This window comes from Marasmitruncus massiliensis (assembly GCF_900186535.1).
Classification (GTDB): Bacteria; Bacillota; Clostridia; order Oscillospirales; family Ruminococcaceae; genus Anaerotruncus; species Anaerotruncus massiliensis_A.
In genome coordinates, this window is sequence record NZ_FYDE01000005.1 from 1950338 (window position 1) to 2008008 (window position 57671).

59 protein-coding genes and 1 riboswitch (2 of these 60 running past the window's edge) are annotated in these 57671 nt (G+C 50.9%); of the genes, 6 read left to right on the plus strand and 53 right to left on the minus strand.

The features are described from left to right. The 27 genes from smc to C1A10_RS17610 form a co-directional block, all read right to left on the minus strand. On the minus strand, positions 1 to 2798 hold the 5' portion of the coding sequence (smc, locus tag C1A10_RS17480; RefSeq protein WP_101911473.1) for a chromosome segregation protein SMC. 772 nt of this gene lie to the left of the window's left edge; only the first 2798 of its 3570 coding nucleotides appear in the window; it begins with the start codon at positions 2796 to 2798; its stop codon lies off the left edge, out of view. A 2-nt stretch (positions 2799 to 2800) separates the two neighbouring features. Continuing rightward, positions 2801 to 3796 (minus strand): elongator complex protein 3, encoded by a 996-nt coding sequence (locus C1A10_RS17485; protein ID WP_101911474.1) that lies wholly within the window; start codon positions 3794 to 3796, stop codon positions 2801 to 2803. Beyond that, positions 3793 to 4482 (minus strand): ribonuclease III, encoded by a 690-nt coding sequence (gene rnc / locus C1A10_RS17490; protein ID WP_101911475.1) that lies wholly within the window; start codon positions 4480 to 4482, stop codon positions 3793 to 3795. The genes C1A10_RS17485 and rnc overlap by 4 nt, the downstream gene beginning before the upstream one ends. 1 nt (position 4483) lies before the next feature. Next, on the minus strand, positions 4484 to 5488 hold the full coding sequence (plsX, locus tag C1A10_RS17495; RefSeq protein WP_101911476.1) for a phosphate acyltransferase PlsX: 1005 nt from the start codon (positions 5486 to 5488) through the stop codon (positions 4484 to 4486). Beyond that, entirely contained in the window at positions 5485 to 6804 is a 1320-nt protein-coding gene (gene trmFO / locus C1A10_RS17500; RefSeq protein WP_101911477.1) for a methylenetetrahydrofolate--tRNA-(uracil(54)-C(5))-methyltransferase (FADH(2)-oxidizing) TrmFO, read from the minus strand. Before trmFO ends, plsX begins: the two co-directional genes overlap by 4 nt. After that, positions 6801 to 8918 (minus strand): type I DNA topoisomerase, encoded by a 2118-nt coding sequence (gene topA / locus C1A10_RS17505; protein ID WP_101911478.1) that lies wholly within the window; start codon positions 8916 to 8918, stop codon positions 6801 to 6803. The genes trmFO and topA overlap by 4 nt, the downstream gene beginning before the upstream one ends. A 68-nt stretch (positions 8919 to 8986) precedes the next feature. Further along, positions 8987 to 10237 (minus strand): DNA-processing protein DprA, encoded by a 1251-nt coding sequence (dprA, locus tag C1A10_RS17510; RefSeq protein ID WP_101911479.1) that lies wholly within the window; start codon positions 10235 to 10237, stop codon positions 8987 to 8989. 20 nt (positions 10238 to 10257) lie between these two features. Further along, entirely contained in the window at positions 10258 to 11058 is an 801-nt protein-coding gene (locus C1A10_RS17515; protein ID WP_101911480.1) for a TrmH family RNA methyltransferase, read from the minus strand. A 62-nt stretch (positions 11059 to 11120) separates the two neighbouring features. Then, positions 11121 to 11474: a 50S ribosomal protein L20 gene (gene rplT / locus C1A10_RS17520; RefSeq protein WP_101911481.1), complete on the minus strand. Its 354-nt coding sequence runs from the start codon at positions 11472 to 11474 to the stop codon at positions 11121 to 11123. A gap of 27 nt (positions 11475 to 11501) precedes the next feature. Then, on the minus strand, positions 11502 to 11699 hold the full coding sequence (gene rpmI / locus C1A10_RS17525; RefSeq protein WP_101911482.1) for a 50S ribosomal protein L35: 198 nt from the start codon (positions 11697 to 11699) through the stop codon (positions 11502 to 11504). Further along, positions 11692 to 12246: a translation initiation factor IF-3 gene (gene infC, locus C1A10_RS17530; RefSeq protein ID WP_242968967.1), complete on the minus strand. Its 555-nt coding sequence runs from the start codon at positions 12244 to 12246 to the stop codon at positions 11692 to 11694. Before infC ends, rpmI begins: the two co-directional genes overlap by 8 nt. Positions 12247 to 12469: 223 nt before the next feature. Then, positions 12470 to 16000 carry a helicase-exonuclease AddAB subunit AddA gene (gene addA / locus C1A10_RS17535; protein WP_101911484.1) on the minus strand — a complete coding sequence of 1177 codons (3531 nt, stop codon included), beginning with the start codon at positions 15998 to 16000 and terminating at the stop codon, positions 12470 to 12472. Further along, complete coding sequence (locus C1A10_RS17540) at positions 15993 to 19334, minus strand: PD-(D/E)XK nuclease family protein (protein WP_101911485.1); 3342 nt, start codon at positions 19332 to 19334, stop codon at positions 15993 to 15995. Before C1A10_RS17540 ends, addA begins: the two co-directional genes overlap by 8 nt. 102 nt (positions 19335 to 19436) lie before the next feature. Continuing rightward, positions 19437 to 19964 carry a 2-oxoacid:acceptor oxidoreductase family protein gene (locus tag C1A10_RS17545; protein WP_101911486.1) on the minus strand — a complete coding sequence of 176 codons (528 nt, stop codon included), beginning with the start codon at positions 19962 to 19964 and terminating at the stop codon, positions 19437 to 19439. After that, complete coding sequence (locus C1A10_RS17550) at positions 19957 to 20718, minus strand: thiamine pyrophosphate-dependent enzyme (protein WP_101911487.1); 762 nt, start codon at positions 20716 to 20718, stop codon at positions 19957 to 19959. The genes C1A10_RS17545 and C1A10_RS17550 overlap by 8 nt, the downstream gene beginning before the upstream one ends. Further along, positions 20718 to 21788 (minus strand): 3-methyl-2-oxobutanoate dehydrogenase subunit VorB, encoded by a 1071-nt coding sequence (locus C1A10_RS17555; RefSeq protein WP_101911488.1) that lies wholly within the window; start codon positions 21786 to 21788, stop codon positions 20718 to 20720. The genes C1A10_RS17550 and C1A10_RS17555 overlap by 1 nt, the downstream gene beginning before the upstream one ends. Before the next feature lie 18 nt (positions 21789 to 21806). Next, complete coding sequence (locus C1A10_RS17560; protein WP_101911489.1) at positions 21807 to 22013, minus strand: 4Fe-4S dicluster domain-containing protein; 207 nt, start codon at positions 22011 to 22013, stop codon at positions 21807 to 21809. Between the two features lie 45 nt (positions 22014 to 22058). Beyond that, positions 22059 to 22739 (minus strand): nucleotide-binding protein, encoded by a 681-nt coding sequence (locus C1A10_RS17565; RefSeq protein ID WP_242968968.1) that lies wholly within the window; start codon positions 22737 to 22739, stop codon positions 22059 to 22061. Between the two features lie 185 nt (positions 22740 to 22924). Continuing rightward, positions 22925 to 23140: an LPXTG cell wall anchor domain-containing protein gene (locus tag C1A10_RS17570; protein WP_101911490.1), complete on the minus strand. Its 216-nt coding sequence runs from the start codon at positions 23138 to 23140 to the stop codon at positions 22925 to 22927. Between the two features lie 34 nt (positions 23141 to 23174). After that, positions 23175 to 23807: a lactate utilization protein gene (locus C1A10_RS17575; protein ID WP_101911491.1), complete on the minus strand. Its 633-nt coding sequence runs from the start codon at positions 23805 to 23807 to the stop codon at positions 23175 to 23177. A gap of 84 nt (positions 23808 to 23891) precedes the next feature. Continuing rightward, a complete protein-coding gene (locus C1A10_RS17580) occupies positions 23892 to 24548 on the minus strand; it encodes an HAD hydrolase-like protein (protein WP_101911492.1) in 657 nt (218 codons plus the stop codon). Positions 24549 to 24678: 130 nt separating this feature from the next. Then, entirely contained in the window at positions 24679 to 25458 is a 780-nt protein-coding gene (gene thiD / locus C1A10_RS17585) for a bifunctional hydroxymethylpyrimidine kinase/phosphomethylpyrimidine kinase (protein WP_207654737.1), read from the minus strand. A 16-nt stretch (positions 25459 to 25474) separates the two neighbouring features. After that, positions 25475 to 26119 carry an HAD family hydrolase gene (locus C1A10_RS17590; protein WP_101911494.1) on the minus strand — a complete coding sequence of 215 codons (645 nt, stop codon included), beginning with the start codon at positions 26117 to 26119 and terminating at the stop codon, positions 25475 to 25477. After that, a complete protein-coding gene (thiE, locus tag C1A10_RS17595) occupies positions 26120 to 26761 on the minus strand; it encodes a thiamine phosphate synthase (protein WP_101911495.1) in 642 nt (213 codons plus the stop codon). Then, positions 26748 to 27569, minus strand: a complete 822-nt coding sequence (thiM, locus tag C1A10_RS17600; RefSeq protein WP_101911496.1) for a hydroxyethylthiazole kinase — start codon at positions 27567 to 27569, stop codon at positions 26748 to 26750. The genes thiE and thiM overlap by 14 nt, the downstream gene beginning before the upstream one ends. After that, complete coding sequence (gene thiW, locus C1A10_RS17605) at positions 27562 to 28089, minus strand: energy coupling factor transporter S component ThiW (protein ID WP_101911497.1); 528 nt, start codon at positions 28087 to 28089, stop codon at positions 27562 to 27564. Before thiW ends, thiM begins: the two co-directional genes overlap by 8 nt. A gap of 38 nt (positions 28090 to 28127) precedes the next feature. After that, positions 28128 to 28424: a thiamine-binding protein gene (locus C1A10_RS17610; protein WP_101911498.1), complete on the minus strand. Its 297-nt coding sequence runs from the start codon at positions 28422 to 28424 to the stop codon at positions 28128 to 28130. A 67-nt stretch (positions 28425 to 28491) separates the two neighbouring features. Then, positions 28492 to 28600: riboswitch (TPP riboswitch) on the minus strand. 96 nt (positions 28601 to 28696) lie between these two features. On the opposite strand from C1A10_RS17610, the gene C1A10_RS17615 reads away from it, so the two are divergent. After that, the gene (locus C1A10_RS17615) at positions 28697 to 28879 is read left to right on the plus strand and encodes a hypothetical protein (RefSeq protein ID WP_101911499.1); all 183 of its coding nucleotides are present in this window, start codon (positions 28697 to 28699) and stop codon (positions 28877 to 28879) included. A 12-nt stretch (positions 28880 to 28891) separates the two neighbouring features. After that, positions 28892 to 29044 carry a hypothetical protein gene (locus tag C1A10_RS18620; protein WP_180951207.1) on the plus strand — a complete coding sequence of 51 codons (153 nt, stop codon included), beginning with the start codon at positions 28892 to 28894 and terminating at the stop codon, positions 29042 to 29044. A 44-nt stretch (positions 29045 to 29088) separates the two neighbouring features. Here the strand turns inward: C1A10_RS18620 and C1A10_RS17620 are convergent, their stop codons facing one another. From C1A10_RS17620 to C1A10_RS17635, 4 genes are all read right to left on the minus strand, one after another. Continuing rightward, positions 29089 to 29565 (minus strand): acyl-CoA thioesterase, encoded by a 477-nt coding sequence (locus C1A10_RS17620; RefSeq protein ID WP_101911500.1) that lies wholly within the window; start codon positions 29563 to 29565, stop codon positions 29089 to 29091. A gap of 123 nt (positions 29566 to 29688) precedes the next feature. Then, a complete protein-coding gene (locus C1A10_RS17625) occupies positions 29689 to 30051 on the minus strand; it encodes a type II toxin-antitoxin system PemK/MazF family toxin (RefSeq protein ID WP_101911501.1) in 363 nt (120 codons plus the stop codon). 183 nt (positions 30052 to 30234) lie between these two features. Continuing rightward, positions 30235 to 30774, minus strand: coding sequence for a hypothetical protein (locus tag C1A10_RS17630; protein WP_101911502.1), 540 nt, complete (start codon positions 30772 to 30774; stop codon positions 30235 to 30237). A gap of 39 nt (positions 30775 to 30813) precedes the next feature. After that, positions 30814 to 32349: an NAD(P)H-hydrate dehydratase gene (locus C1A10_RS17635; protein WP_101911503.1), complete on the minus strand. Its 1536-nt coding sequence runs from the start codon at positions 32347 to 32349 to the stop codon at positions 30814 to 30816. A 223-nt stretch (positions 32350 to 32572) separates the two neighbouring features. Here C1A10_RS17635 and rpsF point away from each other — a divergent pair, with 223 nt between their 5' ends. From rpsF to rpsR, 3 genes are all read left to right on the plus strand, one after another. Next, positions 32573 to 32914, plus strand: coding sequence for a 30S ribosomal protein S6 (rpsF, locus tag C1A10_RS17640; RefSeq protein WP_101911504.1), 342 nt, complete (start codon positions 32573 to 32575; stop codon positions 32912 to 32914). Between the two features lie 18 nt (positions 32915 to 32932). Further along, positions 32933 to 33388 carry a single-stranded DNA-binding protein gene (locus C1A10_RS17645; RefSeq protein WP_101911505.1) on the plus strand — a complete coding sequence of 152 codons (456 nt, stop codon included), beginning with the start codon at positions 32933 to 32935 and terminating at the stop codon, positions 33386 to 33388. A 73-nt stretch (positions 33389 to 33461) separates the two neighbouring features. Next, positions 33462 to 33734 carry a 30S ribosomal protein S18 gene (gene rpsR, locus C1A10_RS17650; RefSeq protein ID WP_101911506.1) on the plus strand — a complete coding sequence of 91 codons (273 nt, stop codon included), beginning with the start codon at positions 33462 to 33464 and terminating at the stop codon, positions 33732 to 33734. A 57-nt stretch (positions 33735 to 33791) separates the two neighbouring features. Here rpsR and C1A10_RS17655 read toward each other — a convergent pair whose 3' ends face one another. The 21 genes from C1A10_RS17655 to hprK form a co-directional block, all read right to left on the minus strand. Then, positions 33792 to 34238, minus strand: a complete 447-nt coding sequence (locus tag C1A10_RS17655) for a YaiI/YqxD family protein (RefSeq protein WP_101911507.1) — start codon at positions 34236 to 34238, stop codon at positions 33792 to 33794. Positions 34239 to 34283: 45 nt separating this feature from the next. Then, positions 34284 to 36590, minus strand: a complete 2307-nt coding sequence (locus C1A10_RS17660; protein ID WP_101911508.1) for a beta-propeller domain-containing protein — start codon at positions 36588 to 36590, stop codon at positions 34284 to 34286. Positions 36591 to 36595: 5 nt separating this feature from the next. Further along, positions 36596 to 37135 carry an RNA polymerase sigma factor gene (locus C1A10_RS17665; RefSeq protein ID WP_101911509.1) on the minus strand — a complete coding sequence of 180 codons (540 nt, stop codon included), beginning with the start codon at positions 37133 to 37135 and terminating at the stop codon, positions 36596 to 36598. Positions 37136 to 37297: 162 nt separating this feature from the next. Further along, a complete protein-coding gene (locus C1A10_RS17670) occupies positions 37298 to 37606 on the minus strand; it encodes a hypothetical protein (RefSeq protein ID WP_145997765.1) in 309 nt (102 codons plus the stop codon). A gap of 93 nt (positions 37607 to 37699) precedes the next feature. Next, on the minus strand, positions 37700 to 38965 hold the full coding sequence (purD, locus tag C1A10_RS17675; RefSeq protein ID WP_101911511.1) for a phosphoribosylamine--glycine ligase: 1266 nt from the start codon (positions 38963 to 38965) through the stop codon (positions 37700 to 37702). Positions 38966 to 38984: 19 nt separating this feature from the next. Continuing rightward, positions 38985 to 40160 carry a phosphoribosylaminoimidazolecarboxamide formyltransferase gene (locus tag C1A10_RS17680; protein WP_101911512.1) on the minus strand — a complete coding sequence of 392 codons (1176 nt, stop codon included), beginning with the start codon at positions 40158 to 40160 and terminating at the stop codon, positions 38985 to 38987. A 12-nt stretch (positions 40161 to 40172) separates the two neighbouring features. After that, positions 40173 to 40877 carry an IMP cyclohydrolase gene (locus tag C1A10_RS17685; RefSeq protein ID WP_101911513.1) on the minus strand — a complete coding sequence of 235 codons (705 nt, stop codon included), beginning with the start codon at positions 40875 to 40877 and terminating at the stop codon, positions 40173 to 40175. Positions 40878 to 40895: 18 nt separating this feature from the next. Then, positions 40896 to 41492, minus strand: a complete 597-nt coding sequence (gene purN / locus C1A10_RS17690) for a phosphoribosylglycinamide formyltransferase (RefSeq protein WP_101911734.1) — start codon at positions 41490 to 41492, stop codon at positions 40896 to 40898. After that, positions 41489 to 42529 (minus strand): phosphoribosylformylglycinamidine cyclo-ligase, encoded by a 1041-nt coding sequence (purM, locus tag C1A10_RS17695; protein ID WP_101911514.1) that lies wholly within the window; start codon positions 42527 to 42529, stop codon positions 41489 to 41491. Before purM ends, purN begins: the two co-directional genes overlap by 4 nt. Next, a complete protein-coding gene (gene purF / locus C1A10_RS17700) occupies positions 42519 to 43973 on the minus strand; it encodes an amidophosphoribosyltransferase (protein ID WP_101911515.1) in 1455 nt (484 codons plus the stop codon). Before purF ends, purM begins: the two co-directional genes overlap by 11 nt. Before the next feature lie 47 nt (positions 43974 to 44020). After that, positions 44021 to 44731 (minus strand): phosphoribosylaminoimidazolesuccinocarboxamide synthase, encoded by a 711-nt coding sequence (gene purC, locus C1A10_RS17705; RefSeq protein ID WP_101911516.1) that lies wholly within the window; start codon positions 44729 to 44731, stop codon positions 44021 to 44023. A gap of 45 nt (positions 44732 to 44776) precedes the next feature. Next, positions 44777 to 45274, minus strand: coding sequence for a 5-(carboxyamino)imidazole ribonucleotide mutase (gene purE, locus C1A10_RS17710; RefSeq protein ID WP_101911517.1), 498 nt, complete (start codon positions 45272 to 45274; stop codon positions 44777 to 44779). Positions 45275 to 45664: 390 nt separating this feature from the next. Next, positions 45665 to 46654, minus strand: a complete 990-nt coding sequence (pfkA, locus tag C1A10_RS17715; RefSeq protein WP_101911518.1) for a 6-phosphofructokinase — start codon at positions 46652 to 46654, stop codon at positions 45665 to 45667. 196 nt (positions 46655 to 46850) lie between these two features. Next, complete coding sequence (locus C1A10_RS17720) at positions 46851 to 50342, minus strand: DNA polymerase III subunit alpha (RefSeq protein WP_101911519.1); 3492 nt, start codon at positions 50340 to 50342, stop codon at positions 46851 to 46853. 69 nt (positions 50343 to 50411) lie between these two features. After that, positions 50412 to 50732 (minus strand): putative heavy metal-binding protein, encoded by a 321-nt coding sequence (locus C1A10_RS17725; RefSeq protein ID WP_101911520.1) that lies wholly within the window; start codon positions 50730 to 50732, stop codon positions 50412 to 50414. Next, positions 50729 to 51658 carry a DNA-binding protein WhiA gene (gene whiA / locus C1A10_RS17730; protein WP_101911521.1) on the minus strand — a complete coding sequence of 310 codons (930 nt, stop codon included), beginning with the start codon at positions 51656 to 51658 and terminating at the stop codon, positions 50729 to 50731. Before whiA ends, C1A10_RS17725 begins: the two co-directional genes overlap by 4 nt. A 2-nt stretch (positions 51659 to 51660) precedes the next feature. Next, entirely contained in the window at positions 51661 to 52527 is an 867-nt protein-coding gene (gene rapZ, locus C1A10_RS17735; RefSeq protein ID WP_101911522.1) for an RNase adapter RapZ, read from the minus strand. Positions 52528 to 52547: 20 nt separating this feature from the next. Next, positions 52548 to 53465: a UDP-N-acetylmuramate dehydrogenase gene (gene murB / locus C1A10_RS17740; protein ID WP_101911523.1), complete on the minus strand. Its 918-nt coding sequence runs from the start codon at positions 53463 to 53465 to the stop codon at positions 52548 to 52550. A gap of 20 nt (positions 53466 to 53485) precedes the next feature. Continuing rightward, positions 53486 to 54445 carry an ROK family protein gene (locus C1A10_RS17745; protein WP_101911524.1) on the minus strand — a complete coding sequence of 320 codons (960 nt, stop codon included), beginning with the start codon at positions 54443 to 54445 and terminating at the stop codon, positions 53486 to 53488. 32 nt (positions 54446 to 54477) lie between these two features. Further along, positions 54478 to 55203, minus strand: a complete 726-nt coding sequence (locus C1A10_RS17750) for a phosphatase (protein WP_101911525.1) — start codon at positions 55201 to 55203, stop codon at positions 54478 to 54480. 30 nt (positions 55204 to 55233) lie between these two features. Next, on the minus strand, positions 55234 to 56190 hold the full coding sequence (gene hprK / locus C1A10_RS17755) for an HPr(Ser) kinase/phosphatase (protein ID WP_101911526.1): 957 nt from the start codon (positions 56188 to 56190) through the stop codon (positions 55234 to 55236). Positions 56191 to 56404: 214 nt separating this feature from the next. Here hprK and C1A10_RS17760 point away from each other — a divergent pair, with 214 nt between their 5' ends. After that, complete coding sequence (locus C1A10_RS17760) at positions 56405 to 57604, plus strand: prenyltransferase/squalene oxidase repeat-containing protein (protein WP_101911527.1); 1200 nt, start codon at positions 56405 to 56407, stop codon at positions 57602 to 57604. A 20-nt stretch (positions 57605 to 57624) separates the two neighbouring features. Here C1A10_RS17760 and C1A10_RS17765 read toward each other — a convergent pair whose 3' ends face one another. Then, positions 57625 to 57671, minus strand: the 3' portion of a protein-coding gene (locus C1A10_RS17765; protein WP_101911528.1) for a DHHW family protein. The gene runs 1117 nt beyond the window's last position; the window shows 47 of its 1164 coding nt (coding positions 1118-1164); its start codon lies off the right edge, out of view; the stop codon is at positions 57625 to 57627.

The following is a 57671-nucleotide window of genomic DNA, read 5'->3' on the forward strand; positions in this document are numbered from 1 at the left end:
CCTCTTTTTTCTTCCAGACGGCTCAGCTCTTTCGCCACAGTTTCACGCCGCGCGGTAATCTCTTTCTCTCCAGACCGTAATGCGGTGCTTTTTGCCTCACATTCATTGCGCCGCTCCGTCAAAGCCTTGATTTCCATATTCAAAGCCTCAATCTGCGCGGTGTACTCCTTCTGCTGGTCTTCCGCCTGTTCAATTTTGAAAGCGATCTGAGCGATTTGCTCTGTGAACTCGCCGATCTGCCGTTCCAGCGAAGCAATATGTTCTTTCTGGTTGTTTTTCTGGGTCATCAGCTGCTCGTTCATCTGACGGAGCGCGCTGATTTCCTGCTCAAGCGTAACAGTCTGAATCTTGTGGGCGGACATCTCTGTCTGAAGATCGTTCATCTGCCGCATGGATGCTTCCCGATTTTCATTGAGGACAGAAAGCTCCGATTCCACCTGCTGAAGCTGCCGGTTCAAGTCTTCGATCAATCCGGCATTTGATACATCTTTTTCTTTCAATTCTTCCAGCCGGGCGGTTAACCGGTCATATTCCAAGGCCGACTGCTCCCGGACATGAACCGCTTCTTCATAGGCATTGCACAGCTGTTTAAGCTCAGCCGTATAACGAATCTTATCCTCCTGGGCAGTGGTCAGTTCTCCGTCAACCCCTAAAATCGTCGCCTGCACAGACGAAAGTTCTTCCTGAGCCGTTTTGATATCGGCGTCCAGCAACATAATTTGTTTTTCGTAGTCTTTGACCTTAGAATTCAGTTCCCCAATCTCTTTTCCGCGTCCCAGAATGCCCGCGCTCTTGGTCGCAAAGCCGCCGGTCATCGAACCGCCTGCGTTCACCACCTGACCGTCCAGCGTTACCACACGGAACCGGTAGTTCGCTTTTTTTGCCAGTAAAACCGCGCAGTCCAGATCCTGCACTACAACAATTCTGCCCAAAAGCTGGCAGATAATGCCGTCAAACCGTTTCTCATACTGCACCAAATCGGAAGCGATTCCAACAAATCCCTCCGCGTCCGATAGCCAGCTGTCTGTAAGCTTATTCCCCTTTACAGATGAGACCGGCAAAAAGGTGGCACGTCCGGAGCGGGCGTTTTTCAGCATGCCAATGGCCCGCTTTGCAACTGTTTCATCCTTCACGGCGATATTCTGCAATGCAGGTCCGAGTGCAATCTCAATTGCAAGAGCATTCTGGTCCTCCACCGATATCAAACGGGATACCGGGCCGTAAACATCCTGCAGTGCGCCACGGGCAGCCTGCGCCATGATGTATTTTACGCTGTTCTGAAAGCCGTCCATGCTGTTTTCCATGTCTGTCAGCAGTTTGGCTTTCTGCATGCATTCTTTCATCCGGTCTTCGAGGTCGCGCTTTTTGTTTGCCAGTGCTTCTGCCTTTGCATTGCGGCTTTCCAACTTCAGCTGAAAGCCTTTTTTGGTATTCTGAAGCGACTGGATGCTGTTTTCAATTTCTTCGAGCAGACCTTTGCAATCACTCTTTTCCTTGGCAAGCCTGCCGATATTTTCGTCCTTGACGGCGGCGCTTTCCTTTAGAGTTTGCAGGTTTGCGATCGATTCCTCTATTAAGGAACCGCTCGACGCGGAAGAAAGCTTGATTTCATTGATATTTTGCGAAAGAGCAAACCGTCTTTCCTTGAGTGCATCCGTCTGGGCGCGGCTGTCCTCCTGCTGAGCTTCCAGTTCTTCCTGCGTTTTTTGGGCCTGCTCCTGCTGAATATTCAATTCCTGCAAAGATGCTTTCTTCTGAGAAATTTCCTCGTCATATGTATGGATTTTTTGTTCAAGCGCTCCACCGGAAATTCCAGACTCATTCAGCTCCTCATGAACACGGGCGATAGACGCTTCATGATGCGCGATATCGTTGCGCATGACTGCAATCTCCGCGACGCGCTGAGCGGCCGTTGTTTCAATCTCCCGGATACTGTTCCGCTTTTCCTCGATCTTTACCGAGAGATTCTGCATATCCGCATAGAGCGCGTTAATTTGAGTTTCGATTCCGTCAAGTTCGGTTTGGATATCTTCGTGCTGGGTTTTACACAGGAGGATTTTATCCTCCTGTTCCCGCAAAATTTCCTTGGACTTATCCAGGGTCAGAATCCACAAAGAAATTTCAAGCGTTTTCTTTTCCCCGGCATATTCGAGAAAACGCGCGGCTTTTTCGGACTGGACACGCAGCGGTTCCACACGGCTTTCCAGTTCCGACAAGATGTCGCGAAGCCGCAGCAGATTTTCTTCAGCGGCTTCCAATCTGCGTTCCGCTTCGAGCTTGCGGTACCGGTATTTGGATATTCCCGCCGCTTCTTCGAAAATTTCACGCCGCTGTGTGCTTTTTGCGCTGACAATTTCGGAAATTCTACCCTGCCCAATAATGGAATATCCATCCCGCCCAAGGCCGGTGTCCATAAACAGTTCGTAGACATCTTTCAGCCGGACATTGACATGATTAATCTGGTATTCGCTTTCTCCGGACCGGTAAAGCTTTCGTGAGACAGAAACGTCGTTATTGTCATAGGGTAAAGCGCGGTCGGCATTGTCAATGGTAATCTGCACAAACGCATAGCCCTGAGGCTTGCGCGTTTGGGTTCCGCCGAAAATAACATCCTCCATTTTGCCGCCGCGCAGCGTTTTGGTGGACTGCTCGCCCAGCACCCATCGTACGGCATCTGCAATATTGCTTTTGCCGCTCCCGTTTGGCCCTACAACGGCCGTAATCCCGTCTAGAAAAGTCAGCCGTGTCCGGTCCGGAAACGATTTGAAGCCCTGTATTTCCAAACTGCGAAGCCGCAAATTTACACTTCCTCTACCATGATGTCCAGTCCCACCAAGCCGGGTTCCTGTCTGATACTCACATTATAGCCTAATTGCCGCAGTTTCTCAATGGTTCCCGCTCCATGTCCGGTAATTTTGGAGACCGACCGCGGGGAGATTCTGACGAGATAATTTCCCTGTTTCTTCATACTTTTCAGGATGCGGTTATAAAGCAGTCTGCCTTCGCAAAGCTCCCGGTAAGCCGGATGATAGGGCCCCGCCAGCACGTTCTCCCTCAGCGATTCCTGCGCATGCAGCCCCATGCGGATGACAGGAATCGCGCAATCATGCTCAAACAGCTCGAGAAGCCGCGCACCAAGAGCTACGGCTTCCTCCAGTGTCTGCGGGCAGTAACTTCCCGCACGCCAAAGTTCCGCAAGCGCTGTTCCCTCCACCACAAGCGTAGGGTAAATGCGCACTGTGTCAGGCTTTAAGGCTGCCAGTTGCAAAGCTGTATCCCAATCCTTTTCTTCATCAGAGCCGTAAAGTCCCGTCATCATCTGGAGGCCCAATTCAAAGCCGCTGTCCAAAATCCGCAAAGACGCCTCTTTCACTTGCGCTGCCGTATGTCCGCGGGAATTCATCTCCAGCACCTGGTCGGACATACTTTGCGCGCCAAGCTCTATCGCAGTGACGTGGTGAGTCTTCAAAACAGAAAGAATTTCACGGTCAATCGCATCGGGGCGGGTGGAAATCCGAATGCCCCTGAATACGCCGCCATGTATAAACGGCCCGGCGGCGCGCAAAAGCTCCAGCATATACGCCGGGTCGATGGCAGTAAAGCTGCCGCCGAAAAATGCAATTTCAGCGTTCCCGCAGCGTCCGTCAAGCTGTTTCTCGGCTGTAAGGCATAATTCCTTTACAGCTTTACGATCCGGGAGAACCTGTGCGCCGGAGATACTTCGCTGGTTACAGAATCTGCACTGGTGCGGGCAACCGACATGCGGGACAAAGATCGAAAGATTTGCGTGTTTCATTGTCCCATCAGTTTCAGGGCTTCTTTGGCAGCAGCCTGCTCGGCACTTTTTTTGCTTGCTCCTCTGCCGCGGCCGATGACATTGCTGTTCAGATGCACTTCGACTACAAATTTTTTATTGTGGTCCGGGCCGGATTCCTCCACCAAAACATAAGAGAGTTTTTCCTCCGGATTTTTCTGCGTGATCTCCTGAAGCATCGTTTTGTAATCGTTGAAGGCAAACGTATTTTTGTTCTCCAAAACATCCACTACAAATCCAAGCACAAATTTTCTGGCAGGTTCAATTCCCCCGTCCAGATAAATCGCGGCAATTAGGGCCTCAAACGCGTCGGCCAGAATCGATGGGCGGGTCCTTCCCCCCATCATTTCCTCGCCGCGGCCGAGTTTGAGGTAATCGCCAAGGTGGATTGCCTCGGCAAATTCCCACAGTGATTTTTCACAGACCATCGCCGCACGCAGCTTTGTCAGTTCACCTTCCGCAAGATGGAACGTATTGAACAGATAGTCTGATACGATAATCGAAAGGACGGCATCGCCCAGAAATTCCTGCCGCTCATTGCAGGAAAGGTTCTTTTTTACCTCATTGGCGTAAGACGAATGGGTGAGCGCAATGTCAAGATATTTCGGATTGTGAAAGGTGTAGCCGATCTGTTTTTCGAGCATACTAATCTCCTTTAAGCTTTCCATTTCAGCCCTCCTTTGTCTTTAACATTGCCAGCGAGTTTTCAATCTGTCTGATCACGCCGCGCTCCGTATATTCTTTCGCCTGACGGATCGCGTTTTTAAACGCCCGGGCATCCGAACTGCCGTGTGCCTTGATGACCGGTTTTGTAATTCCCATCAGGGGAGCCCCACCATATTCCTTGTAATCCATCTTTTGTCTAAATCCGTTCACGCCGTCTTTTACACAAAGATACCCAATCTTGGACTTGGTGCCCTCCATAAAAATTCCCTTTAATTCACCGGCAAACCATTTACCGAGTCCCTCGGTCAGTTTGAGGATGACATTTCCGGTGAACCCATCACATACCGCCACATCGCAGCAGCCGAAGGGCAGATAGCGGGGTTCCACATTGCCGATAAAATTGACCGGAGCATGTGACAAAAGAACATTTGCTTCTTTCTGCAGTTCCAGGCCTTTGGAATCTTCGGCGCCTATGTTGACCGTTCCGACGCGCGGATGCCCGACGCCAAGAATATTTTCCATATAAAGGCTTCCCATCAGCCCGAACTGAGCAAGCATTTCGGGGCGGCATTCCTTGTTGGCGCCGATATCGACAAGCATATAGCACCCGTCCTGACAGGGAACAGCTGTCGCGAGCGCCGCGCGCTTAATGCCCTTAATGCGCTTGACATAAAGGGACGCGCCGACTACTACTGCGCCGGTGGATCCCGCGCTTACAAAGGCGTCGCCTTCGCCGTTAGCAAGCATCCGCAAGCCGACCGCCATTGTGCAGTCGTCATAAGATTTCACCACTTCGGTAGAATCGACTTCCACAGGAATCACCCGTTCCACATTGGTGATATCAATATGATTAAGGGAAATATGTTCCGACCGGCTGACCTCGTGGATGACTTTTTCGTTCCCGCATGCCAGAATATCCACCCCATACTCAGAAACAGCCAGAGCACATCCTTTCAGAATTTCCACCGGTGCCTTGTCGCCGCCGAAGACATCTACAATAATCCTCATAGTTTCAATTCCCCTTCCTGTTCCAACACTTGTTTTAAATGCGCCAGGCCGCGTTCCGCGACAACAAGGTAACGCTGCTGCTTGTCCTTAACCCGTGTTTCGCTCGGAGGCAGCAACCCCATATTTGCACCCATAGGCTGAAAATCGGCACATCCGCAATCACTGATATAAGCGGTCAGCGCACCGCACATGCAGTCCCGCGGCAGTTCGAGCGCTTCTTTTCCCTGCAACTGCCGGGCAAGCTGCGTTCCCGCGATAATTCCGGACATTGCCGACTCCATATATCCCTCAACGCCGGTGATCTGCCCGGCAAAATAGAGTCCGTTATGATCGCGCATGCGGAAGGTTCTGTCCAACAGATGCGGCGAATTCAAAAATGTGTTGCGATGCATAACACCGTAGCGCGCGAATTCAGCGGTTTCCAGCCCTGGGATCATAGAGAAGACCCGTTTCTGTTCCCCAAATTTTAAATTAGTCTGAAAACCCACCAGGTTATATAAGGACCCTTCGGCATTTTCCCTGCGAAGCTGCACGACGGCCCACGGCCGTTTCCCCGTCTTCGGGTCACGCAGCCCAACAGGCTTCAAAGGGCCGTAGCGCATGGTATCGGCACCCCGCCGTGCCATCATCTCGATCGGCATGCAGCCCTCATAAACATGATTTTCCGGACGGTCAAACGCATGCAGTTCGGCAGACTCGGCATGCAGCAAGGCATCGTAGAACCGCTCATATTCTTCACGGGTAAAAGGACAGTTGATATAATCATCCTCGCCCCGGTCATAACGGGCGGCAAAAAATACTTTTTCCCGGTCGAGGGAATCAAAGGTCACAATCGGGGCAGCCGCATCATAAAAACTGAGCAGGCCACCGCAGACCCTGCCAATCTCCTCCGCCAAAGCATCCGACGTCAGCGGGCCTGTGGCGACCACGGTTATGCCGTCCTCCGGCAGCCGCTTCATTTCCCCGGTAACAAGTTCGATCTTGTCGTGTGCGGAGATTTTTTCTGTCACCATCCGGGAAAATGCTTCCCGGTCAACCGCCAGTGCGCCGCCAGCTGCTACGCTTGTCTTCAAGGCACAGTCCACGGTCAGCGAACCAAGCATCCTCATTTCTTCTTTCAGCATTCCCGCTGCCGAACCGATGCGTTGTGCTTTCAGTGAGTTAGAGCAGACCAGTTCTGCAAAATTCGGGCTGCGATGCGCAGGGGAATATTTTTCAGGCTTCATTTCATGCAGCTGTACCTGAATTCCCCGATTCGCCAGCGCCCAAGCCGCCTCACAGCCCGCCAGACCTGCACCGATTACCCTTATCTTCATTCTTCCGTGTCATCCTTGCTCTTTTTTTCGACCGCACGGGCATAATCGCAGCCTTCTTTCAGGCAATGAATCAAAGCCCCCCTGCCTGTTTTCTGATAAAGCGTGGAACCGCATTTCGGGCATTTCTCATCCAGTGGTTTATCCCAGGTCATGAAGGAGCATTCCGGATTGTGCTCACAGCCAAAATAAGCCTTTCCGTTCTTGGATTTTTTCGCAAGCACTTTTCCGCCGCAAATCGGGCACAAGCCGCCGGTCTCTTTCACAATTTTTTTTGTGTTTCGGCACTCCGGAAAACCGGGGCAGGCCAGGAATTTCCCAAAGCGTCCCGTCTTAATCACCATTTTGCGGCCGCAAAGCTCACAGATGATGTCAGTCTCCTCATCAGGCACCTTCATGCGGGTGCCTTCCATGTTCTTTTCCGCCTGTTCAAGCGTCTGGATAAATGGACTGTAGAAATCACTCAGCATTTTGACATAATCAACGGTACCTTCTTCCACCGCGTCGAGGTTTTTTTCCATGTTAGCGGTAAAATCCACATCGACAATGTTGGAAAACTGCTCCTCCATCAGCCTCGTGGTAACTTCCCCCAAAGCGGTCGGCTTCAGAGACTTCCCTTCGCGCTCAACATAGCCGCGGGCAAGAATCGTCGTAATCGTAGGTGCGTAGGTACTCGGGCGGCCAATCCCATTTTCTTCCAGTGTCTTGATCAACGACGCCTCCGTAAACCGCGCAGGGGGCTGCGTAAAGTGCTGGTTAGGGGCAAGCTCTTTTAAATTCAACTCATCCCCCGTCTGAATAGGCGGCAGCGCGGCAGTATCTTCGTCATCAGAATCCTTGGTATCTTCATATAAAACTGTAAAGCCATCAAACTTCACAGTGAATCCGGATGCTTTAAACAGGCAGTTTGCGGCTTCTATGTCAACCGTAACAGTATCCAGCAGCGCGTTTGCCATCTGGCTCGCAATAAAGCGTTCCCAAATCAACTTATACAGCTTATATTGTTCCGATGTCAGACTGCTTTTTACCTGCTCCGGCGTCAGAGACGGGTCTGAGGGCCGAATTGCCTCATGGGCATCCTGCGCATTTTTTTTACTTTTAAAAATCCGCCTTGTACTGGGAAGGTATTCTTTTCCGTACTTTTCTAAAATATATGCTTCCGCCATCTCCGCCGCTTCGTTGGAAATACGCAGAGAATCCGTTCTCATATAGGTGATCAGACCGGTAGCGCCCAGCCCTTCAATTTCCACGCCTTCATACAGCTCCTGCGCAACCTTCATGGTTCGGCGGGATTGATAGCCCAAACGGCGGGAGGCTTCCTGCTGCAAAGTTGAGGTGATGAAAGGCGGTGAAGGAGATTTTTTGCGCATTCCTTTTTTGACGTTACTGACAACATAATGGGCGCCTTCCAGCAACTGGACAATTGCCTGCGCCTGTTCCTGATTCGGTATACCGGTCAATTCCAGCTTTTTACCGTCGACCGCATACAATTTTGCCGAGATCGGTTTCTTGGAATATCCTTTTGCCGCCAGCTTTGCGTCGATGCTCCAGTATTCCTGTTGCACAAACTTCCGGATTTCCTCTTCCCGGTCAACAATAATCCGTACAGCTACCGACTGGACACGCCCGGCGGAAAGCCCCTTTCGTATCTTACGCCAGAGGAAAGGGCTGATTTTATAGCCCACGATGCGGTCCAGAATGCGGCGGGCCTGCTGGGCGTCCACAAGCTTGATATCAATCGTGCGCGGATGCTCCATTCCGGATTTTACGCCGCTTTTTGTGATCTCATTAAATGTTACACGGTTATCCTTTGTCAAATCCACGCCAAGCATTTGAGCCAAGTGCCATGAAATTGCTTCCCCTTCGCGGTCGGGGTCGGTCGCAAGATAGACAAGGTCACTTTTTTTTGCTTTCTTCTTAAGTTCCTTAATCAGATCTTCTTTGCCCTTAATGTCTACATACTGCGGAACAAAATTATTTTCGACGTCAACGCCTAATTTGCTTTTCGGCAGGTCGCGGATATGCCCCATAGATGCAATTACATCAAACTCTTTGCCGAGATATTTTTTTATCGTTTTCGCCTTTGCGGGCGACTCCACAATCACTAGATTGGACATGGTACCATCCTTTCTCGGGATACGCTTATATCAATGCACATTTTGCGCAGTTGTATACGAATTTATTTTTAACGGATTGTATACCGTTTTCCAGGCAGGCTATTCACAAGTTCAAGCAGCTCCAGCTCTGTGAGCGCCGCCATAGTCTCCATCGCGGTCAGACCTGTTTGAGCAAAGAGATAATCGCAATCAACCGGCTCTGTACTCAGGTATTCATAAACCGCAGCCGCCCAGCCGGATACCCCTCTGCTCTGTAATTCCTGTTCGCTGAGCTTTTCGGCTGCCGCACTTTCGGATTCCTGAGCCAACATAGACAACTTCCTGGATTCTGAATGACAGGAGACATGTTTGATTTTTCTAGGTATATTGGCCGGAGAAACAATTTTAATACCGGAAGCGCCGCGAATTTTTGCAACAATTGTCTTTGGGTCCATTTTATCCGGGAATCTGTTGATGTATTCTTCCAGGATACTATAAACATTCATTACAATTTTGCCGCCGTCGCGAATAAGCCGGTTGCAGCCGGCCATGCTCACATCAAAAATTTCGCCCGGAACCGCAAAAACATCACGGTTTTGTTCCAGCGCATGGCGCGCTGTGTTCAATGCTCCGCTTCTTTCCGGTGCCTGCACCACCACAACACCGGATGATATGCCGGAAAGAAGTCGATTTCGAATATTAAAATGATAGCGGACCGCCCTTTCCCCAAATGCGAATTCACTGATTAATGCCCCGCCGCTATCCAAAATACGCCGTTTCAAGTCATGGCTGGCGGCCGGATAATCAATATCCAGCCCGCACGCCAGCAGGCCGACTGTACGGCCGTGTACCGCCAGTGCGCCCTCATGGCATGCATAGTCTATGCCGGCGGCAAGCCCGCTGACAACAACACAGCCAGCCGCAGCCAGATCAAAAGCCAGCCGGCGCGCGGTATTCTCGCCATAGCCGGTGCTCTCTCTTGTTCCCACGAGGGTAAGCAGCAGTTCTTCGTTCAGCCCTGTCAGGTCGCCTTTTACATATAATACGCAGGGCATGCATTCGATATTTCTAAAGCCGGAAGGATAATTGGAATCTTCCGGCGTAACAATTGCGCACGCATACTTTTTTGCAAGGCGCAGACTTTCTTTCGCACCATCTAAAGATACCGATTTGATTTTTTCAATTTCTCCGGGAGCAAAAATTCCGCTTTGTGCAAGCTGTTCCCGGGTCATCCGATAAAGCGACTCAGGTGACCCGATCTGCCTGAGCACTTTATCTGTTTTGATGCTGCCTGCGCCCAGCGCATGCTGCATCCAAATCCAGTAGATTATGTCGGCCATGTCTGCTCCTCCGCTGTGTTTTACCGGTTCATTTCCCAAAGTATGATTCCCGCAGCCATAGCCGCATTCAGGGATTCACTGTCGGGGCGCATCGGAATCTTCATTGTCTGACTGCATTGCCCAATCAATTCATTCGATAAGCCGTTTCCCTCATTGCCTATGACTACCGCGCATCCACCCTTCAGTGACAATTCACGCACAGAAACCGAGCTGTCATCCAGCGCGGCAGCGTAAACAGTGATCCCGCTGTCCCTGAGTTTGCGGACACAGCCGCACAGATCAGAGGTTACACGGACCGGTACTTTGAATACGCCGCCCATGGAAGCACGCAGAACTTTTGGACTGTACAAATCCGGACAATCTTCGGAAAGAATGACTCCACCCACGCCAAAAGCCGCCGCAGTCCGAAGGATTGTCCCAATGTTGCCGGGGTCCTGCAGGGAAGATAACAGGAGAAATTTACCGTTACAGTCTATTTTAACATCTGTTACTTCATTGTCAAGCATATGAAAGACGCCAAAGACACCCTGCGTACTCACTGACTGCGCAAGCTTTTCGGCAACAGAAGGTGAAATACGTAAAAATTCAGCCGATTTAAGCGCAATCGGCTGTGCGTCCTCATAATACCTGTCAAGCGCATCTTCCGTAGCGAAAAACAGTTCCGGAGGGTAGCCGGCCATAAATGCTTCCGCCGTCAGCTTCATTCCTTCTGTTACAAACAGTCTCTGCTCGTACCTGGTTTTCCGCGAAGCGGCAAGCTGCACATATTGTTTCACAGCGGGATTATCCCGCGAGGTAATTTCTTTGGATAAGTTGTTCATTCCATCACGCCCTTAGCAAAATACGCCCGGCGTCATAGACGCGGGCGTATGCATTTCGCTTATTAGAGAGCCGCTTTTGCTTTTTCAACAAGCGCGGTGAAAGCCGCAGTATCGTTGATTGCAATCTCGGAAAGCATCTTTCTGTTCAGTGCGACACCCGCCTTGTTGAGTCCATTCATAAAAGTGCTGTAATTCATGCCGTTCATGCGGCAGGCAGCAGAGATCCGGGTGATCCACAGGCTGCGGAAATTGCGCTTTTTCATCTTCCTTCCTGCAAAAGCGTAATTTCCAGATTTCATGACCTGCTGTTTGGCCATTTTAAAAAGCTTGCTCTTTGCGCCAAAATAGCCTTTAGCAAGCTTTAATGTCTTTTTTCTTCTCTTGCGCGTCATCATTGCGCCCTTAACACGAGCCATATCTATTTACCTCCGTTATGATACTATTTATTTGTAGGGGACAAGCAGTTTGATCGTTGCCACATTGGTCTTATCCGCATAAGTACCCTTGCGCAGACGACGAGTTCTTTTCGTATCTTTTTTGGTCAAAATATGGGATTTAAACGCGTGGGCGCGTTTCACTTTACCATTTTTGGTGAGTTTAAAGCGCTTTTTGGCACCGGTGTGAGTCTTTAACTTAGGCATTCTTGTTTCCTCCCTTTGTATTGGTTGCCGGCTTTGCAGAAATAAACATTACCATGCTGCGGCCCTCCATTTTGGGCTGCTTTTCAACAGAGCCATATTCGGATACAGCATCGGTAAAACGTTGCATGATGGTCGTTCCTAGCTCGGGATGCGCCATCTCACGGCCTCTAAAACGCAAAGCAGCTTTCACCTTGTCCCCGTCTTCAAGGAACTTGATAGCACGGTTGACCTTTGTGTTAAAATCATTGGTATCGATATTCAATGAAAGCCGAACCTCTTTGATTTCGATTACTTTCTGATTTTTTTTGGCTTCCTTCTCACGTTTTGCCTGTTCGAATTTATACTTTCCATAATCCATAATTTTGCAAACAGGCGGTACAGCCTGAGGAGCAATTTTTACGAGGTCAAGACTCTTCTCATCTGCCATCTGCTGTGCAGCGGCAATAGACACAACGCCCAACTGCTCGCCGTCTGTGCCTACGAGACGAACTTCCTTGTCCCTGATCTCCTCGTTGATGAGCAAATCCTTACTGCTAATGCGAAACACCTCCAAAGCCTTTCTATCAAAATGAAACTGAGCGCAGACAGAAACTGCCCACGCTCATCAATTACTTCGTTTATCCAAAAGGAAAACCCGTATTGACCAACCGTTTCAAGGAACGGCGAGGTGAGAACAGAGCCTGTTCTGCTTTGTTTACCTAAACAGAATATCACGTCCAGCAAATTCTGTCAAGCCCCGTCCCTATTTTATTTTTTCCGCAAATGTTTTGTTACAGCACGATTTCCTGTGAAAGCGAAAAGGAATACAGAACACACTCTTTTACCGGCAGCCCCAGGCTTTCGCCCAGCACCTTCCGGTAGAGATCAAGCTGGATACGATAGCGCTGCACCAGTTCTTCCGCTGTTTTCACATAATCTGTTTTGTAATCGACGATTATCGCTCCGCCGTTTTCCAGAAAGACACAGTCCGCAACTCCCTGGATCGCGGTTTTGCCTTCGGCATCAAAAATGCCCGTGTATTCGCCAAGGAGTTCCCTCCCCGCTTCCGCCAGAAACCGCAGTTCGCGCCAAACCTGTCCCGAAGCAAAGATGCGTTTTGCCAGAGAACTCTCAAAAAACCGTTTCAGTTTTTCTGCCGAAACAGCATCCGCTTCTTCCCTTGAGAGGAAACCTTTTGAGACCATCCGCTCCAGTTCGCCCTGCACATCGGCAGCGGCGGCATGATAATCGGAAAACTGCATGAACTTATGCATCGCGTTTCCACGCTGCGCTCCGGTCAGCCCTTTTTCAAGCAGAAATGCCGGACGCCTTGCAAACCGGTAGGCTTTTGCCATATCTCCTTTCGCAAGCTGGGAGACCGCCAGCTTGGTCGGTATCTTTGTCTGCGCCTCATAAGGATAGCGGAATGCCAGCCGCCGTTTCAGCAGCGCTTCAAAGTCGGCATCTGGCTGTGCCGGCTCCGAATCTTCCAAGGCTTCGCAAACCGGCTGCTTTTCCGATATTGGAACGATTTCCAGTGAAAGCGGCGCGTCGGCAGGGATTTTGCTTGCCTCAACCCCGCAGCCGGCCAATACGCCCTCCAGATCGGGATGATGAACGGCGGCCATTAGAATCCAGTCCAGATAGGACGCCGCTCCGCGCACCTGATAGGATGGCAGCTTGCCGCTGGAATCCGGCTCGTAAACAAGTCCCGACAGCTTTTCTTCCGTCTTTGCCGCAGTACCCGTGAGAAACAGCAGCTCCTTTGCGCGGGTCAGCGCCACATAAAGGATTCTCAATTCCTCGGAAAGCATGGAACGCTCGAGTTCCAGACGCAGCGCCTGCATGGGGACGGTGGTAAACTGGATCATTTTTTCAAAGTCACGCCGCATGCAGGCAAATCCCAGCCGGGAGTGCAGGAGCGTATTGCTTCTGAGGTCCTCCTTGTTGAACTGCTTTGCGCAGTCACATAAAAACACCACAGGAAATTCCAGACCCTTGGAACGGTGAATGCTCATGATACGCACGGCATCCGCCCGCTCAGACAATCCAGCGGCGGGAGACAAATCGGAGCCCCGCTCCAGCAGGCGGTCCAGAAAACCTGTGAAGCCGGAAACCCCTTTATAGCCGCCCGCGTGGTAATCGCAGGCGTACTGCACCAGCAGCAGCAGATTGGAACGCCTGGCCTGCCCAAAGCGCATAGCCTGCACCTTGCCCATATAATCAGTCTGCTCATAGATCTTGCGGATTACCTCGTCGGCGGCGGCCGATTCGGCAAGCTGGCGCAGAGAACGCAAAGCGGCAAGAAACTCCGCACAATGTTTGTTTCCGCTTTCAGCATGCCTGCAGACCGCCGTATAAAGCGGCCCGCGTTTCTGGCCGATGCGGATTTCCGCCATTTCATCGGCGGTGAACCCGAACAGCGCGGACATCATTGCCGCGGCAAGGTCTATGTCCAAAAGCGGATTTCCGATGACACGCAGCAGCGCTACAACCGGCGCAATTTCTTTTGTTCCGAGAAAACCGCTTTTCGGTTCCGCCCAGACAGGTACGCCCCTCTCGTTCAGCGCGTTTACATACGTCTGCGCTTTTCCGGCGGGAGAGCGAAGCAAAACGCAGATGTCGGAGGGCCGTATCTCCCGGAGTTTGCCGTCCTGCGTGACCTGCCTGCGGCTTTCCAGCAACCCTGCGATTCTATCCGCTACAAAATCCGCCTCTATTGCGGTCTTATCCTGCTCACCGGTGTAATCGCTCATATCCAAAAGGCAGACATTGCATCCTCTTTGTTCTCCTTGGGGAAATTTCGCTCCCGCAATCAGCGCTTCTTCTTCATCATAATCGATCTCCCCGATTTTTTCGCTCATCAGAAGGGAAAAGAAAAAGTTGATGCCGCCCGTAATTTCCGGCGAACTGCGAAAGTTCTTCCCCAGAATAATTTTGGCAGGAAAATCGGAGCCGTTATAAGGCAGATATGTTTTTTTCTTCTCCATAAACAGCTCCGGCATGGCCTGACGGAACCGGTAGATGCTTTGTTTGACGTCACCGACCAGGAACAGGTTGCTTTCTTTGTGCGAGACAGACTTGAAAATCATCTCCTGCGCCGCATTGGTATCCTGAAACTCGTCAATTAAAACTTCATCATAAAGCTGTGATATGGAATGCGCCAGAGGAGTCGGAGCGTATCCCGGACCGGCGGGCCTCACGAGCAGCGCGATGGCGTAATGCTCCATGTCGGAAAAATCCATCAGGTTTTTCTGCTGCTTTGCCGACGTGAAGGTGCGGTCAAAATCTTTCACCAGTTCAAACAGCAGACTGACCAGCGGACGCAGGAAGGCAATGTCCTCCGCGAATTCTTCCGCTGTCGCGCAGAACTGTTTTTCCCGCAGGGATTTTACCATCGTTTTCACCCGCGTACGCAGGGCCTGTACCGTCTCTTTGCGCGGGTCTTCCCCTCTGAGCGCCCCAAGTTTATCAAAGCTGAAAACTTCCAGCTTCCTGCATATTCCGTCCCAGTCACGGGCGGCAGCCAGCGCCGCCGTCTGCTCCAGTTGCAGCAGGTCGTGTGAAAAGGCATCGTAATAGGCCGCGGACATTTTTTCGTCCCCTGAAATGACGTCAAGTGCCTGTCTCGTCAGACCTGCGGCATAATCAAGCGCGTCGCCGGCATAATCGAGAATACAGGTTCCCCAGATAGAATCCGCCACATGCACGCCATCGCCGTAAAAAAGCAGGATACGGTCGAGCCAGTCAAGGTAAAACGGATGCGAACGGACAAACTGGTAAAGGCGGAACAGGGTGTAAAATACCTTGCTGTCGTCCCGCCCGGAACTGAGCAGTTCCGTCAGACGCCCGAAATCGCCGTTCTGATTCTGCTGGTGGAACCGTTCAACCGATTCCTTCGCGCAGTCCATTCTGAGGATATCCAGCTCTTTTTCATCTGCAATGCGGATATTGGCGGAAATACCAAGCTGCTGGAAATTGCTGCGAATCAGTTCCAGGCAAAATGAATGGATCGTGCTGATCTGCGCGCGCGTTAAAAGGAGCTGCTGGCGCCTTAAATTCGCGTCGTCAGGGTGTTCTGCCAAAAGCCCCGCGATGCGGGCCATAATGCGCTGTTTCATCTCCAGCGCGGCCGCATTGGAAAATGTCACCACCAAAAGGCGGTCGGCATCCACGGGGTCCTCCGGATCCAGAATTCGCCCGACCACGCGTTCCACCAGTACCGCCGTTTTGCCGCTGCCAGCAGCTGCGGAAACCAGTACAGTGCCACCGCGCGCTTCAATGGCATCCCTCTGCTGAGGGGTCCACTGTTTATCAGCCATCTGTTTCACCCTTTCTAATCAGTTCCAATGCTGCCGCCTTGTCCAGTTCCGTGATTTTACGCACCGCGTCTCCGTCCTCATGAGCACAGATCGCATGATAATCACACCACGAACAGGGCGCATAGCGGGAAACTCCGTCCACAGGCACAGCGGCAATCTTTCCGCTGTGCAGTTGCTCGGCAATCCCGCACAGAAGGCTTTCCACCCGTTCCTTGATCTGCCCCATCTGCGACAGATTGGCAAGCGAGGAATTTGCGTCATAGCTTCCGTCTTTCTTGGTCTTTACGGGAATAAAAATGCCCGCAAGGCCGGCTTCCATTGCTGTGAGAACTTCCCTGTTTTCCAGAAGGATGCCGCTCATCTTCATCTGTTTGCCCTGTGCGTCCCGCGCCGTTTTTTCATCCGTCTGCCGTTCGGCAGACAGCACCTTGTCCCGCGCGGGCATATAAAGCACACCCGCGGGGATGCTCTCTTGCCCGTCGCCCGAACTGTTTTCGCAGAGGGCAAACAGATAAATCAGCATCTGCATGTTTAATCCGTAGTAAACATCCGAAAGCCTGAACTCTTTCGCTCCAGACTTATAATCCACCACCCGGATATATTGCGTGCCGTTCTTTTTCAGCAGGTCAACCCGGTCCACGATCCCTTCCACAAGAATGCGGCTGCCATCCGGCGCATACAGCTCCAGCGGTTTGTTTTGGGCGTCCGCACGGATTGGAAGTTCAAATGCCGCCGGCTGGAATTCGCTCTGGGCAAATTCTTCCCCCAGCCGCTCCAGCAGCCTCACCAGAGTATTGACCAGCCTCTGAAACAGGTATTGAAACCGGGCGGGCATTCCATCAAGGTCGGCGATCCGCTCGGTAAGATAACTGCGGATAATCCGGGAAATTTCCTGCCGCATCGCCTGCTGATCAAGCGATGCCAGCCCCCCGCCACCGTACTTTTTTACCATCTGTTCCAAAACAAGATGAATCAGCGAGCCGGATTCAATGGGGTTGAATTCCGCCCTGCGGCGTGGATTCAGCTGCAATCCCGACTGGCAGAAATAAGAAAACGGACAGTTGTAAAACCGTTCCACACGCGACGGGGAAATCCGGATTTCGCTGCCGAACAGCCGCTTTGCCGTATCTTGGCCGGAAAGGTGAAATTCTTTCGTATCACAAAAACGCTCAAGCGCCCGCAGTCTTTGCGGTGATGTTGAAGCAAATAAATGCCTGAGCGCCTGCTGGCGCGGCGTACGTTCTCTCCAATGCCTGGTCATCACGTCGAACGCGGTCTTTTCGTTGCAGATTCTGTCAAGATCGTCTGTTGAGGACGTCATTTTGCAGCCCAGCAATTCTTCCACCTGCCGGAACATACCGGAAGGCGTCAGCCCATTTCCGGCGGTATCCTTCAGCGGACACGTGAGCCAGAGCTTTTCAGAAGCCTGCGTGATGGCAAAATAGGCAAAATACTGTTCGAACAGCGCGGTGCGTTCCGGTGTTTGCAGTAAATCAATGCCGTGTTTGCCAAGCAGATTTCTTTCGGAGGCTGAAAAAATCCCGGATGGAACGGACCAGCGCGGGAACTCCCCCTCGTTTAACCCGATGACAAATACGGCTTTCGGCGCATTTGGGCGGATGCGATCCGCCGTTCCGACAATGACCTGATCCAGCGTTTGAGGCAGAGTTCCGATATCCGCAGTGGCGATGCTCATGCGGAACAAATCAATCAGTCGGGACAGCGGCATATGCACGCCGCCAAGCGCGCCCCCGAATACGTCCAGCAGGTTCATAATTACATCCCACACCTGCGCGCCGGTATCGAGGAACTGTTTCTGAATATCTTCGGGCATTTCCCGGGCGCTGTTCGTCAGATTCTCCACAGCGCCGCAATCTGTCAGGTACTGAAATACCGCCGCGGCAAATTCGCGTCCGTCGCAGTCCGCCAGCCGCTTTTTCATACGCAGCAGCGGGGCCATCAGCTTTTTTCGCACCGCGTTGAGATCGTCAAGACGCACAGCGTCTTCCTCCGAAAGCGTCTGCTCCATGCCATCCGGATGATTGACAAAATCGGAGGTCCAGTCCTTTCCTTTGACACTCCAGACAAAGCAGTAATTTTCGAGCATACCAGCTTCCATTTCACTAAGCCCGGTGATACACTGCTTGGCCAGCGAGAGCATATAGTCGGAATCGAAATTGCTGCGCACCGCATCCAGCGCGCAAAGCAGCCCGTTTACGAAAGGGTTAACCTGAATATCGGCTCGCAGGTCTGTAAAAAAGGGAATCTCATAACGGGAAAACACTGTTTGCAAAGGGACAAGATAGCGACCCAAATCCCGCCCGATCACAGCGATGTCCCGATAGCGGCAGCCCTGTTCCTGTACCAGCAGCGCAATCTGCCCGCCGATATATTCCAGTTCGTCGTAGACATCCTCGCAGACAACCGCTGTCACGCCCTGTGTGGGGAAATCGCACAGGCATGGCTGTTCCTTCGGATATTCCGAGGCAAGATAGGCCAGCGCGGAGTTCTGATAGCGGTAAGCATGTCCGAGCACCAACGGCTTCGCGACACGGCTGCCGCATCGTTTCGCTTCCTCTACAAGCCTGTGGGCCGTCGCGGTAACTGCCGCCAAAACACCGGTTTTGTCTCCACTGTCCAGCCCCGCGCAGGTAAGCGTGACCGTAACATGCGGGCTGTCGGTCAGAATGTAGCGAAGCAGCTTCCACTCCGCGCCCATAAATGCCATAAATCCATCGACAAACACGTGATAGCCTTGAAAAAAATGCTCATTTTCCAGCGCCTTGCATGCGCGCGGCAGGCTGTCGTCAGGATCGTTATATCCCCGGTCTATAACAGCCTGATAGGCCTCAAAAATTAAGGCAATCTCTTTCAGTTTCTCTGAAAGGGCCTTGTCCGTGCTTTCCGCAGCCGCGCCGCGCAGCGTTTCAGGCGTGGCCCCCGCCGACTTCAACTCACCGATTGTTTCACAGATGGTCGAAACAAAGGCGGCATTTCCACTGCTTTTGTTATAAATCCTGAGCCCTCCGCCCATTCCAAGTTCCCCGAGGGTCACGCTCATCAGCAGATATTTTGCGGTGTCCTCCATATGGGTGCCCGCCAATCCGCCGTATTCGCGGAAAATCCGGTCGCACAGACGTGTAAAGCTCAACACCTCCACAGACAGCGCATCCTTGGGGCCGAGCTGCCTGTAAAGCGCTTTTTCGCTCTCAAATGAGGACTGCTCCGGCACCAGCAGAATGGCTTTCCTGCCGGATATTACACAATCCCGTATCCCTTTATACAGCAAGTCCGTCTTCCCTGTTCCGGCCGTCCCGAGAATCAGATGCAGCATGTCTCCACCTTCATTTCCAACTTTGATGCATCCTATTTTAGCATAAGACGGCAAAAAAAGACAGAGGGCAAAAAGCGCCCTCTGTCTGACGATATCCGGTTTTTATAATCCCATACCAAGCTGAATCGCCCGAAGGTTCGGTTCTGCAAGGTGCTGTTTTTTCGCCGGGACACATTTGTGGATTGCCTGCTCCACTGTCTCGAAAGAAGCAAATTTGGATTCCCCAAATGCCTTGCCGAGGATGATGATATTTGCCAGCCCCTGCAAGTTTTCGGATTGCGCCAATTCCGTAGCGGGAACGTAAAAACAGTGAATGTCTGTACGCTCGCATTTTTTATCAATTAACGAACTGTCGATCACTGCGATGCCGCCGGGAACCACTTTATCAATGAATTTATCATAGGAAGGCAGGTTCATGGCAATCAGAACATCCGGAGCCAGCACAAGCGGAGAACCAATCGGCTGATCCGAGAGGCAGACACTGCAGTTCGCGGTACCGCCGCGCATTTCAGGGCCGTAGGAAGGCAGCCAAGAAACATACTGGTCTTCAATCAAACCGGCATAAGCTACAATTTTACCGGCGAACAGGACGCCCTGTCCTCCAAAGCCGGCTAACAGCATATTAAGCATTGTGCTTTACCCCCTCCTCTGTTCTGTCCATGTATACGCCAAGGGGATAATAAGGCATCATGTTGTCACGCAGCCACTGAATCGCTTCAACCGGTGTGAAGCCCCAGTTGGTCGGGCAGGTGGAAAGCACCTCAACAATGGAAAATCCCTTGCCCTCAATCTGTGCGGTAAACGCTTTTTTTATTGCCGCTTTTGCTTTTTTAATATTGGGCACGCTGTCCACAGCCACTCGCTCCGCGTAAGCAACGCCGCTCAGGGTGGACAGCATTTCACAGACGCGGATGGGATACCCCGCGATATCCGTATCGCGCCCGTAAGGCGTAGTCTGGGTAACCTGGCCGGGAAGGGTGGTCGGAGCCATCTGGCCGCCGGTCATGCCATAGATTCCGTTATTTACAAAGATGACGGTAATATTTTCGCCGCGGGTAGCGGAATGGACGGTTTCGGCGGTACCGATCGCGGCAAGGTCGCCGTCGCCCTGATAAGTAAATACCACATTGGTGGGAATGGCGCGTTTCAGGCCGGTTGCAACCGCCGGGGCGCGTCCATGAGGAGCCTCCACCGCGTCACACGCGAAATAATCATAAGCCATAACCGAACAGCCTACCGGAACAACACCGACGGTGTTTCCCTCGATGCCAAGTTCATCGATAACTTCCGCTACCAGCTTATGAATGACACCATGTGTGCATCCGGGACAGTAATGGGTTGGAACATCCAGCAGCGCGTGCGGTCTTTGATAAACAATCGCCATTACCTGTCACCTCCTGTTAATTTCTCAATTTCCGATAATACTTCCGCCGGTGTCGGGATCACGCCGCCGGTGTGGCCAAAGAATGAAACAGGAGCTTTGCCGTTTACAGCAAGGCGGACATCGTCCACCATCTGTCCCATGCTCATTTCCACCGTCAGAAACGCCTTCGCGGTCTGCGCCGCTTTTGCAATGACAGCAGATGGATACGGCCAAAGGGTCTGCGGACGAATCAAGCCGACTTTTACGCCTTTTGCCCTTGCGCTGTTAATTGCGCTCCTGGCAATACGGGAGGTCGCGCCGTAGGCAACCACCACCAGTTCCGCGTCGTCCACCAGATATTCTTCGGCACGGGCTTCTTTGGCCTTGATGACTTCATAACGTTCAAAACGCTCTTTTACCTTCCGCTCCAGTTCGGTTGCTTGCAGATAAAGGGAATTCACGATATTATGAGGACGCTGATTTTTATGTCCGTTGGTTGCCCAGGATTCTTTATCAAAAGTGACCACTTTCTTCTCCGGAAAAACAACCGGTTCCATCATCTGTCCGAGCATTCCGTCGGCCAGAATCATGGCGGGCATCCGATAACGGTCAGCATTTTCAAACGCGTCAAACACCATGTCCACCATTTCCTGGATTGTAGACGGCGCAAACACCAAAATATGCAGATCCCCATGACCGGGGGCACGGGTGGCCTGCCAGTAATCCGACTGGGACGGCTGGATGCCGCCAAGCCCAGGGCCGCCGCGCTGGACGTTAATGATGAGACAGGGCAGATCCGAACCGGCGATATAAGAAATTCCCTCGCTTTTCAGGGAAATGCCCGGCGACGAAGAGGAGGTCATCGCCCGGACGCCGGCGGACGCAGCGCCCAGCACCATGTTGATTGCCGCAACCTCAGATTCCGCCTGCAGATAGGTTCCTCCGATTTTGGGCATGCGCTTGGACATATAGGCCGCAACTTCGGTCTGCGGGGTGATGGGGTATCCGAAGAAATGATGACAGCCGGCCTGAATCGCAGCTTCGGCAAGCGCTTCATTCCCCTTCATCAGTACTTTTTGATTGGAAGCCATTCTTTACACTGCCTTTCCTTATTTCTCCACAGTAATCGCACAGTCCGGACACATCACCGCGCACATTGCACAGCCGATGCATTTGTCCATCTCATCCACTTTTGCGGGATGATAACCCTTTGCATTTAAAACTGTTTTATTCAGAACTATAATTTTTTTGGGACAAACATGGATGCACAGTCCACAGCCTTTACAGATATTGTCGTTTACCGACATCTTTGCCATTCAAAACACCTCCTTATAGTTGAATCGAAAAAATCAACAGAGAGGTCATTCCTCCCATGGTTTTTTAACGAATATCCGTACGGGAAATACCGTACCGTTTTCAAGCAGCACACCTGTTTCAGCGGCAATCCGCTCGTCAACCGCCGTAAACAGCATGGGCACTCCATAAGTTTTGGCAGTTTCCTGGGCAAACCTGTCCGTTGCGGCAATGTCCTGTGGAGTGGTCGCATTAGAAAGATTGGAATTATTCACTACCCCGGTCACGGACAATCTGGAAACCCGCTGAATCTCTCCCAATATTTCGGCAGCATCTTCGGCAGTGCGGGTCAAATAACGGTAGCCGTTCACCACATAGAGCATATCGCATCCGCCTGCATCGCGGATTGCTGCGCTGTAGCGCCCCAAAGCGGCCGCACCGGCATCGTCGCCGCCGACATCGATAATCAAAGTCTTATCTGTTTCTATTTCAGCGTCAAGCCGCCCGGTAAGGGCCGGGATATCCAGATTTGTACGAGCATAGGTAGGCGAAACCAATTCAATCCCATGCTGCTGCATCAGCCCGGCAAAATCCGCACTCCTGAAATAGGGGTTCACAATATCCAAATCCACCAGGACAACCGGTTTTCCCATGGACTTCATATGCAGCGCCAAATTGACAGATAAATTGGTCTTTCCGCTGCCGTAGTGTCCAACGATTACCAGTATCCGTTTCAAGTTTTCGAGCAAATGATCACCTCACAGCCAACATTATTGTTATTATAACACGGTTGACCGTCCAGAACAATAACTGTTTGCCTGTATGGAATCATTTACTTTTAGAAATTGACTTGATAAAGCGGAGCAATGATAAAAAAGCCCCCCTCAAGAATTTCGTGCTCGCCGATCATTCCCGGGCAGGCTTTCAATGTACATTACTTTTTCTTCTTTTTGGCGGATAAAACCGCAAATATAATAATCAAAACCAGTGAAACGGCAAGAAGCCCGCCCATAATGACGATCATTGTACCCGATGAATCACCGGTCGCCGGATTGAACGCAAATATGGGTACCCCCATACAGACTGCCAGCATCAGCGCAGCCGATACGGCGGCCAACCGTTTAAAAAACCTGTCAAACAACACAAACACCTCGCAATCCTTCTTGATAACCTGAATTCATCTGTCAGTAGCCCAGCTGTTCGCCCACAATAATGACTTTTATGCGGCCCTTGGCGGTTTGCTGGCCATGAATAACATAGTCCGCGCAAATGCGGTCGTCACTGCGGCAGTTCTGACAGGCTCCCAATACCTTGCAGGGCGTTTTTTTATCCAGACGCATGGCGTTGGCGGGAGCTGCAATATCACTTACACGGCGTCTGGCCGCTTCAAGATCGGCAACAATTTTATTGTAACCGGCCACCACAATGACACTTTTGGGCCCAAAAATCATAGCGGCTACGCGATTCCCGTTTCCATCGACGTTATAAAGTTCCCCCTGCTCGGTAATCGCATTACTGCTTGTGAAAAATGTATCACAGAAGAAGGCCTGACGAAACACTTTTCCGACATCCACACCCGGTGCATAGCGGTCAAAAAACTGATACTTTCCGGAACGCAGATAATCAATGATGCCGCATTCGAACAACGTCATGGAACCGCCCACCGCTACCGACTTACCTTCCGCGCAAAGCTGGTCAATCAGGTTGACGGCATCCTTACAGGTCTTGACATAATAAGCATCCATCTTGTTATTCTGCAAATTTCCGATCGTTCTGTTGATTTTCTTTTCAATAACCGCATTCAAAGATGCATCCATAACAGACTCTCCCCGCTTCAGATAATGGTAGATTCAGTATTTTTTATTGTACAACTTTTTCATCTTTTTGACAATAAAATCTCCTCATAATTTCCTCAAAATTACACTAATTTCTTCCGCATTATGCGCAAGGCCAATGCTGCTTTGTCTGTCCCGCTCTTCATCAATGCCGAATCCATATGCGGCCGCCAGAAAGTCGATACCCGCTTCTTTCGCGCCCACGGCGTCATAAATGGTATCCCCAATCAGTACAGCGCGGGATTTATCCCGGCAGCCAAGTCTTTGCATTGCTTCCAGAACGATACCGGCTTTTGTAATATCAGAGCTCTCATCTCCATCGGTACCAACACAAACGTCGATTAAAGCATCGAGCCCGAAATGAGCCAACAGAAGCTTTGCCATCCGCTCCGGCTTCAATGTCGCAACGCCAATCTTGATTCCTTCCGAACGAAGCTGCATATTCAGTTCCTTCAGCCCATCATAAACGCGGGCGTTATAAATCCCTCTTGTTTCATAATCCTCCCGGAACCGCCGGACGCCTTCCTCCGCCTGTTTTGGAGTAAAGTCAACAAATGTTTGAAACGAATACAGCATAGGCGGGCCGATAAACTTACGAAGTATCGGCAGCTCAGGCATCGACTGCCCCATCCGCGCAAATGCAATCCTGAGGGACTCAAAGATTCCCTCCGAGGTATCTACCAGTGTGCCGTCAAAATCCCACAAAACCACATCATACTTCATGAATCAGCCTTATTCCTTTCCTTTTTGTGCAAACTATACTTCCTATAATAGTATATCATAGCAATACTGCCGATTCAAGCAAAACGCCATTCCGATCTGTGTGTGAACAGTTCGAAATGGCGTTTCATGATTACAGCCACCAGCAGTGATTCAGCGGGCCGCTTCCCGCCCCAAGGTTCAGGTTGGCTTTGAGCGCTCCGGTGATATATGCTTTTGCATTCTGTATGCTTTGTTCCAGGCTGTGGCCTGCCGCCAGGCCGCAGGCGATTGCGGAAGACAGTGTACAACCGGTTCCATGTGTATTTGGGTTGTCAATTTTCTCGCTTTGAAACCAGACCTCTTTTCCCTGCATCCAAAGCAAATCATCGCTGCAGTCGGACATATGCCCGCCTTTTATCAGGATTCCGCCCTGATAAAACTCCGCAATCTTTTCAGCGGCTTTGGACATATCCGGCCTGTTTTGAATGTCCATTCCAGAAAGGCATTCCGCCTCCGGTATATTCGGTGTGATTACGGAGGCAAGCGGGAAAAGCTGTCCGATTAACGCATTCATCGCGTCGTCTTTGAGCAGTCGGCTCCCGCTGGTTGCAACCATTACCGGATCCAGAACTACAATACGGGCGTTATATTCCCGCAGTTTTTTAGCGATAGATACGATGATGTCTTTATTGGATACCATCCCGATCTTTACGGCGTCCGGTCTGATATCGGTAAACACCATGTCCATCTGCTGTTCCACGAATTCCGGTGTTGCGTCCATGACTCCCGCCACCCCTGTGGTGTTTTGCGCGGTCAGCGCCGTTATGACGCTCATGGCGTACATTTTATGGGCGGTGATGGTTTTGATGTCCGCCTGGATTCCTGCCCCGCCGCTGCAGTCCGAGCCCGCTATGGTGAGCACTTTTTTCACGATTGATTCCTCCAGTTCATTCTTCCAGAAGCTCTTTGTAAGAGCGGATATACCGGTCGCACAGCATTCGAATTTCTGCCTCGTCCTGCGAAGCGGATGCATCCTGTACGCCAATAACATAAAACCCGGCGGTTTTTGCGGTTTTTATGGCATGCAATGCATCCTCATAAACTGTGCAAGCTTCTATTGACGCTCCGAGTCTGCCAGCGGCCTGAAGATAGATGTCCGGGCTGTTCTTGCCGCTTCCCGCTTCGCCGCAATCCAGTATAAACGAAAAATACTGCAAAAGGCCAAGGCGTTTTAACGCAAGCACTGCAAGATTGGCGGGCGTCGCGGTTGCGATACAGAGCTTCTGACCGTATGTATGCAGCTTTTCCAGATAATCACGCACAAAAGGCTTTGCCTGAATCGTTTCGGCATACTCCCGCGTAATCATCTCATGAATCCCGTTCAGGATTTCTTCCACGGTGCCAGAGAGTCCCAAGTCATTGCGAAAATAGTCGGCGGATTCCCCGAGCGTTTGCGTTTTCAGGATTTCCAGCAGGTTTTCCGGCGGCCTGACCCCTCTGGACAGCAGATAATTCTTTCCGAGATTTCTCCATACCTGCATAGAATCCAGCAAGGTTCCGTCCAAATCAAAAATCGCGTACTGCCTTTCCATCTATGCCTCCTTCATTGCCTTTGCCAGCGCAAGGAGGTTTTTTGTGGCGGCTGCCGCATCCGGTTTCGCAAAAATTGCGGAAATCATCGAAATCCCGTCGATTCCACTACCTTTGAGCTGCATGAGATTTGTCTCATTGATTCCGCCGATTGCTACAACCGGAATCTCGACGCTGGCGCAGATCTCTTTGAGTTCTTCAAAAGTGACCTGATTTGCGTCTTTTTTGGTTGTCGTACCGAAAACGGCGCCCACACCGACGTAATCCGCACCGCTTTCCTTTGCAATCCGCGCCTGTTCGACTGTGCGGGCGGAAACGCCGATGATCTTATCCGGGCCAAACAGCTGCCGAAGATCCCGCGCCTGCATGTCGCTTTGCCCTACGTGAACGCCATCCGCACCACAGGCAATGGCGACCTCCACATCATCGTTGATCACAAACGGGACATGATACCGGTCGGTCAGCTTTTTGATTTCCTTTGCTTCCCGCAAAAAGTGTTCTTTATCCAGGTCTTTTTCCCGCAGCTGCAAAAAAGTGGCACCCGCCTGCAATACTTTCTCCACTTCACCGGCCAGACTTTTGCCGTTTAACCAGGTGCGGTCTGTAATTGCGTACAGCAGCAGGGAGTTCCTATCGAATTTCAAGCTTCATTCCTCCGTTCAGTTTCTCCGGTGTCAGATTGCTCATATAGTCAATCAGGTAGGTACGAAAGCTCAGGGTGCCGCCCTCCGTCCGAACGGTTTTGGCATGAGCCAGTTCCCCGCAAACCCCCATCGAGCAAACCGCGGCTGCGGCAGAGTCCAGAATCCTGTCGGGATTTGCGCCGCAGAACGCGCCGATCAAGGCAGTCAGCATACAGCCTGTGCCGGTAATGCGCGCCATCATCGGGTGCCCGTTCCGGATAACATATGCCTTCTCCCGGTCCGCCACAATATCGATAGCGCCGGAAATAGCGATGACAGCCCCCGTTTTCCGGCTCAATGTTTTCGCCATCTGGACTGCCTGATCAAGCGTATCCTCCCGCACGGTATCAAGGTCGTCCGCATCCACGCCTTTTGTGGAGCCGGAGCCAGTCGCAATTGCTTTGATTTCGGAGATATTCCCGCGGATTACGGAAAACCGGACCTCGCTTTCCAAACGGCGGTAAGCGTTTGTACGCAGCTTTGACGCACCCACCGCCACAGGATCAAGTACCACCGGATGCCCAAGTTCGTTGGCCTTTTTGCCCGCTGCGATCATCGCCTCCAAATCATCGCCGAGGGTACCCATATTTAGCACAAGGCTTTGGCACATCTCGGTGATCTCCCCTACTTCCCCCACGTCGTGCGCCATCGTCGGGGAGCCTCCGCTTGCAAGAACAATGTTGGCGCAGTCATTAACGGTTACAAAGTTGGTAATGCAATGAACGATAGGCTTTTGCTCTGCCAATCGGTTTAAAATTTCTTCAAACATGAATCTGCTCCTTTTCTTTTCCAATAAGCTTTGCACGCATGTCAGCAACACTCATTCTCCGGGAGACCGCTTTCAAAAACAGAAACGCAAGTAAGGCTCCCATTGCGGAAGACGGGATAAAAAACGGAATATAAGTAAATGGTGAGACATCCGGCAAGCCATAGAAGATCTTCATAATCGGGAAAGATACAATCGCGCTGATAATCCCTGTCCCGATGATTTCGCCGATCACCGCCATGAAAAGCCGGCCCGTCTTCCGATACAGAATTCCGGACAATCCTGCGCCAAATACCGCGCCTGTTACCGCGAGGATGGTACTCCCGTTCAAAAGCATGCGCATCCCGCCGGTCAGCGCGGCGCAGCAAACGGCACCGACAGGCCCAAGGAATACTGCGGAAATGACATTGACAAAATGCTGGAACGGCGCCATACGCGGAAAATAAACAAATGTGGACAGCACATACCCAAGGCTGGCCAAAAGCGCCGTGAAAACCATCTTTTTTAAATGAATCTGTTTCATATCTGTATCAATCTTTCCTTTTTCATAGTTTCTATTCCCTATTTTGTGTGGTATTTTCCTGTTTTTTTCTCAATACTCCATACACCCTCGGGATTATAACTGATTTTGACATAAGACATGACGCTCGGCGCCCCCGCGCGAATACAGATCAACTGGCATTCCTTTACAATTTCCATCAACTGGTCATAATCCCCCTCAATGGTTGTTTCAAATGGCCCCACAAAGGCATTCAGCCCGGTGCCTTTGATATAGGCAATCACTTCATCCACGATCCGGATGGTCTCTTCTCCCTTCGATTCCGGCAGGACCTGAATCGCTACGCTTGCATTATACATTTTATTTTCTGCCCCTTTCCTAAATAAAAAACACATTTCCGATCGCAATGATGCTTGCACGGAAATGTGTTATCTTTAACGAATTCCCTACGTTGGCATTATCCAAATCAGGTTTTTCGGGTCGAAATTTTAAATTTCCTCTCAGCTTGTACACACAGGCTCCCCGGTTATTCTTTTTTCCAGTTTATATTAGCACAGGTGCATAACGGTGTCAATACAATCAGGCGTATAATTGGATTGCCCAATTCACAGACTAGATAAGGGTGATAAAAATGAGTGATCTGCCGCTTGGCTTCGGAATGGCACTGGCGCAAAATGAGGGCGCTATGCAGTATTTTGCCACTTTGCCGGAACAAAAGAAACAGGAGATTATTTCGCACACGCATCAAATACATTCCCGTGATGAAATGCATGCTTTTGTGCAGAGTCTTAACAAACAGAAAATGAACTTTTAAGGAGGTTTCATAATGCAGGATTTTTTTACTGACAGTCCCGAAATGCAGCAATATTTCAACTCCCTGCCCGCCATTGTGCAGGAAACCCTGAAACAAAGCCATATGAAAATTCATTCTCTGGAAGAACTGAAAAAATGTGCGGAAAATCTGACCCGAGGCGAATAATATTCAAGATGGTCCGCCAGGTCAATTGGCGGGCCTCAACTTTTTCAGAACTGCTCGATAGAGCGCTGTTTACGCAGCGCACTCCGCTTTTCCCCCGCTTCCCAATCGAGCCTTTCCTGCGCTGTCTCAAGCTCCAACGCAGGCACGATTGCAGGCCGTTCCTGATCATCAAGCGCAACCATTGTTAAAAAAGCCCGGTTCACCAACTGTTTTTCACCATTCAGATGCTCCACAAAGGTATCTACACGCACTTCCATGGAGGTCATGCCCACGTAAGTTATCTGTCCGATCAGAACAATCGTATTATCCACATAAGCGGGCGCTTTAAAGTGCAGATGATCAATTGATACGGTAGTCACTTTACAATTGCTGTGGCGGCGCGCCACCACTCCGGCAACAATGTCAATCCATTCCACAAGCTGTCCGCCAAACAGCCGGTTGTAGCCGTTGATATGCTGCGGCATGATAATTTGTATCTGTTCTGTACGCGAATCCCGTACATGTTTGACTGGTCTTTGCATTTAGCCACTCCTTTGCGGTCAGAAAAATGATCATTGATCTTCATTTATTATAGCCGTTTGTATGTAAAATAGCAATAAAAAAGGGCTGCCGCGCAAAGCACAGCAGCCCCTGACAAGGGCGGCCTATGTAATGCCGCCCGCATCGCCCAATCCGAAACTAATGGAAAGCGCGTGGTTTACCTGTCCCATAGATCCATCGTCCAGGCGTCCCATTTTTTCTTTCAGGCGTTTTTTGTCAATGGTACGGATTTGTTCCAGCAATACCACCGAGTCCCTTGAGAGTCCGCAGGCCTGCGAATTGATCTCAATATGGGTTGGCAACTTTGATTTTTCCTTCTGGCTCGTGATTGCGGCCGCAATCACTGTAGGGCTGTAACGATTCCCGACATCGTTCTGAACGATCAAAACGGGCCGTACTCCGCCCTGTTCCGAACCTACTACCGGGCTTAAGTCCGCGTAGTAGATGTCCCCTCTTTTTACAGTCACGTCTATCACACTCCGTGGATTTCTTTGGTTCGTAAACTTCCACTGGTAGTTTGAACGATACCGGCACGGTTTAATCATAGGGCGAAAACTTTCCGTACCTTTTACATTCTATTGATAGGCGTCCTGTTTTGACAATAACAGGGCCTGTACCATGCGGTACAGGCCCTGTTATTTTTATAGGTTTCATTCCAGAATTTTGAAATTCAGAATCTCCATTTCCAGTTCACTTGCAGGAATCGACAACTTTAAAATATTTCCGTTGTCCCGGTCAATCACCAGAGAAAAAGAGCCCTCGTCCAGTTCGCCTTTTACGATTAATTGCTTCTCTTTCTGCTCCACGGTAACTCCGTTATCACTCATGGCTGAATTGAGCGCCGAGACGACAAGGCTGGATGCGGCTTTTCCGGGCAGAGTGTCGGGAAGAAAATCAAAATGCATATCTTTGTAGTCAACCGCAACTTTATCCGTATAGTAAGTCAGCTTAAAATCCTTCAGGTTCTCAGGGTTTTCGAACCGCACCGTTGCGCAGTTCATCGGTTTTTTGTAAATGGTCATTACCGTCTCAAAATCGTGATAGTTCACCTTTGCAGTCGTTTCATAAGATTTGCTCAGGTTTTCCTGAATTTGTGCCTGTTCCTGCGCATTCAATTTTTCTGTGCCGCAAGCGGAAAGCCCGATTGCCAGCACCGCCGAAACTACGGCAAGAACCAATTTCCACCGCAACGATTCATTCCCCCCGACCGTAATTTCATAGGATTAAGATCACCGGTTATTTTCCAGAAACACCTGTGGCAGCGCCTGAATCACATCACGCGCCAGCATGCCGTACTGCGAATAATTACGGGCAGCCATATCGCCTGCGGCGCCATGCAGCCAGACGCCGGATGCCGCCGCAATCTCCGGAGAAATTCCCTGCGCGGCAAGCGCGCCGATGATACCGGCCAGGACATCCCCGCTGCCGGCCTTCGCCAATCCGGCATTTCCGGTTGTGTTGATCAGCACCTGCCCATCGGCGCTTACGGTGTTGGTATAGGCGTCTTTTAAAACCAGCGTTACTTGATATTCCCGGGCAAAAGCGCGTCCGACTGTCAGCGCGTCACGCCTGAGCTGTTCCAACGGAGCGCCTGTCAGCCTTGAAAGCTCCATCAGATGGGGCGTCAGCACCACAGGACCGCACGCCTGTTTCAGTATATCTATATTCCGGGAAACTGCGTTTATGCCATCCGCATCCAAGATCAGGGGACATTTGGTCTTGCGCACCAAATCAAAAATAATGCTTTGGGCATCCTCGGAATCTCCCATGCCATTCCCCGCCAAAACCGCAGAGCTTTTTTGAACGACAGACAATATCTCCGGAATGGACTCGTAGGAAAGCGCTCCTGAATCCGTCGTTTTCAGCGGCAGCATCACGCACTCCAAAAGTTCCGGAAGAGCGGTCCGGCAGACCTCGCCGGAGGAAGCCAGCGTGACATAACCGGCACCGGTGCGCATTCCCGCGAGAGAAGACAGAATTGCCGCACCCATATAGTTTTGTGAGCCGGCCACGTTCAGCAGCTTGCCGTAATCCCCTTTATGCGTCCGGCGGCGGCGCTTTTGCAGATGGCTGAACACATATTCCTGATCTACCATCGTAAATTCTGAATGGATACCTTCATGTGCTTCCTCAGGTATCCCGATATCGGCCAGCACCACCTTGCCGCAGTATTCCTCCGATGCAGGGAACGCGCTGGCAGGCTTCCCACTATCAAATACCACCGTCATTGCCGCCCTCACAGCGAAGCTGTCGGCAAAGCCGGTGTCAGAGGTAACGCCGCTTGGGATATCCAGCGCTACTGTATCCACATCAACTCCGTTCATGAGCCGGCAGATATCCCTGTGCCGGTCATCCAGCTCGCCGTGAAATCCTGTCCCATAGATGGCGTCGATCAGAATATCCGTTTCCGCCAGCCGTTCAGCAAGATAGTGTGGGTCCACTCCATATTCTGAAATCGCAATATCCATCATGCGGATCATTTCATACATGGATTTTGCCTGTTCCGTACGCGGAGCCCCGTCAGTCAGAACCACCGCAACGTTTGCACCAGCCTGGCACAGTCTTCTCGCTGCCACAAATCCGTCCCCGCCATTGTTGCCCCTGCCACAGAAAATGGTAACATAGCGGCCGTCGACTTCATACTCGCGCCGTATCGCCATTGCCGCCGCGCTGCCCGCATTTTCCATTAACCGCTCCATGGACAATCCGCAGGAAACAGCGTTCTGCTCAATGGCTTTCATCTGTTCGGCTGTTACAATGCGCATGAAAAACACTCCTTTGTTTCTGACATTTATAATTTTTATTATAGCACAGGAAATGTCCGTAAAAAAGCGAATGATAAGTAAATTATTCCTTTGCAGGGCTTGACTTTGCTGTTTTCTGCTGTTATAATTTACTGGTTAACCGGGGGAGTATTCTGCCTTGCGGTATAACATCCTTGCTCTGCCCATCAGAGGCAGGGCCTAAAGTCCAAAAGGAGGTGTTCAAATGGCACAGCTTAGAGCAAACTACGAGACTGTGATGGTATTCAGTGTAAAAAACGGTGAGGAAAGCGTTAACGCCCTTGTTGAAAAATTCAACAAGCTGATTTCCGATAATGCAACAATCATCAGTGTGGATACTTGGGGACAGCGTCCTCTTGCCTATCCCATCAATGATGAAACTGTTGCGTATTATGTGGTTGTTAACTTCAATTCCACCCCCGATTTTCCGGCCGAGCTTGATCGTATCTATAAGATCACTGACGGCGTCCTGCGCAGCCTGATCGTTGCGAAAGAAGAAGTTCCCGCTGCGAAGGAACCTGCAAAAGAACCTGTAAAGGAAGCATAAGACAAGGAGTGTTGCGCAATGTTAAATAGAGCGATTCTGATGGGACGTCTGGTTGCCGATCCGGAACTCAGGCAAACCCCAAACGGTATATCTGTCGTTTCTTTCACCATTGCGATTGACCGCAGCTTTTCCCGTGACCGTGAGCGCCAGACTGATTTTATCGACGTTGTTGCGTGGAGGCAAACTGCTGAATTCGTATCTAAATATTTTTCCAAAGGGAAAATGATTATTGTCGAAGGCGGCATCCAGACCCGCACATATGAAGACAAGCAGGGTAATAAGCGTAAAGCGGTTGAGGTTGTTGCTGACAACGTTCAGTTTGGAGAAAGCAAAAACGCTTCCGGAGGTACTTCTGCTCCGGCGTTTAATCCCCCGGCTCCGGCTGCCCCCGCAGAGCCTTCTGTCACATACGCCAGTGGTGATGTGGGCGACTTCTCTGAAATGGCCGGTGATTCCGACGATCTGCCTTTCTAATGAGCGTGCTTCGCTTTTTTGATTCTTAAGCGCACTGAATCAATCTATTATCAGTATAAGGAGGTTTGTATTTATGGCTTACGAGAGGTCTGACAGAGACAACAGAGATAGCAGAGGTCCTCGCTCCGGCGGCAGAAAAGGCAGAAAAAAAGTCTGCTCTTTCTGCGTTGATAAGCTTGGCCCTATTGATTATAAGGATGTTCCCCGCCTGAGAAGATATCTCAGCGAGCGTGCAAAGATCGTTCCCCGCCGTGTGACTGGTACTTGTGCACACCATCAGCGTGAACTGACCATTGCAATTAAGCGCGCCCGTCATCTGGGTCTGCTGCCTTATGTCAGTGATTAATTGGTGATAAAGCAAAACCTCCGGACATGTTCCGGAGGTTTTTTGTTTTTCAAAATGTCAGTTGCCTTCCAATTTGTTGAGGATCAGTTTTTCCAAAATGACAGAAAAAGCCTCGTTCTCCTCTTTCCCCCTTTTTTTGGTATTCGCTGTCCTTCCGCCCGCACGGCGCACCTTTTGGCCTAAAAAACGTTCAAACAACAATCGGTCCATGTTATCCGCACTGTATAGCAGCCCGTTCTGGTTCAAAGCGTGCGCACCTTTTCCAAGCGCCATGGCGGCCACGCCATAGTCCTGGGTGACAACAATATCTTCTGGTGAAAGCAGGTTAATCAGCTTAATATCTACACTGTCACGTGCCTTGTCTACCGTAATCACCGTGCTGTATCCATCATCTAATATATGGCTGGTATCTATCAGCATAATAACCGGCAGACTATATTTTTTCGCAATCCTGACAATCTGTTCCTTGACAGGACACGCATCTGCATCTACTAAAATTCGCATGATTCCTCCTAAAAAGACAGGGCCGCCCGCTTGCGGCCCTGTCTTTTATGCTAGTTTTACACTGCCTTTTTGACTAAAAGTGCCGATGTTGTAGCTGGCGATGTTTCCCGGCGAAAACGCGTAAAGCAGATCGCCAATGATCAACCCGCGATTGAGTGGGCCGAACCGGTTGTTCCCGGTTCCTGAATCCTGGCGTAAATTGGCTTTCAGCGTAAACCCGTTTTGTCTATTATATGAAAACACATAATAGCTGTCAACATTACGGCCCTGATTGTCCACGGTATTCACCGGCAGGCCAAGCAGATTGCGGCTTTCATCACATAGAACCGCACGATGATTGTCAAGCGCTTCTGAATAGTATTCGCCGCCGTCAATCTGGTATTCCTGTATTTTTTTCATATCAAGTGGATCTGAACTGTCAAATAAGCTCAAATTAATACCGGCAACCGTTCCGTCCTGGCCGATATTGCGGCCGATCCCGATCAGCAGCCCATCCCCCACTGGATGCAGATATTCCGGAAGCCCTGATAATTTCAGCTGCCCAAGAAGTACAGGTTTTTGAGGATCAGAGAGGTCGATCACAAAGACCGGATCGCCCTGGCGGTAGGTAACCAGATAGGCGGTATCTCCTACATAGCGAACGGATTGAACAGTCTCGCCCGGGGCTAGTCCTTCAGCCTTGCCGATGCATTGCATTTCTGCGTCAAGCACATAGAGGCTATTTGTCGTACCGCCATCCGACTGAGTTGCGGTTACAGCGATTCGCAGTCTGCCATCCGATGATTCACTAAGCGCAAACTGCCCATAAGGGGAACCTGTCACAGTACCGTCCGCCACAAGCCTAACCTGACTTTTGTTCACGGAAAAACGGATAATCCTGGTGATTTCAAAGTTTTGGCTGCCACTTGCCTGCTGAAAATCCGTACGATAGAGGTATAGGTTATTTGGTGACATATAGATGCCGTCACTGCCGCCAAGGATCGCCTGTGTCGCGGATTTACCGGAGCTCGTATCCATAGCGGAGATCACCGTATAGCTGGCGCGATCAGAATTTGGCAGAATCGCAATCTGATCGGCAGAGAGCAGCTGCGCTCTTGATGACGTACTATCGTATACTGCCGGGACGAGGCTGCTGAGTTGAGCGTTTTGCATGTCGAACGCAGGGGAAATGCTATAGCTGCTCACAATATAAAGTACGCCGCTTTCCATGCGCGATGAAATATAATTGCCGTTTTGTGCGAAAGTTTTGATCATTTTAGGGGCTGAGGGGTCAGAGAGATCAAAGACACAAACCTGCACAGCTTCAGTCGCCTGCACATCCGTACGGCTCATATTTTGGTCGGTAGCCGAAGGGTTTTTCTGCTGAAGCTGCCTGACCAAGCTGTCATCGGTCGCGCCTACAATTGTCACCTCCGGTAATTTTTCCTGCGGGATAGCATCCGGAGCATTTTCTACTGTAATTAAACGGTCATCACTGACATAGAATTCGGAAACATCATCATCTACCTGTATTTTTGCGGTAACTTTCATTTTCGCAGCATCGGTAACATAGATATAAGAGCCGACTGAATCATTTTCAGCAAGACTATATAAATAAGCTCCATCCGTCTTTACAATATCCGCCTCATCGACCCCGTCTTCCTGAACATTGGTGCCGGTGTACCCGCTCCCGGCAATTTGATCGGAGTTAAGCGAAGCGCTTGTAAAGAGTTCTATTTTTGAGCTTTTCAGTTCAGGTTGCTGTTCCGTTGTCTCCTGAGAATAGACTTCGTCCGCTGCTTCGTTCCCTTCTGTATTCCGTACTGCGTAACGATCCATGCCGCCGCCTATCCTGAAAGCGGCATCCCGCAGCTGTGTATAATTGTCGGCGTAATCAACCCCGCCACCCGCATTTAAATCATCTGCCGCCTCATTGGGTTGTACAGCAGCCTTGCCGGAATCCGAATCCGATTCCTGTCCGGGCGCACCGCCACCCGTATCTCCGCCGCCCATGCCTGCACGGTCCTCCAACGCGCGCAATGCATATTCCGGAGCAAGTTGCGTGTCGGCCGCTTCCTTTGAGACTGACATCTCAGAAGAAACCATGGATGAGGACTTGCTGCCCGTCCCTCTTAAAGCGTAGACAGAACCTGCGACAACCACAAAACAGGCTGCAATCGCTGCCAATGGTTTCAGCCATAGCACTTTATGGTTCTTTTCTACCTTTGGCTCCTGTTCAACTTTCTCAAGCAGCTTTAGCATAGAGTCCGCTTCGAGTGAATGCGGAAGCCGGATTTCGCGATTTAACTTGTCAAATTGTCCGCGCAGAAATTCCAAATCCTGTTCCATTTCCAATTTTTTATCCGGATTCAACCCATTCACTCCTTTCCCTGACCTTCAAGCTGCACGCGCAGCTTTTTTAAGGTACGGTGCAGTTTAGAACTGACCGTTCCCTGAGGGGCGCCGAGAATTTCAGCGGTTTCCCGCACAGTATATCCTTGAACCACAGCCAGGGCCACGATTTCACGTTCCTGATGAGACAGCATTTCCAGCGCATGAAGCAACGCAATGCGGTTGGAAGAACTTTCTTCCACATTGTTTCCCTCTTCGCTCAGATCCAGGAAGTCATCAATATCCAACTGGTTTCTGCCGGAAATGTACTGCCCGATCTTTCGTTTGCAGCGAATCGACAAAATTCGCATAATCCATGGCTTAAAACTGTTGTCATCCCGCAAATTTTTAATTCCTTTATAAGCCTCTATAAAAGTTTCACTCACCACATCCTGCGCGTCGTGCGCGTTTCCCAGCGAATAAAGTGCAACCTTATAGAGGTCATCGGCAATCTGCCGATAAACCTCAGCAAAACTCTCCTTATCGCCCAGCCGTGCCTGCTTCACCGCGTTTATATCAACTACCATCACTTACCACCATTTTGCATGCAACGGTTCACTCATAAAGTGGACTCCATCTATCATTTTACTGCATCCTCTCCAGAACAAATTTTGGAAAAAGGGCATGCCGTCTGCATCTTCCGGCATGCCCTATATTATATCATATTTTCTTTTGCTAGCCAATCAATATTATTCCTCAACAATTTCCTCATCAGATATGTCGGCAGGATGTTCCACCCTTAATATCGCGTAAGCGCAGGTGGTAACCACCGCTAAAAAATTTGCCAGCAGATTAATCTGTTCCTCTGACAGACTATCGCAAAGAATATTGGCGACCGTGGCAGCGGCATAAATAAACTGTGCGCCCTGCCCTGTTCTTCTGCAAACCGTGTTTTTATTACTCTCGCTCTTTTTTATTTTCTTTACTTCACGCAGAGCTTCCAATATTTCTTCTGTACTGATATTTTCCAAGCCTTTGGAATCGAAACCTGAACTCACGCCGCATACCACCTCCATACTATTCTATGCTTTGAGTGATATCGATGAGCCAAAAAAAGAGCGGCAGCTTTTATGCTGCCGTTCAAACAGGACCTAGTTCTTTGCGCCGATATCCCTGCGGTAGTGTACGCCCCCGAAGGATATTTTTTCCGCGGCCTGATAAGCTTTTTTCAGCGCATCGTTTCCGGTCGGTGCAGTTGCCACTAGCCCAAGGACGCGCCCTCCCGCGGTTTTATAAACGCCGTCCTCGAATTTTGTTCCCGCGTGATAGATGGTGGCACCTTCCATCTGACCCTGCTGATTCAGCCCCGAAATCGGGAAGCCTGTCTGATAGCTCACAGGATAACCCCCGCTTGCCAGAACAACGCAGGCCGCATGCAAATCAGAAAATTCCACCTTCACTTTATCAAGACGCTTATCCCAAACCGCAAGCATAATCTCCAGCAGATCGGTTTTCAAAAGCGGCAGCACTACCTGCGTCTCAGGGTCGCCAAAGCGGCAGTTGTATTCTATCACATACGGGCCTTTGGGAGTAATCATCAGCCCAAAAAACAGGCAACCTGAAAATGGCCTGCCTTCCGCTTTCATCGCTTCAACCGTAGGCTGGAAGATCGTCTTCATGCAGCGTTCGGCTATTTCAGCTGTATAATGCCGGTTGGGCGCCACTGTTCCCATCCCGCCGGTATTTAACCCCTGATCATGATCCAGCGCGCGTTTATGGTCCATAGCGGACACCATGGGGACAATCGTATTTCCGTCGCAGAATGCCAGCACGCTTGCTTCGGGTCCGGTTAAAAATTCCTCAATCACCACACGGTTACCCGAAGCGCCGAACACCTTGTCCTCCATAATGGAATGGATTCCCTCCTCGGCCTCGCTCATGCTGTTTACAATCAGCACACCTTTTCCCAGTGCCAGTCCGTCCGCTTTTATGACAACGGGAAACTGTCCGCGCGCTCTGATATAGGAAACCGCATCCGCCGCATCGTCGAAGGTCTCGTAGGTTGCGGTGGGAATCCCATATTTTTTCATTAGATTTTTGGAAAAAACCTTGCTCCCCTCAATCTGGGCCGCAGCAGCGGTCGGTCCGAACGTTTTTATGCCGGCATTATTCATCGCGTCAACCATACCGAACACCAGCGGATCATCCGGAGTTACAACAGCAAAATCAATTTTCTTCTCTTTTGCAATTGCGACCATGCCCTGCACATCGCATGCTTTTACAGGCAGGCAAACCGCGTCTGCCGCAATACCGCCGTTGCCCGGCGCGCAGTAAATAGTCTGGGCAAGAGGATTTTCTTTCAGTTTGCGGATGATTGCATGCTCACGCCCGCCGGAACCAATTACTAAAATATTCACTGGACGGCCTCCTATCAATTCAATGGTGGAACAGACGGACACCTGTAAAGGCCATCGCAATTCCATATTTATCGCAGGTGTCGATCACGTTGTCGTCGCGGATGGAACCGCCCGGCTGTGCAATGTATTGCACGCCGGAACGATGCGCGCGTTCGATATTATCGCCGAACGGGAAAAAGGCGTCGGAGCCGAGAGATACGCCTGTCAGCCGGTTCAGCCATGCGCGTTTTTCTTCTCTGGTGAATACTTCCGGTTTCTCTGTAAAAAAGTTTTCCCAGATACCGTCCGCCAGTACATCCATGTAATCGTCGGAAAGATAAACATCAATCGTGTTATCGCGGTCCGGCCGGCGGATATCCGCTTTGAAGGGCAAGGACAGCACTTTGGGGTTCTGGCGCAGCCACCAGATGTCCGCCTTGTTGCCGGCCAGGCGGGTACAATGAATCCGGGACTGCTGACCCGCCCCAATGCCGATTGCCTGTCCGTCCTTAACATAGCATACCGAGTTCGATTGTGTATACTTTAACGTGATAAGCGCAATTAAAAGGTCCCGTTTAGCCTGTTTAGGCAGATCCTTGTTCTTTGTGATCAGGTTTCCCAGCAGAGATTCGTCCAGTCTGATCTCGTTTCTCCCCTGCTCAAAGGTTATGCCGTAAACATCCTTGCGCTCTATCGACGCAGGAACATAATCGGGGTCTATTTTCACGACGTTGTAGCCACCCTTGCGCTTTGTTTTCAGAATTTTAAGCGCTTCGTCGGTATAACCCGGTGCGATGATGCCGTCGGAAACCTCGCGCGCCAGCAAAGTTGCCGTTTCGGCGTCACAGATATCGGATAGCGCCGCCCAGTCTCCATAACTGCTCATGCGGTCTGCGCCTCTGGCCCGCGCGTAAGCACTGGCTATCGGGGAAAGCTTTAGATCCTCCACAAAGCAAATCCGCTTTTCCACAGGGGAAAGCGGCAACCCCACAGCCGCACCGGCCGGGCTGACATGCTTAAAAGAAGCGGCAGACGGAAGCCCTGTGGCCGCTTTCAGCTCCCGGACCAGCTGCCAGCTGTTGAACGCATCCAGAAAATTGATATACCCCGGCTTTCCGTTGAGTACTTCGACCGGCAGTTCTCCGTCCTGCATAGAAATACGTGCCGGCTTCTGATTTGGATTACAGCCGTATTTTAATTCCAGTTCCCGCGCCATCATGCTGCCTCCTCAATGATTTTTATTGATGATTCGCGTTTCGTACGTTCCGTCCGCGAGACTGATAAAGCGGATGAACAGCGAAACCTTGTTTTCCTGATTCAGGCTCTCCCAGACTGAACTGGAAAGCGCGTCGATGCCGCCTTTTAACGACACCTCTTCCGGTTCCCCGGAAAAAGAGGGAATCGGGCTGCCGTCGCAGCGATAAGTATGGATAAAATGGCCTGTTCCCGCTGCTGTGCTGTCATATTCATAGAAGAAGCGTCGGATAAAATCGGAATCCCCGTCCGCGCTTTTCAAAATGGAAAACCGGTAGCCGGAATTCTGTACCAGGCCGGAGATGCGCGGTGTAAAATTGGGTGCGTCCGGCTCAAAGGTGCGGGTGCGCAAAGCGTCACCAAATGTTTTTCCCAGACGGAGGAAGTCCTGAATCGTGTCCGTCTGGTCGCCGTTGGTTACAATGGTTGCGCCGTCTAAAACACGGACCGGATGGTAAATAATCAGGCTGGGGTCAGTTAGTTTTGCCGGGTCAAACGCCTGCGTACGGATACCGTCCCCGTCGGTTACAAAAATGCGGTTCCGGCTGTTCTCGCTGCGGCCCATAATGAAATAGACAACCACCATGCTCTTTGCGTCTTCACTGCGCCCGATCACGATTCCTCTTCCCGGATACGCATTCTCTTTCAATAGCGCCTCTATTGGGGAAAGCTGCTTCATCTGCTCCACTCCCTCTCATTACTTGATTTTGCCTTCGCAGAAAAGCGAAACCGCTCTGGGAAGCAGTTCCCATTCGGCCTGTTCCATAACCCTTTTCTGCAGGGTTTCCGGCGTGTCGCCCTCTTCGACCGGAACCGCCTTTTGTAAAATAATCTGCCCGCCGTCGGTCACCTGATCGACAAAGTGAACGGTAGCCCCCGTTACCTTAACGCCGTAACGCAACGCTTCCTCATGAACTTTTAATCCGTAAAACCCGTCCCCGCAAAAGGAGGGAATCAGCGACGGGTGCACATTGATGATCCGGCGGTCGTATGCCTGAACGACCGTCTCGCCAAGGATGCACAGGAATCCGGCCAGTACCACCAGATCGGCCTGCAGTTTCCGCAGCTCCGCTAAAAGCGCCGAATCATAATCCTCGCGGGAAGAAAAACTCCTGCGCGACAGAACCACCGCAGGTATTCCGGCTTTTTTCGCGCGCTCCAAGGCGAAAACGTCTTCCCTGGAACTGATCACGCCCACAATCTCGCCGTTCTTGATCTCTCCCCGGTCCTGTGCGTCAATCAGCGCCTGCAGATTGGTCCCGCCGCCGGAAACCAACACCACAACTCTTTTCAGCATAGCTCGATTCCCTTTTCGCCGTTCTCGATAAAGCCGATCACGTGGGCATCTTCCCCGTTTGCGTTCAGAATCTCCACCGCTTTTTGCGCATCCTGCTTGCCGACAATTAAAATCATGCCGGTGCCCATATTGAAGGTGTTGTACATATCGCGCTCCGGAATTTTTCCGGTTTTTTGAATGATATCGAAAATCGGCAGAGTGCCGGCAGTTTTTTTGCTGATCTTCGCGCGTTTCCCCTCAGGTAAAGCGCGGGGAATATTTTCATAAAATCCGCCGCCGGTGATATGGGAGACGGATTTCACCGTCAGCTGTTCCATAACGGCAAGGACCGGCTTCACATAGATTTTTGTGGGTGCGAGCAACGCTTCGCCGAGCGACATGCCAAGTTCGTCATAGCGCTTGTTTAGGCCGCCGTTGTTTTCGACATCGAACACCTTGCGCACCAGAGAAAATCCATTGGAATGAACGCCGCTTGAGCGGATACCTACCAGCACATCCCCCGCCGCCACAGAATTTTTATCCAGAATACGGGATTTGTCCACCGCGCCTACCGCGAATCCGGCGAGATCATACTCATCCTCCGGATAAAATCCCGGCATCTCGGCGGTTTCGCCGCCGTTCAGGACACAGCCGGCCTGCACGCACCCTTCCGCGACGCCCGACACAATGGACGCGATTTTTTCGGGGAGATTCTTGCCGCAGGCGATATAATCCAAAAACAGCAGGGGCTTTGCTCCGCAGCAGATGATATCATTGACACACATTGCCACGCAGTCAATGCCCACGGTATCATGCTTGTCCATCAAGAATGCAAGCTTCAGCTTCGTGCCGACGCCATCCGTTCCGGCGCACAGCACCGGATGAGGCATCCCCGACAGATCCAGCTCAAACAGGCCGCCGAAGCCGCCGATATCGCCCAGAAGCCCGGGAAGCGCGGTGCGGGCGACATGCTGTTTCATCAGCTCGACCGCCCTGTATCCGGCAGTAACGTCGACACCTGCCGCCTTATAGGAATCGGAATAGCTATTCTCCATCTGATTCTACCTCCTGCTTTCCATGGTGCCCAATTTTCATCTCAAACTTGTCTTTCTGCATTTCATCGGGTACTTTGATGGGATATTCCCCGGTAAAGCAGCCAACGCAGAAACCGCAGCCTGCGCCTTCCGCAATCGACTTCACGCCTTCCACACTCAGGTAGTTGAGCGAATCCACGCCGATCTCCTTTGCGATTTCCGGAACCGAAAGCCTGCATGCAATCAGCTTGTCACGGCTGTCGATATCTGTCCCGAAAAAACATGGATTCTTGAAAGGCGGCGCCGAAACAGCAAAGTGGACCTCTGTCGCGCCCGCTTCACGCAGCAGATGCACGATTCGCGCGCAGGTGGTGCCGCGCACGATAGAGTCATCCACCAGTACGACCCGCTTCCCGCGCACGGTTTCGGAGATGACATTCAATTTAATCCGTACAGAATTTTCTCGCTGTCCCTGAGACGGCTGGATGAAAGTCCGTCCGACATAGCGGTTCTTGATAAAACCGACCCCATACGGAATTCCCGATTCCTTCGAATAGCCCAATGCGGCATCCAGCCCCGAGTCCGGAACACCGATGACCACGTCGGCATCCACAGGCTGTTCCCGATAGAGAATCCTGCCGGCTTTCTGACGGGCCGCGTGAACGCTGACTCCTTCTATGACAGAATCGGGACGTGCAAAATAAACATATTCAAACACACAGATGCTGCCCTTGTTCCCACAGTGGGCTTTGATGCTGCGCAGCTGTCCGTCTTCAGCAACAACGATTTCACCCGGCTCCATATCGCGCAGGAACTGCGCTCCCACACTGTCCAGCGCGCAGGATTCCGAAGCAAAAACATAGCCGCCGTCTTCCAGCCTTCCGATGCAGAGCGGGCGGAACCCGTTCGGGTCACGCGCGGCAATGAGCTTCTTTGGGGACATGATGATCAGGGAATACGCGCCCTTGATGGAATACATCGCTTTGGCGACCGCTTCTTCAATGCTGGGGGACATCAGACGCTCACGCGTAATCAGATAACTGATGACCTCCGTATCGTTGGTCGTATGAAAAATTGCGCCGTTCAGTTCCAGCTGTCTGCGCAGTTCGGGGGCATTTACAAGGTTGCCGTTGTGCGCAAGCGCCATGGTTCCTTTGCAATGGCGCACTACCAATGGCTGGGCGTTAACCGCGTTGGAATTACCCGTGGTGGAATAGCGGCAGTGCCCCACGGCCATGGTTCCCTGCCCCAGTTTTTCCAGCGCGTCTTTATTGAACACCTCGGGAACAAGGCCCAGGTTTTTATAACAGTTAATTACGCCGTCGTCATTCACCGCGATACCGCAGCTTTCCTGTCCGCGGTGCTGGAGCGCATAGAGCGCAAAATAGGTGCTTGTCGCCACATCGGCGCGGCGGGTTTCATAGATACCGAACACCCCGCACTCCTCATGGAGTTTATCAAACATGGATCCATCTCCTCACAAACTTCGGCGCAGCAGCCGTAAACGGGTTCTTATTCACCCAGCAGACGCTTGAGAATCTCATGGTAAGCGCCTTCCACACCGCCCATGTCGCGGCGGAAACGGTCCTTGTCCAGTTTTTCACCGGTCGTACTGTCCCAGAACCGGCAGGTATCGGGCGAAATTTCATCCGCGAGGATGATCTTCCCGTCCGGGGTTTTACCGAATTCCAATTTAAAATCAATCAGTTCAATATTCAGGTCTTTGAGATATGCGGCGAGGATTTCGTTAATCTTAAACGCATAATCCGCAATTGTTTTCAGTTCCTGCGGAGTTGCCAGTTCCATTGCAAACACGTGATAATCATTGATCATCGGGTCGCCAAGCGCATCATCTTTATAGCTGTATTCAAGAACTGTTTTCGCCAGCTTGGTTCCCTCGGGGATGCCGAGGCGTTTGGAAAGGGAACCTGCCGCAATATTGCGCACAATCACTTCGATCGGCACAATGGAGACCTTTTTTACTACCGTTTCGCGATCAGAAATCTGCTCGATCACATGTGTGGGCACGCCGTGCCCTTCCAGCATTTTCATCAGATGGTTAGAAACTTTATTATTGATGATGCCCTTTTCCGCAATGGTACCCTTTTTCAAACCGTTAAACGCAGTTGCATCGTCCTTATACTCCACAATGTATGCATTCGGATCGTCTGTTTTAAAAACCTTTTTTGCTTTTCCCTCATAAAGCTGTTCCAACTTTTTCATTTCAATTCCTCCATATTTATATGATAAGTATTTATTTTGACTTGATTAAGCAAATTCCTTCTGAATTTTCAGATCCTTTTGGAGAACCTCCTGTTCCATGTCGGAGCGGCGCAGAGAAAGCTTATAAGCGACCTCGGCATCATTCACCCCAATGATCTGGGCAGCGAGAATGCCGGCATTTTTGGCCCCGTCAATAGCAACCGTGGCAACCGGGATGCCCGCGGGCATCTGAACCGTAGACAGCAGAGCATCCAGCCCATCCAGCGTTGAAGATTTCACCGGGATTCCAATGACCGGAAGCGTGGTGTGTGCCGCAAGCACACCCGCGAGATGCGCTGCCTTGCCTGCCGCTGCTATAATTGCCGCGAATCCGTTTTCACGTGCACTTGCCGCAAACTGACAGGCGGCGGCGGGCGTCCTGTGAGCGCTCATCACATGCACTTCCACATCAATACCAAAGCCCTTTAATTCTTCAACCGCACCTTTGACAACCGGTAAATCGCTGTCGCTGCCCATAATGACAGCTACTTTTTTATTGGCCATAACCGCACTTCCTTTTTATCAAAAATGAAAACAGGCTGCGGCCTGCCGCAACCTGCAAAAATCCCTTTCATAAAGCTTACACTGATTCCCTTTTACACTGCACCCATAGCTGGCAATACCGCCATAAGAAACACGGCAATCCATTACAGTCCGACAAATTACGGATGATCCAGCCAATATCGCCACCCCCTTGTGCTCTTACTGTTTTTAGTTTACAGGAAAATTTGTCGATTTTCAACGCCAAAAACCCTTGTCTGAAAAAGATTGGAGGGTTGATTGAAAAGGAACAAATGCTCTGTCAAGTTTTTGTAAATTCAAACGATAGGTCATACAAGCTACTTTGCACATTGGGACATAAGAAAACTCCTGCCGGCGCAGGAGTTTGATCTCTTAAATGGAAATTACATCGGCAATATCATAAAGATGCTTATTGAATTCCTTTTTCATATTCAGTGCTTCGAGAATGTCGTAATCCACAATCTTATTGTCATGGCTGACAACCACCCTGTTGCCGATTCCCTGTTCAAGCAATTCCACTGCATGATAGCCCATTTCACTTGCAAGCACACGCTCGCGGGCTGTCGGCGCGCCGCCGCGCTGGACATGGCCGAGCACCGTTGCACGAGACTCCACGCCTGTACGCTCCTGTATTTCCCGGGCGATATCATATACGGTGCCGATCCCGTTGACGCTCGTTACGCCTTCCGCAACCATAATGATAAAATGCTTCTTGCCTGTGCGCAGAGTACGCTGCATTTTTTGGACAATCGCGTCGATGGAGAACGGAACCTCAGGCACCAGAATCGCAAGCGCGCCGCAGGCAATTCCCGCGTGAAGAGCAATATCGCCGCAATGTCTGCCCATTACTTCCACGATAGAACAGCGGTCATGGGATTGGGAAGTATCGCGCAGCTTGTCCACCATGTCCATAACCGTATTAACCGCAGTATCAAATCCGACGGTATAATCGCAGCAGGCAATATCGTTATCGATGGTTCCGGGGATGCCGATACAGGGGACGCCTTTCAACGAAAGGTCACGCGCGCCGCGGAAAGAGCCGTCGCCGCCAATAACTACCAGCCCGTCAATTCCGATCTCCGTGCAGACCTCACGGCCGCGCTCAACACCTTTATCCTCACGGAATTCGGGACAACGCGCAGAATAAAGAATCGTGCCTCCGCGATGCAGTGTATCGCAAACGCTGCGCAAATTCATCTCTACCATATCGCGTGCCAAAAGTCCGCTGTATCCGCGGCGAATGCCTATTACACGCATATTTTTGTAAAGCGCCGTCCTCACAACGGCACGGACAGCTGCATTCATACCGGGGGCATCACCACCGCTTGTAAGGATTCCTATGGTTTTTTGCTGTTTCTCCATAACGCCGCGTCCTCCATCAGCAGGGTCGCTCCCCGCTTAATTTAGTTCAAATAAGGGGCTTATATCCTCTGTCACATTATACTTGATGACAGCGAAATGTTCAAGGTTTTCCCGCTATGTTTATAGAATTTTACTAGAACGGAAAAGATTTTCACTGATTTCTTGTCATATTTATAAGTCAATGTAAAACAGGAGATTATACACGATATACTACGTTTTCTTTCCCCAACAGCTTTTTTAATTCCCGGTCCAACACATCATTGTAATGCACCCAAAGCGATTGAGACGCAAGATGATATTTTTTGGTATTTTGAAAATAGAAATAGACTGCAATATAGGGTTCTCCCCTGTTTTCCGGCACAAAAATAGACAGCAGATTTTTTACCCGGCCAAACATCGCAGCCTCACTGCTTTCCATGCGAAGGTATAGTCCCGGATTTTTCACCGGAGCCTTTACTTCCAGCTTTTGCGCATTGTCGGAGGCCTTTGCGGATTCTTCATATTCCTCGATCAAAGAGATGGATTCAACAATCAATTTTGCTTCCTCTTCCTCCCGGACTGAAACACGGCCGGTCAGAATTACAACGCTGCCTTCTGCCAGTTTTGATGAAAAGCCTGCATATGCTTTCGGAAAAATGAGCGCCTCCATGCCTCCGCTTGTATCTTCAATCTGTGCAAACGCCATCATCTCGCCGTTTCGGGTGGATTTCAGCCTTCTGCTGTTAACAATAGCGGCGACTTTGACGGCTGTGCCGTCCTGTATCCCGCTTCCGCGTTCTTCCGCAGAAATGATATCCGAAATCAGCGTACAGCCGAATTTGTCGATCAGATTCTGATATCTGGAAAGCGGATGACCGCTGATATAAAGCCCGGTGGTCTCTTTCTCGTTCGCAAGCAGAAGAGAAACCGCCATTTCGGCGACCTGCGGCAGTGTGCGCGTCTGTTTTGGCGCGATTTCCGGAATATCAAACAGGTTTGTCTGGCCGCTGAGCGTACGTTTATAAACTGCGTCAATGTCCTCGAGCACCGCCTCATAGCCGGATAACATCTGATTGCGGTTGTTTCCCATACAGTCCAGCGCCCCTGATTTGATCAGGCTTTCAAGCGCGCGTTTGTTCATATCTTTTCCATACATCCGCTCGCAAAAATCAGTAAAAGTCTGGAAGTTTCCGTTCGCCTGACGTTCCGCTATCAGTTCATGGATAAAGCCCCTCCCGATATTTTTCACGGCGAGCAGGCCGAAACGAATATCCTGGCCGCTGACGGTGAAACCTTCCTTGCTGATATTTACGTCGGGAGGCAGCACCCGAATTCCAATTCGGCTGCATTCCCCGATATATTCAATGACTTTGCTGGTATTATCCAGAACACTTGTGAGAAGCGCCGCCATAAACTCCCTCGGGTAATGGCATTTCAGGTATGCGGTCTGATAGGAAACCATGGCATACGCAGCGGCGTGGGACTTATTGAATGCGTAAGACGCAAACGCGGACATCTCATCAAAAATCTGATTGCCGGTTTCGCGCGGCACGCCGTTTTGCAGGGCGCCTTCTATGAAAACGACCCGCTCCTTTTCCATGACGTCATGCTTCTTTTTCGACATCGCGCGCCGCACAAGATCCGCCCTGCCGTAGGAATAGCCGCCGAGTTCACGGCAGATCTGCATGACCTGCTCCTGATAAACGATGCAGCCGTAGGTCACTTTCAAAATCGGCTCGAGAAGCGGGTGTTTATAGGAGATCAGCTTTGGATTATGGCGGTTCCGGATATAGGTGGGAATTGACTCCATTGGGCCGGGGCGGTAAAGGGAGTTCACCGCAATCAGATCTTCAATTGATGTCGGCCCCAGCTGGGCAAGCACCGACCGCATGCCGGCCGATTCAAACTGGAAGATACCCACACATTGCCCCTTTGTCATCATCGCAAAGGTATCTTCATCGTTGAGGGAAATTCGGTTGATGTCAAAGTCCGGCTGGTACTTGTTGATTTCCGCCACCGCATAGTTGATGACCGTCAATGTGCGCAGGCCGAGAAAGTCCATCTTCAGCAGGCCAAGCTCCTCCAGCGTTGTCATCGTATACTGCGTGACCGGCATGGTTTCCTCGCTTTTATAAAGCGGCACATACGTATCAACCGGATTGCGCGTGATCACCACGCCAGCGGCGTGGGTTGAAGCATGCCGCGGCATTCCCTCAATCTTGCGCGCCATATCAAGCAGTTCCCTGATTTTCGGATCGGATTCATACAGTTGCTTTAAATCGGCGGAAACCTGCAAAGCTTTATCCAACGTCATTTTTAGCTCGTTTGGCACCAGTTTTGCAATCCCATCCACCTGTTGGTAAGGTACATTCAAAACGCGCCCGACATCCCGGATAGCCGCGCGGGCGGCCATCGTTCCGAATGTGATGATCTGCGCAACATGGTCGGCGCCATATTTTTGCACGACATAGTCAATGACTTCCTGCCGCCGTTCATAGCAGAAATCCACATCAAAATCAGGCATGCTGACACGTTCGGGGTTCAGGAAGCGTTCAAACAGCAGATTATAGCGGATGGGGTCAATGCTGGTAATCCCGACACAGTAAGCGGCGAGGCTTCCGGCGCCTGAGCCTCTTCCCGGCCCGACCGGGATGCCCACACTTTTCGCATAATGGATGAAATCATAGACAATCAGGTAGTATTCCACATAGCCCATGTCGGAAATGACGCGCAGTTCATATTCCAGACGTTCCACGACATCCTGCGGGGGATTTTCCCCGTAATTGCGCCGCAGGCCCTCATAGCAGAGCCGCTTAAAGTAGCTGAGGTTGTCTTCCTCGTCGGGAGCGACAAAAAGCGGCAGCTTTGTCTGGCCGAACTCAAAGTCGAAATTGCACATGTCCGCAATTTTCCGGGTATTCTCCAGCGCGCCCGGATAGTTTCCGAACAGCTGTGCCATCTCATCTCTGCTTTTGATATAAAATTCGTCGGTTTCAAACTCCATACTGCCCGGCGCATCCACTGATGTATTTGTCTGAATGCAAAGCAGCACGCTTTGCATCTTCGAATCTTCTCTTTTCACATAGTGTGCGTCGTTGGTCGCGACAAGGCCGATGCCTGTCTCCTGAGACAGGCGCAAAAGATCCGGCAAAATCTGCTTTTGCAGCGCGATTCCATGATTCTGAAGCTCGATATAATAGCTGTCCGCGCCAAATAAGTCACGATACCAGAGGGCCGTTTCCTTTGCTTTTTCATAATCACCCTGCGCCAGACTGCGGGGTATTTCACCCGCAAGGCAGGCGGACAGGCAGACAAGCCCTTCATGGTGCAGTTCAAGCAGGTCGCGGTCGATGCGCGGTTTTGAATAAAAGCCCTCAACAAAACCGGCGGATACCAGTTTGATCAGGTTTTGGTAGCCTTGGACGTCCTTGCAAAGCAGGATTAAATGATAAGGCGACGTATCAACTTTATGCTGCTTGTCAAACCTGGTGCGCGGCGCAACATAGACTTCGCATCCGATAATCGGCTTGATGCCATGCTCTTTCGCGCATTTATAAAAATCCACTGCGCCATACATAACGCCATGGTCGGTGATGGCTATGGCACTCTGCCCCAGCTCCTTCACCCGCTGCATCAGCCGTTCAATCCGGCAGGCGCCATCCAGCAGGCTATATTCCGTATGTACGTGCAAATGCACAAAGTCTTCCATGATTCATCCCTTGCCCTGTCTTATTGTAGCGGGCACATAGCCATCAGCCATTGTGCCCGCTCCCGGTTTTCATTCAATGCAAACCGCCGTGCCCGATGCCGTGACCATCAGCATGCCGTTATTTGCGCCCAGCACCTCATAATCGATATCGACGCCGACCACCGCGTCGGCTCCCAGATTCGCGGCACGCTGCGTCATCTCTTCAATCGCCTGCTCACGCGCCTGAATCAGCTCGTCCTCATAAGTTCCCGACCGTCCCCCAAAAAAATTGGACAGACCTGCGGTAAAATCCTTAATAAAGTCTACGCCGGAAATGACTTCGCCGAATACAATTCCCTTATATGCCGTAACGCGTTTTCCCTCAACTGACGGTGTTGTTGTAATAATCATTGCTGATTTCCCCTTTCATTACGCAGTGGTTCTGCAAATTCTGCAATTCTTTTCAAACGATGGTTAACCCCGGAACGCGAAATTGGTGTGGACAGCATCTTTCCCAGTTCCCGCAGAGAAAAATCCGGATTTTCCAGCCGCAGTACAGCGATCTCCCGCAGATCCTCCGGCAGGGATTCTATTCCGCACCGGGACTGGATCAGCTGAATCTGTTCAATCTGAGTCATTGAAGCGTCGATGGTTTTTGTAATGTTTGCCGTTTCGCAGTTTGTTTCCCTGTTTACTTTGTTGCGCAGCTCCTTAACAATTTTGATTTCCATCAGATTTAAAGCAGCTTTGGGCGCACCGATAAAGGTCAGCAGATCTTCGATGTTCTCACTTTCTTTATAGTACAGCAGATAGTCATTGCGCCGTGTCGTGCTCTTTGGAGCAGTCAGATACTCTGCCAGAAGCGCCGCCAAATCGTCGCATAGCGGTTTGCTTGAAATCGCAAACTCCACACGGTACTCCTTTTCAGGATCGGGAACAGACGCCGCCGCAAGAAACGCCCCGCTTAAAAAAGCCGGAATATCCGAATCGGCCAGCAGCTCACGCCGGAGACCGCAGCTGTCCTCCTCCGCTTTGCAGCCAAAATAGGAAAGAACCGCGGCACGGTCGGTCAGGCTGTCGACAGTCACCATATAAATGCTGCGCCGCCCCTGTCGTTTGACTTCTCTCAGCGTAATACTGTCCGTCAGCCCGATTAAATCGGCAATACAGTCCGCGTAGAGGCGGGCTACCACCTTATGTTCGGTATGGATGGAAATAGTATCTATCCCAAAGCTGTTTCCAAACAACAAAAGGCCGTACGCCTGCGCTTTTCTGTTACGATGGCGAAACGGCCTGTTATTGCAGATTTCACTTTTGATGTCATAAGCAAACGACATGGCTACTCCTTATGCTTGGAAATATCCCTGTGAGATACCGTGCAGCGGATACCCTGATCACGCACATGGTCTGCCAGAAGCTGAGCGAATACCACAGACCGGTGTTTTCCCCCGGTACATCCGATTGCGATGGTGAGCTGTGTTTTCCCTTCATCCCGGTAAAGCGGGAGCAGATAATCCAGCAGATCCAGCAGTTTGGGCACCAGCTGCCGGGTCTGCTTCCATTGCATCACATATTCCCGGACGGGGGCCTCCAGCCCTGTTTTCATCTTCAGTTCCGGAACATAAAACGGGTTGGGCAGACAGCGGACATCAAATACCAGATCTGCTTCTTTAGGCAATCCGTATTTAAACCCAAATGACATGCAGTTCACCAGCATCGACTGATTCCTATCGTCCAAAAAAATATCGACTACTTTTTCACGCAGTTGGTTTACCGATAAATAGGTTGTGTCGATGATATAATCGGCATTGTCCCGGATTTTTGAGAGGAGCCTGCGTTCTTCCGAAATAGCGCCCTCCACGGTAGGGTTTTCCTGATCCATCAGAGGATGCTTCCTGCGGGTTTCTTTGTAGCGCTGAACCAGAATGGAGTCGTCACAATCCAAAAAAAGCGTCTGAAAGCCGCCGGCAACCCCCACAAATTCCTCCAGCCCGTCAAACAGGTCCCCGAATATTTCCTTGCTGCGGGCATCGATTACAATCGCCACCTTGTCGATCTTATCGTCGGCCTGCGCACATAAATCAACGAATGACCTTACCATTTTGGGCGGAAGGTTATCCACACAGTAGTAGCCGATATCTTCCATGGCCGCGATCGCGCGCGATTTGCCTGAACCGGACATTCCGGTGATCAACACAAAATCCATACCGACTTCCCCTCTTTCTATTATAACAGCTTGATTTCACATTCCAGCTGAAATCCCGTTTTTCCATATACTTCCTGCTGAACCTGCCGAATCAGTTCCAGCACATCCTGACAGGTCGCGTGATCATAGTTGATGACAAAACCGGCATGTTTCTCACTGACCATGGCCCCCCCGACGCGGCGGCCTTTTAAGCCGCACCGGTCGATCAAAACCGACGCATAGGAACCTTCCGGGCGCTTAAAGGTACTTCCCGCGCTGGGATACTCCAACGGCTGTTTGGATTTCCTCCGCTCCATAAACTCATCCATCTTTGCATGAATTTCCCGAGAGTCTCCCTTTTGCAGGCGGATTGCAGCTCCTGTGATCAGACAGTCGGGGTGATCGGAAAACCAGCTGTGACGATAACGGAAATCAAGGCTGCCGACTTTTCTTTTCATCTCTTCAGAACTTTTCGTGTCCAGATAAGAGACTTCCTCAACAACGTCGCATAATTCGCCGCCGTAAGCACCCGCATTCATATAAACCCCCCCGCCCAGGCTGCCCGGAATTCCATAGGCGAACTCCAGGCCGGAAAGCCCGTGTTTCTGCGCAAACCGGCAGAGCGCCGTCAGACTGGCCCCGGCCGGACAGTCAATCAGGGTCTCATCATCTTTACGGATGGACGGGACGGCGGACAGTTCGTCGAATGAAAGCACCACGCCGCGGATGCCGCAATCATTGATCAACAGATCGGAACCTTTTCCAATATAACGCAGTGGAAGTCCCAGCTGTGTTACTTTGCGGATTACCTGCCGTGCCTGCTTGAAATCATACGGACGGATAAAGAGATCGGCAGGCCCTCCGATTTTAAACGTCGTGTGCGCAGACATGGGCTCATCTGCCAGACAGGTGCAATGAATTTGCCGGCAAAAATCCCGCAGTTCCAAAAGTTCGTTCATGATTTCCTCCAAATCAACGCTCAGTGATATTGTCTGCCCAGCAATGCCGCCCCGATGATTCCCGCATCATTTCCAAGCTTTGCCTGTAAAATCTTCGTGCAGTTATGATCCTCGTGGTTAAAGCACTGGGCATAAGTGCGTTCACGCACAGGGTCAAACAGGGTTTCTCCCTCTTTGCTGATTCCCCCGCCTATGACAACCGCCTGCGGCTGGAACAGATTGATAATCCCCGAAACCGCGTAGGCGATATACTCCTCGTACTGCCTTACCACTTCGGCGGCAGACGGATCGCCCTGCCGCATCGCGTCAAATGAGGTGCGGCCGCTCACTTTATCCAGACTATGCTCCGCAAGCTCCCACATCTTGGAGCCTGCATTTAGCTGCATGGATTCTCTGGTCATACGGATCAGAGCGCTGACAGAGCAGTAGGATTCAATACAGCCGCGCCTCCCGCAGGTGCAGGGCACGCCGTTATAAACCATTCCAAGATGCCCAAGCTCAGCCCCTTTATAATTAAAGCCGGAATAGATTTTTCCGTCAATAATGATGCCGCCGCCTACTCCGGTACCGAGTGTAATCATGATCACAGAGTCCAGACCTTTGGCGGCCCCGTTCATTAGTTCACCAAAAGCCGCCGCGTTCGCGTCATTCTCAATAAAAACCGGTTTGGAAATCCGTTCTGAAACGAGCGCGCCCAGCGGCGTATTGCGAAATCCGAGGTTCGCCGCCAACCCTACTACTCCGGTGCGGGGGTTCGCCGTACCGGGCGTTCCCACGCCGACCCACTGCACATCGTCTAATGAAACACCGGCATCCGCAATTGCCTGCATCGCAGTGGAGACCATGCCGTCCGCAATTTCCTGCGCAGGGTGAAATGCCCGGGTTTTCGTATCTGCCCTGCCGACGATCCGGCAGGATTCGTCCACAACACCAACCGCAACGTTTGTTCCGCCCAAATCAATTCCCACATAATAGTTCACTGATGACACCCCGTTTTTGTTTTGAATAGGTTCTATACCAGCTGTCTTCCGGATTTTTCACGGGCAACCGCAAGGAAACGGTCATAATCCGTATTGAGAATCAGTTTTTCGGGATAACCGATCTCCATGAGCATATCCAGCGCTTCCCCCGCGTTTCCGATCTGGGTGAAAAAATGGGCATCTGAACTGCATACGGCGCGCACGCCGTATTTTTTGCAGAGCAAAGCGATCTGCCTGCAGTTTTCCCGGGAACCCGGCCTGCTATGAAAAGAATGCGCATTGAACTCCACAATTTTCTGATGCTCCGCAAAAGCTCTGATTACGGGTTCATAGTCGAACCGGAAGCGCTCATCGCCGCAATGACCAATTACATCCACGTCCGGATTTTCGGCAATTGCCAGCCAGCCGGCCGTATGGGAGGTGATATCGGAAGGGGTGCAGCAGGGTGAATGATAGGACGCAATTACCCAATCCAGCTTCTTTAATTGCCGCTCGTTCAGATCCAGCGACCCGTCAAAATCGAGGATGTTCGCCTCCGCTCCTTTCAAAACGATGACCCCGTCAAGCAGATCGGGTACTGTGGCCGGAAGGTTATTAAAAAACCATTCATGCGGCCCGTCAATCATTTTAGGGGCATGTTCTGTAACACAAAGAAATTTCAGCCCTTTTTTGGCCGCCGCCTGCACATTTTCATAGATTGTGCTGTATGCGTGGCTGCATGCGATCGTGTGGCTGTGCGTTTCCGCGATTATCTGCATGAAAATCCAAAATCCTTTCCTATGATCCTGCTAAAAGCTCCAATCAGAAGTGTCCGTTCCATCCTGCTCCACCATCCCGAGCTTCTCCAGCAGATCCTGCGCGGCATTGTAACCCATGCGCTTCTGACGGTTGTTCATGGCGGCGACTTCAATAATAATCGCCAGATTTCTGCCGGGTTTGATCGGAATGGTCAGGGACGGCACCTGAATTCCCAGCACATCCGTATATTCTTCGTTCATTCCCATCCTGTCATACACCTTGGATGCATCCCACTGCTCAAGCTGCACGATCATATTAATCTTTTCGGTCATTTTAACCGCGCCAATACCAAAAAGCCTGCGGGCATTGATGATGCCTACGCCGCGCAGTTCCATAAAATGGCGGATGTTTTCCGGCGAGGAACCAACCAGTGTTTTATTGGAAACCCGGCGGATTTCCACTGCGTCATCCGCGATCAGCCGGTGCCCGCGTTTTACAAGTTCGATTGCGCTCTCGCTTTTGCCGACGCCGCTTTCGCCGAGCAGCAAAATCCCCTCGCCATAAACTTCCACCAGCACTCCGTGCCGGGTGATGCGGGGCGCAAGTTCCACACCCAGTTCCGCAATCAGGGAGGCCATAAACTCTGAAGAACCGTCGGCAGTTCGCAGCAAAGGCACCTTATGCACCGTCGCAAGATCCACCATCCGTTGAGAGACTTCCAGACACCGGGTTACCACAACCGCAGCGGGCTTATGGGAAAAATAACAGTCAACCCGTTTAAACCGTTCCTCTTCATTAAATTGATCCAAAAAGGCAAATTCACTTTTTCCAAGGATTTGAAACCGCTGCGGATTAAAATATTCAAAAAAACCGTTCAGCTGAAGGCCGGGCCGATCCACCTCCGGCGTGGAAATGGAAATTGTATTCGCGTCCTCAGGCAAATAAATAGCTTCCAAATTGAAGTCCTTGATGATTTTTTGCAAAGGGACAATAAATTTTGTAGCCACGGGAGCACCTTCCTTAGTCCTGTTTTCAAAACATTCCGCCGACAAATCCTGTTTGTCGACATTAAAAATATTATACCGTATCTGCCGCAATCTTTCAAACACTATTTTGGGCAAATTTGTATTTCGAGCATCAGTTGAAAAATTTTTTAAAATGTATTATACTGGATAATAAATTGCTGTAAAATTAATTGAAAGGAAAGGGGCGCCATCCCAGTTGAAACGCATTGCTGCAGCGGCAGTTGCCTGTTCGCTGTTTTTTTCTGCCGCATTTCCCGTTTTTGCCGATGAACAGCAGGTCATATTCCCTGTTTCAGAACAGACCTGGCAATATCTTGACCGCAGTCCTGCAGGCCAAAACAGCATTACGGTTTACTCGCTGGGGGCCAGGCAAATCCGCAAAGATGCCAGCACGAATCTTACAGCGGAACTGAACAATGCCATGCAAACCAATTTTTCGTCGGCCGAACGGTTGGAACAGGCGATTCTTTCTCTCATCAAGATTGGCGAAAATCCCGCGGATTATAAAAATAAAGATTTGATCGCGCTGTTATCCAGCCATGAAGACCCTTATGAATCAGGGCTCAACAGTGCCTGCGGCGCTTTGATGGCTTATGACGCCACACATGCGTCCATACCGGAAACCGCGCGGAACAGCCCCACCAGCCTGGTTGACTATATTGTTTCTTCACAGCACAGGACAGGCGGTTTTGCCCCGACTACCGGGCGCGACCCCGACGCTTTGTCGACGGCAAGAGTAATGGTTGCCTTGTCTCCCTATAAAAGTACCCCCTATGTGGATTCCGCCCTTAATAAGGCGCTGGACTGGCTGGGGGGGCAGCAAAGCGCAGACGGCTCTTTCCCGGCGGACAATCCTGACTGTATCACTACCGCGGCGGTATTAACCGCACTGAGCACTCTGGGCGTTTCCACAGAGGATTTCAGGTTTGTGAAGAGCGGAAATACGCTTTTGGATGCCCTGGACGGATATCTGAACACGGATGGAGGGTTTGCGGAAACTGCCGGAGGCGAATCGAGCGTAGACGCTACCGAGTACGCCGTGATTGCCCTTTATACCAATGCATCTGGGCTTGCCCCCTACCTTTCCCCTGACTCCTACCCCAATTATGTGGAGCCGGAGCCGGACGGGATTAAAGTTTATCTTCGTTTCATTTTCAGTTTCCTCGGCATGTTTGCCATTGTTTACCTGCTATTGCTGCTGACAAATCTGATCGGGAAAAAATGGGGCAAAATAACCCCGGCCGAAAATCAGAGCCTCTCCGGTAAAAACGTGACGGAGGACGACGGAAAAACGATGGAAATCCGCATTCCGATGAAAGCGGAAATGACGGACTTTGAATCTATTTATGAAGAAGAAAACCATATCAAGCAGGAAGAAAAGCATCCCGCCGAATAACCGGAGGGATGCTTTTTCGTTTATTCTGTAAGCAGTGAGATATTGGTATCGCTTGCAAAATTCATAA

What these genes read in the sequence shown, in the direction of transcription:
- rnc (WP_101911475.1), bottom strand. Translation starts at nt 4,482, where the DNA reads ATGGAAAGCTTAAAGGAGATTAGTATGCTCGAAAAACAGATCGGCTAC.
- purF (WP_101911515.1), bottom strand. Translation starts at nt 43,973, where the DNA reads ATGTTTGATAAACTCCATGAGGAGTGCGGGGTGTTCGGTATCTATGAA.
- rpmI (WP_101911482.1), bottom strand. Translation starts at nt 11,699, where the DNA reads ATGCCTAAGTTAAAGACTCACACCGGTGCCAAAAAGCGCTTTAAACTC.
- C1A10_RS17635 (WP_101911503.1), bottom strand. Translation starts at nt 32,349, where the DNA reads ATGCGCATTGTAACAGCCGAACAGATGAAAGCCATTGAGCAGAACGCT.
- C1A10_RS17515 (WP_101911480.1), bottom strand. Translation starts at nt 11,058, where the DNA reads ATGAACAACTTATCCAAAGAAATTACCTCGCGGGATAATCCCGCTGTG.
- C1A10_RS18620 (WP_180951207.1), top strand. Translation starts at nt 28,892, where the DNA reads ATGCAGGATTTTTTTACTGACAGTCCCGAAATGCAGCAATATTTCAAC.
- purM (WP_101911514.1), bottom strand. Translation starts at nt 42,529, where the DNA reads ATGGAGAATAGCTATTCCGATTCCTATAAGGCGGCAGGTGTCGACGTT.
- plsX (WP_101911476.1), bottom strand. Translation starts at nt 5,488, where the DNA reads ATGAGGATTATTGTAGATGTCTTCGGCGGCGACAAGGCACCGGTGGAA.
- C1A10_RS17655 (WP_101911507.1), bottom strand. Translation starts at nt 34,238, where the DNA reads ATGCGAATTTTAGTAGATGCAGATGCGTGTCCTGTCAAGGAACAGATT.
- C1A10_RS17555 (WP_101911488.1), bottom strand. Translation starts at nt 21,788, where the DNA reads ATGGCTTCCAATCAAAAAGTACTGATGAAGGGGAATGAAGCGCTTGCC.
- C1A10_RS17620 (WP_101911500.1), bottom strand. Translation starts at nt 29,565, where the DNA reads ATGCAAAGACCAGTCAAACATGTACGGGATTCGCGTACAGAACAGATA.
- C1A10_RS17575 (WP_101911491.1), bottom strand. Translation starts at nt 23,807, where the DNA reads ATGGATGCATCTTTGAATGCGGTTATTGAAAAGAAAATCAACAGAACG.
- whiA (WP_101911521.1), bottom strand. Translation starts at nt 51,658, where the DNA reads ATGTCGTTTGCTTATGACATCAAAAGTGAAATCTGCAATAACAGGCCG.
- C1A10_RS17610 (WP_101911498.1), bottom strand. Translation starts at nt 28,424, where the DNA reads ATGTATAATGCAAGCGTAGCGATTCAGGTCCTGCCGGAATCGAAGGGA.
- murB (WP_101911523.1), bottom strand. Translation starts at nt 53,465, where the DNA reads ATGAACGAACTTTTGGAACTGCGGGATTTTTGCCGGCAAATTCATTGC.
- C1A10_RS17720 (WP_101911519.1), bottom strand. Translation starts at nt 50,342, where the DNA reads ATGGAAGACTTTGTGCATTTGCACGTACATACGGAATATAGCCTGCTG.
- purE (WP_101911517.1), bottom strand. Translation starts at nt 45,274, where the DNA reads ATGGCCAATAAAAAAGTAGCTGTCATTATGGGCAGCGACAGCGATTTA.
- addA (WP_101911484.1), bottom strand. Translation starts at nt 16,000, where the DNA reads ATGGCTGATAAACAGTGGACCCCTCAGCAGAGGGATGCCATTGAAGCG.
- C1A10_RS17550 (WP_101911487.1), bottom strand. Translation starts at nt 20,718, where the DNA reads ATGGCGATTGTTTATCAAAGACCGCACGCGCTGCTGGATGTTCCAACC.
- thiW (WP_101911497.1), bottom strand. Translation starts at nt 28,089, where the DNA reads ATGAAACAGATTCATTTAAAAAAGATGGTTTTCACGGCGCTTTTGGCC.
- thiM (WP_101911496.1), bottom strand. Translation starts at nt 27,569, where the DNA reads ATGTTTGAAGAAATTTTAAACCGATTGGCAGAGCAAAAGCCTATCGTT.
- C1A10_RS17580 (WP_101911492.1), bottom strand. Translation starts at nt 24,548, where the DNA reads ATGAAGTATGATGTGGTTTTGTGGGATTTTGACGGCACACTGGTAGAT.
- C1A10_RS17560 (WP_101911489.1), bottom strand. Translation starts at nt 22,013, where the DNA reads ATGGCAAAGATGTCGGTAAACGACAATATCTGTAAAGGCTGTGGACTG.
- C1A10_RS17485 (WP_101911474.1), bottom strand. Translation starts at nt 3,796, where the DNA reads ATGAAACACGCAAATCTTTCGATCTTTGTCCCGCATGTCGGTTGCCCG.
- purC (WP_101911516.1), bottom strand. Translation starts at nt 44,731, where the DNA reads ATGAAAAAGTTGGAACAGCTTTATGAGGGAAAAGCAAAAAAGGTTTTT.
- C1A10_RS17665 (WP_101911509.1), bottom strand. Translation starts at nt 37,135, where the DNA reads ATGGTAGTTGATATAAACGCGGTGAAGCAGGCACGGCTGGGCGATAAG.
- C1A10_RS17680 (WP_101911512.1), bottom strand. Translation starts at nt 40,160, where the DNA reads ATGGCGCGGGAACTGGAATTAAAATACGGCTGTAATCCAAATCAGAAG.
- trmFO (WP_101911477.1), bottom strand. Translation starts at nt 6,804, where the DNA reads ATGAAGATAAGGGTAATCGGTGCAGGTCTGGCGGGCTGTGAGGCGGCT.
- C1A10_RS17540 (WP_101911485.1), bottom strand. Translation starts at nt 19,334, where the DNA reads ATGCTGCATCTGATTCTCGGGACGGCCGGAACAGGGAAGACGGACTTG.
- C1A10_RS17615 (WP_101911499.1), top strand. Translation starts at nt 28,697, where the DNA reads ATGAGTGATCTGCCGCTTGGCTTCGGAATGGCACTGGCGCAAAATGAG.
- rpsR (WP_101911506.1), top strand. Translation starts at nt 33,462, where the DNA reads ATGGCTTACGAGAGGTCTGACAGAGACAACAGAGATAGCAGAGGTCCT.
- C1A10_RS17750 (WP_101911525.1), bottom strand. Translation starts at nt 55,203, where the DNA reads ATGCAGATAATCGCGGAAACGCACAGCCACACGATCGCATGCAGCCAC.
- C1A10_RS17590 (WP_101911494.1), bottom strand. Translation starts at nt 26,119, where the DNA reads ATGGAAAGGCAGTACGCGATTTTTGATTTGGACGGAACCTTGCTGGAT.
- rapZ (WP_101911522.1), bottom strand. Translation starts at nt 52,527, where the DNA reads ATGGATTTTGTGTTGATCACCGGAATGTCCGGTTCAGGCAAATCGCGC.
- C1A10_RS17685 (WP_101911513.1), bottom strand. Translation starts at nt 40,877, where the DNA reads ATGAAGCAGCTTTCCCCAATAGAGGCGCTATTGAAAGAGAATGCGTAT.
- rpsF (WP_101911504.1), top strand. Translation starts at nt 32,573, where the DNA reads ATGGCACAGCTTAGAGCAAACTACGAGACTGTGATGGTATTCAGTGTA.
- pfkA (WP_101911518.1), bottom strand. Translation starts at nt 46,654, where the DNA reads ATGGAGAAACAGCAAAAAACCATAGGAATCCTTACAAGCGGTGGTGAT.
- C1A10_RS17645 (WP_101911505.1), top strand. Translation starts at nt 32,933, where the DNA reads ATGTTAAATAGAGCGATTCTGATGGGACGTCTGGTTGCCGATCCGGAA.
- rplT (WP_101911481.1), bottom strand. Translation starts at nt 11,474, where the DNA reads ATGGCTCGTGTTAAGGGCGCAATGATGACGCGCAAGAGAAGAAAAAAG.
- C1A10_RS17725 (WP_101911520.1), bottom strand. Translation starts at nt 50,732, where the DNA reads ATGATTATTACAACAACACCGTCAGTTGAGGGAAAACGCGTTACGGCA.
- topA (WP_101911478.1), bottom strand. Translation starts at nt 8,918, where the DNA reads ATGTCCAATCTAGTGATTGTGGAGTCGCCCGCAAAGGCGAAAACGATA.
- C1A10_RS17545 (WP_101911486.1), bottom strand. Translation starts at nt 19,964, where the DNA reads ATGCTTAATATGCTGTTAGCCGGCTTTGGAGGACAGGGCGTCCTGTTC.
- dprA (WP_101911479.1), bottom strand. Translation starts at nt 10,237, where the DNA reads ATGGCCGACATAATCTACTGGATTTGGATGCAGCATGCGCTGGGCGCA.